This is a genomic window from Streptococcus sp. 27098_8_73, from assembly GCF_041432495.1.
In the GTDB taxonomy this organism is placed as follows: Bacteria; Bacillota; Bacilli; order Lactobacillales; family Streptococcaceae; genus Streptococcus.
In genome coordinates, this window is record NZ_JAPVZT010000004.1 from 1 (window position 1) to 57,671 (window position 57,671).

The window sequence follows — 57,671 nt, forward strand, 5'->3', positions numbered from 1 at the left end:
TTAGGCTTTAAAGAATAAAAAAATAGCTTGATTACACAATTAGTAATCAAGCTATTTAATAAGAAAAGCATCTCTTAATTTTCTTCCATTTTGGATTTTATTTCATCATAGGAAAGGGCATGCGCTTCTCGTTCCAAATCTTTTTCAGATTCTTCTGGCATATGACCTGTTTCATAGAGAGATTTAATTTGGGTGCTATCAAGCGTTTCGTATTTAAGCAATGCTTCTGCAATCAATTTATGGGTTTCACGATTTGCTTGAATAATCTCAGCTGCCTTGTTTCGTGCTTCATTTAATAATGAACGAACTTCCTCATCAATCTCATAGGCTGTTTGTTCTGAAATTGATTTTTGAGGACTTTGTGCACCAAACATAGCATGGTTACCTTCGTATTGGACTGGGCCAAGTTTTTCACTCATACCGTACTCAGTGACCATTGCACGCGCCATTTGTGTAGCTTGTTCAAAGTCATTTGAAGCCCCTGTTGTTTGCACATTAAAGATGATCTCTTCAGCTACACGACCACCCATGAGACCAGCCAATTGCTCTTTCATGTCTTCTTTAGACAGAAGCATTTGGTCTTCTTTAGGCAGGGCAATCATATATCCGCCAGCACGACCACGAGGCACAATGGTTACCTTGTGTACGACACGCGCATTGGACAAAACAAGTCCGACAATCGTATGCCCTGCTTCATGGTAAGCGACAACCTGACGATCACGCTCTGAAACAGTTTTATCTTTTTTAGACGGTCCTGCAATCACTCTGTCTTCAGCTTCATCAATATCATCTGCATCGATGACTTTTTTGTTACGACGAGCTGCAACTAGAGCTGCTTCATTCAAGACATTTTCCAAATCAGCACCAACAAAGCCAGGTGTCTGCTGAGCAACTAGTTTCAAATCAACGTTCTTAGCCAGCGGTTTATTCTTAGCATGAACGCGAAGAATAGCTTCCCGACCCTTCACGTCAGGACGGCCAACCAAAACTTTTCTGTCAAAACGACCTGGACGTAGAAGAGCTGGATCAAGAACATCCGAACGGTTAGTAGCCGCAATGATAATGATTCCTTCATTGCCTTCAAAACCATCCATTTCAATCAAGAGCTGATTAAGAGTTTGTTCACGTTCATCATTACCACCGCCAAGGCCAACACCACGCTGACGACCGACGGCATCAATTTCATCGATGAAGATAATAGCAGGAGCCGCTTTTTTCGCATCTTCAAATAGAGAACGAACACGGCTTGCTCCGACACCTACGAACATTTCAACAAAGTCAGAACCTGAGATGCTAAAGAAAGGAACACCTGCTTCACCAGCAACTGCCTTGGCAAGCAAGGTCTTACCAGTCCCTGGAGGGCCTTCCAAAAGAACACCTGCCGGAATACGAGCACCCAGCTTAGTATAACGTTTTGGATCTTTTAGGAATTCAACAACTTCAACAAGTTCTTGTTTTTCCTCTTCTGCACCAGCGACATCTGAGAAGCGTACTTTGATATCTTCTTTATTGGCCGCACGAGCTTTGTTGCGTCCAAAATTCATAGCACCACGAGCACCGCCACCGCCTTGATTCATCATAGACATAAAGATGAAGGCGATGATGATAAATGGAACCAAGGAGATCAAAAGATTAATCCACATTCCACTGGAGCTTTCACGCTTAATAGTCACTTCTGTCTCATGCTCAGCAGCTAGCTTTTGCAAATCAGAAACTGTTGTATCTGATGGCAAAACAACACTAGTAAATCTGCTAACTTTTGAGATTTCCGGACTGAAAAACAGGATTCCTGTCGTATCTTTTGATTTTTTAGGTTTTTTATAAGTACCTGATACCTCGATAATACTACCATTTGGCTGGTAGCTCATCTCTGTAACATTATTATTTTGGATTTCTTTTACTAATTGGCTGTAGTTGATTTGCTGGCTACGACCTGTCGCATTTCCTGTAAAGAAATACTGAAAACCTGTAACAAGGACTACAATAATTAGAATATAGAGAAAAGGATTTTTTATAAAACCATTATTTTGTTTATTTTTCATTTATATCTAGTAAACCTTTATTTTGTATAAACTTCTTCTTTCAAGACACCTACATAAGGAAGATTGCGATAATACTCATCATAATCTAGTCCGTAACCTACTACAAATTCATTGGGAATTGTAAAGCAAGTATAGTCTGCCTCAATGTCAACAATGCGTCCTTCTGGCTTATCCAACAACGTAGCAATTTTTACAGATGCTGCATTTCTTTCTTTGAACAAATTACACAAATTCTTCAAAGTTTGGCCAGTATCGATAATATCTTCGACAAAAAGAATATCACGATCAGTAATATCTTGATCAATATCTTTGATAATATTAATCACGCCACTACTAGTTGTACCGCCATGGTAACTAGACACCAGCATAAAATCTAATTCAAGATCTGTATCCACGTGTTTGATTAATTCGGCCATAAAAGGAACTGAACCCTTCAAAATTCCTACAAAAATAGGCTTTTTACCTTGATAGTCTACTGTCAGCTGTTGGCCCAATTTTTTTGCCGCTGCTACGATTTCCTCATGAGAAACCAATACTTTTTTAATATCTTGTTCTAGCATAATTTTACCTATCTAATTTCTGAATATAAAGTACAGTACTCATTATATCACTTTTTAATTCCTTACTCAAATCACTGATAGCGATATTTACAATTGCCAAAATCTGCTGATTTTGCTCCACAATAATCGCTTTTTCGCGTTCTTCAAATGGAATTTTTTGATCAATGAATAGCCGACGAAGTTTTTTGTAATGTCCTTTCAAACGAAGACAATCACCTGTTTTCCTGCGACGTAAAAGAAGTGGTGTTTCACGTGAAACTGTAATTGCTTGAACATTTTCACCCTCCAAAGGAGTGCCAAATGAGAATTGATAGTCCCCAAATTGAAGTTGATTACCACATTCTAACAGAATTGACTCCACTTTCAAATCAGACCTACGACTGATTTTTCTGATTTCAAAATGCTTATAATCTTTCACCAACTCATATTCATCCTTTAAAGGGTGGATGTAATTAGCCTTGGTTCGTAAGATTCCTAAGATTTCTTCAAATTGCTTTTTATTTATATTTAAGGAAGAAAATTTCTTTAAATATTCCTGCAGGAGAAAATTTTGCACTTCTGGAATTTGCCGCTCAAACACTTCAAGATTTGTAACGTCCAATCCCTGCGTCAGATGAGACAGAGCTGTCTGTAAGTTCTCAACTTCTTTCCCTAAAGAAATCAGAGAATCCTTAAAGCGTGGATTTTCCTTTTCAAGACTGGGAAAATAAAGATTGCGAATCCGATTTCTGAGATAGTCATTTTGAAGATTGCTCTCGTCTTCAAAATGCAAAATATCAGGAAAGTCTTGCTTATGAAAATAAAGCAGAGGTCGGATTAATTCGCCATTTGCAAAAGGTTGAACCTCTGTCATTCCAGACAAGTGGCGCAGCCTTGCCCCTCTTAATAACCTCATAAACACCGTCTCGGCCTGATCATCAGCATGGTGAGCCGTTACCAATGCCGTGTAGCCTTCTGCCAACATGATTTCTTCAAAAAAACGATAGCGAAATCGCCGAGCTTTTTCCTCAGAAAAATCACCTGAAAAATTTGAGCTGAAAAATTTCACACCAAGTTGCTGGGCAAAATTTGACAGCTCTTTTTCTTCCATATTTGACTCTGGTCGTTGCTTGTGGTTGACATGCACTATGCCCAGCTCAATCTCTAGCTCTTCCCTGTTTTTGTACAAAAGATGGAACAAGGTCATCGAATCCAAGCCACCAGAAACTGCTACCAGCACTTTTCGATGATTTTGAAAATACCGCTTTTCCTGCATTTGTTTGCGAAACTTCTGATCGATCATTTCAGAACTCCGTACACATCATCTGCAATTTTAGAAATTGTATCGTAATCCGAATTATTCGTAAGAATAGCAATGATAAATGGCGAATCCGCATACACAATAGCGACATCATGCTTAAAGTCATAAGCATCACCGATTTTATGGGCAACTTTTACATTGATGTTTTTAGAAATTCGCTGATTATCATAATTTGTTTGAGATAAGGCATCGACGATCATGCCATTTTGCTTATAAATGGCTTCCATAACATTTCCTGCCATTCGAGCTGAAGCTTGTCTGCTTTCCACATCCCACTTTTTGCCCGCAATTTTTTCAATAGTATTTTGAAACTGGCTATCAGATTGATTGCTTGTATAGTAGGCAAGGATATTGTGAGCTACATTATCCGATTCTTTTGCTACACCATTGATTAAGTCCTGCACAGAATATTCCTTATCATTTGCTGATTTGGAAATACTGCCGCTTCCCTCAGGGTCATAGGCACCTGCAAAATCATTGACAGCCGCTGTATATTTTAACTTTTTATCCAAGGAAAGGCTATGATTGTTCAGTTGCTCCTGCGCATAATAAAGATAAGGAATTTTCGTAACACTGGCTGAGTACATTTGTTGATCTGGATTAATGCCTGCTTCTTTGCCCGTTTCTAGCTGTTTTACATAAATAGAAAAGTCAGCTTTTTTGTACTTAGAATTTAAAAGCTCCTGAACCTTTTCCATCCGATTATCTTCTTGGGAAAGAAAATCAACAGAAACCCAACCTTGACCTTCAATTTTAGCATATTCTCCCTTAGCTGTTTGAGCAATTTGTACCACCTTTACTTTGCTATAAGCAGGTAGTTTAGCTGCAATCTTTTTAGAAGAATTGATCGGGATAGTATCGTAGAGCGCATAGTTAGGAGCTAGCCATCTTTCCTGATTGACACTTAGAATAGACTGAACCGTATCCTCATAAATGCTATTCTTATCTGCAATTACAAACTGGCCATTCTTTAATTTAAAGATAGGAATCCCAGCTTCATTCACGTGCAACTCTGTCAGCTCTAGTGGCTGATCCGGCAAAAGTTTCCCAGCTACCTTAGTCAAAGTAGCATCTGTAAAAGTAGGCGTTTCTTCATAAACATTAGGATTTGTAGGGATACTCGTATGGTAACGGCCATAAGCTGTACCTGTCAGCTGATACTTTTCTTCTTCGTCTAAAACAAGTTCCTTTTCAGTACTGATTGCTGTTTGACTGCTCCATAAGGCTGGCAGTAAAAATATCAGCAAAAGTAACTTACGCATGACCTCCCCTTTCCTTTTTTGTTTCTTGAAGTTTTAAAGCTTGATTCTTTTCGGATAATTCTGCTAGTTTTTCATCCGAAAAAGATAAAAATTTCTCTATATTTTGAAGTAAATTTTCCATGATTATTGTGGTAATAAATCTGGTGTTGTGTAAATGTATTCTCCTTCTTTTGAAAAAGAATACTTGGCACGAGCATATTTGGCAGCATAGCTGTCATCTTTCAACTTGGTTGCAATATCAGACTGATAGCTCTTTTCTTCACCTAATTTTTCATATTTTTTTTGTAGTTGTGCATATTGAGCACGACGATTAAGTAAAGTTTCGTAGCTCTGGTATAAATTATAAGCTGGAAGGATAAAAAGTAGCATGACTAAAATTAGAACCCATCCCATAAAACGATTTCGCTTCCGACGTTCCTCATCGAGGTATCTGCGACGCTGATTTTCATCTTGGATAAAGCGATTATTTATTTGAACAATATTTCTAGACATTTTCTTCAATCCTTGTCTCACTGATAATTTCATACATTTTAGCAGCATCTTCTTTTTTAGTGCTGTCTTTCATTTCTAGCACCCGCACTGTTAACAGCTTATTGCCAAAACGAACTTCAATTTGATCATTGATTTTCAAATCTGTCGAACTTTTTGCCAGGATTCCATTTACCTTGATACGGCCTTTATCTGCTACCTCTTTAGCTACAGGGCGTCGCTTGATAATACGTGATACCTTTAAATATTTGTCTAATCTCATAGTCTTTTCCTCGATTTTCTCTTAATATTCTATCATTCTTTTGAAAGAAACAAAGCTAAAAAGCTGAAATTTTACCGAATTGTAATGTTTATTCAGCTTTTCGATTCTTGATTTCTACCAGTTTTTCACCAAAGTTCAGCAAGTTTTCCAAAATCTCGAAATCTTTTTTATTCCGAACATCAAAAACGACTTCAATCAAGCCTTGTTGCTCACCAATTCGAGCCTTTAGATTTGTCGCTGACAAGGCTTCAAAATAATCCTGGGTTAGATAGATTTGCTGAGAAATTTTTTCAAAACGAATGATGACAGATTCATGCTTTCGCTCAACAAGTGCCACAAAGGCTTGATCAAGATAGGATTTGACTAAACCAATCTCTAGTAGGTAAGCCACTACATCTGGATATTCTCCAAAGCGATCGATCAATTCATCTTGTAGATGTTCATAGTTTACACGATTGTCAATTTCACGAATTCTCTTGTAAACCTCGATTTTCTGACGCTCATCAGAAATATAATCACTTGGAAGATAGGCATCAATTTGAAGATTGATTTCAGCGTTGCTTTTTTGACGCTTGGTTTCCTTACCTTGCTTCTTGGCAATGGCTTCTTCTAAAAGCTGAGAATACATTTCAAATCCTACAGAATCAATGAAACCTGACTGTGAACTTCCTAAAATATTTCCTGCTCCGCGGATAGACAAATCCCTCATCGCAATCTTGAATCCAGATCCTAACTCAGTAAATCCTTTAATGGCTTCTAGTCTTTTTTCTGAAACTTCAGTCAGAGATTTATCTGGTCGGTACATAAGATAAGCATAAGCGATTCGATTGCTGCGGCCAACTCGACCACGAAGTTGATACAAGGTTGACAGCCCCATATGGTCAGCATTTTCGATAAAGAGAGTATTTGCATTTGGAATATCGACACCAGTTTCGATGATCGTTGTTGTAACTAAAATATCGTATTCGCCATTCACAAAGTCTAAAAGGGTATTTTCTAAACGCACCTCTGTCATCTGTCCATGAACATAACCAATTGAAGCCTCTGGAATCAACTCTTTTAATTCTGAAACTTTTTGCTCAATGGTGTCAACTTTATTGTAAAGGTAGTAAACTTGTCCGCCTCGGTCTATTTCACGTAAAACCGCATCCCGAATAACCGTCCTATTATTCTCTAAAACATAAGTTTGGACTGGATAACGATTTGTCGGTGGTGTTTCAATGACCGATAAATCTCGAATACCTAGCATTGACATATGAAGGGTTCGTGGAATAGGGGTGGCCGTCAAGGTTAGCACATCAACCTTCTTTTTTAGTTCCTTCAACTTTTCCTTATGCTTGACACCAAAACGCTGCTCTTCATCTATCACCAGTAGCCCCAAATCGGAGAATTTTACATCTGCTGATAGGAGGCGATGGGTACCGATAATAATATCAATCTGCCCTTTTTCCAATTTTTCCAGAGTCTCTTTTTGCTCCCCTTTACTTCTAAAACGACTGAGAACATCGACATTCACGGCAAAATCATTGAAACGTTCTTTAAAGTTTGTGTAGTGTTGCTGAGCTAAAACAGTGGTCGGAACTAAGATAGCCACCTGTTTATGATCGTTGACAGCCTTAAAAGCAGCCCTCATAGCTACCTCTGTCTTCCCAAAACCAACATCGCCAACTAAAAGTCGATCCATTGGACGGTCGCTCTCCATATCCTTCTTGATTTCCTGAATGCTTCTGAGCTGGTCATCTGTTTCCACATACGGAAAAGCATTGTAAAACTCTACTTGATGCTGGTCGTCACTAGAAAATTGGAAACCTTTTAATTGACTACGCTCTGCATATAATTTAATAAGGTCATCGGCAATGTCTTCAACCTGATGTTGTACTTTTTGCTTCGTTTTTTGGAAACGCCCATCATTTAATTTGTTAATTTTAGGTGCTTTTCCATCGCTAGCTACATATTTAGACAGAAGGTTGATTTGATCCACCGGAATGGAGATACGATCCGCATTTTGATACTGAATCGTCAAATAATCTCGGTGAACTCCTGAAACTTCAATCGTTTCAATTCCTAAATAGCGACCAATACCATGGATATTATGAACTACATAGTCGCCTTTTTCCAGCTCATTATAGTCTTTCAACCTTTCAGCATTGGAAATATTCTGACGACGAATCCTACGTTTGATTTTTTTCTGAATCATCTCATGTTCAGTAATCAAAACGATTTTTTCATCGACAAAATTAAATCCTTGAACTAGATTTCCTTCTATAAGCTGAACAGCTTTTTCATGGATGTCTTTGTCCTTGATGTAATCTAAATGAATCTCATAATCCTGTAAAGTTTTATGTAAACTTTGTAAACTTGAGGCTGAATTTGCCTGCAAGACTACCGTATAGTCTGATTTCCTAAAGCGATTGATTTCTTCTTTTAAAAGAGGAAACTGACTAAAAAATTCCTGCATTGGATATTGATTGAATTGATAAAGTGCATCAAATTTTAGATTTCCTAAGCCTTTATGAAAGTTAGAAAAAAATGTAGCAGGTTTATATTTACGATAGTCCTGATAGTTATTTGCAAAGTATTGTTGATTTGACAGTGCTTTACCATTTTGTAAATCATCTGTCAATATGTTGGCAACTTCTAATTCAAACTGGGCATGCTTGTCCATTATCTTTTGAAAATCATCAAAAAATATAGGAGTGTGAGTTGGTAGATAGTCTAAAATAGTCCATTCTTTCTTATAAAAAAAGGAAAGAAATTTGCGAATATCTGCATGATGAGATTGCTCTCTAACAGAGCTTAATACTTCTTCTAAATAGGATTTTAAAGAAGGATCAATAACCGTAGAGAGGGACGCTTCTAGATTTTTCTGTCCCCTTGCATAATCTTCTTCTGTCAATAGAAGATCTGTAACAGGCTCTATCAAAATCTGTTCCACATTTTCAAGAGAAAGTTGATTTTCAGGATTGAAAATCCTTATGCCATCAATCTCATCTCCAAAAAACTCTATCCGATAAGGATATTGAGCCGAGCGTTCAAAAATATCTAGAATATCCCCTCTCAGACTATACTCTCCTTGACTGAGAACCTGAGAAACCTTTTTATAACCATTACTTGACAAGGACTTTACTAGGTTGTCAAGGTTATATTCTTCAGTAACAGAAAGGATAAGCTCAGATTTTTTAAAAATATCAGGCTGGGGCAAGAATAAGCGACTGGCTGCGACATTGATGATCAGAATCCCATTCTTCTCTTTGTCTGATAAAAATTTCATGGCCTCTAATCGGGCAAAGATTTTTTCTTGAGATGAAAAAACAAACTCAGCCAAAGGTGTATCATCTGCCAGAAAAGTATAAACTTTTTCTTCTCCCAACAAAGAAAGCAAATCACTAGCCAGACGCTCTGCTTCGTTTTGACTTGAAGTGATGACTAAGATTTTCTCCTGCTCTTCTAAGCTACTAGCAATCGCTAAAGCCTTTGTTGAAGCTGAAAGTCCCATCACTAACTGACGGGTCTTTTTTTGCAATTGTTTCTTCCAGTCTACAATTTGTTGGTTTCGACCAAATAGATCAAGTAGTGTCATTTTCTTATCCATTGTATTGTTGCATGGTATGCTCAAAATTCTTAGTTTGTAAATAATAATTTACAGCACTGTCAACTTTATCTAATGTATTTAAAATACTGATATAATCTTCCTCATCAAATTTTCCTAAAACATGATGAATAACTGACATATTATTTTTAGGTCTTCCAATGCCAATTTTCACTCGCTTGAATTCCTGTGTTCCAATATGTTTAATGATGGACTTAATACCATTGTGTCCGCCAGCTGAACCTTTGGTACGAAGACGAATTTTCCCAACTTCCATATCCAGATCATCATAAATAACGAGTAAGTCATCTATATCCAAGCCGTAGTAAGTGAGCAGGGCATGGACTGCTTTCCCACTTTCATTCATAAAAGTAGTCGGTTTTACAAAATAGACTTTTTCCCCATTCAAGAAAGTTGAAGTAATGTCTGCTTGAAAAATCTTATCTGCTGTAAACTTTAGATTTAATTCTTTACACATTTTGTCAACTAACATAAAGCCAACATTATGTTTGGTCTCAAAATATTTATCTCCTGGATTTCCTAATCCAACAATTAATTTTGTCATTTTACCCCTTTATAAAAGCCAAAAGGGCTGGAAATTTCTTTCCAACCTATGTATTTTAAATTTACACTTGATTTACACATTAAAGCGGAATTCCATAATATCGCCATCTTGAACGATATATTCTTTTCCTTCTTCACGCAAACGTCCAGCTTCTTTTACAGCCTTTTCAGATCCATATTTTACCAAATCATCATAAGACATCGTCACTGCACGGATGAAACCTTTCTCAAAGTCTGAATGAATGATACCAGCTGCTTGAGGGGCTTTCATACCACGCTTGAAGGTCCAAGCTCGGACTTCCTTTTCACCAGCGGTAAAGTAGGTTCCAAGTCCCAACAAATGATAGGCTGCACGTGTCAACTTGTCTACACCTGACTCTGTCAAGCCAATAGCTTCCAGAAATTCTGCCTTGTCTTCATCGTCCAGTTCAGAAATTTCTTCCTCGGCACGCGCAGAGATGACAACAACCTCGGCATTTTCTGTAGCTGCAAATTCACGAATCTGCTTCACATAGTCAATATTGTCTGGATCTGCAACCTCATCTTCACTGACATTGGCCACATAAAGCACAGGTTTAGTTGTTAAAAGAAAGAGACCCTTGACGATTTTTTGTTCTTCTTCTGTAAATTCAACTGTCCGAGCTGACAGACCATCTTCCAGAACAGGTTTGATTTTCTGCAAAACATTAAATTCTGCAACTGAGTCTTTGTCTTTTTGGGTACGAGCCATTTTCTCAACACGCGCATAGCGTTTGTTAATGCTTTCCAGATCGGCCAAAATGAGCTCCAGATTGATGGTCTCAATATCAGCCATAGGGTCGACGAAATCAGACTCACGGCCCTGTTCCCGCATGACATTTTCATCATCAAAGGCACGGACTACATGGACGATAGCATCCACTTCACGGATATTGGCCAAGAATTTATTTCCCAGACCTTCTCCTTTTGAAGCTCCCTTTACAATACCAGCAATATCTGTAAATTCAAATGTAGTAGGAACCTTCTTTTGAGGTTTAATCAATTCTGTTAATTTGTCCAAACGAGCATCTGGCACTTCTACCCGACCGACATTTGGATCAATGGTCGCAAAAGGGTAGTTAGCAGCTTCTGCACCTGCTTTTGTAATTGCATTAAATAAAGTTGACTTGCCCACATTAGGCAGTCCCACAATCCCTGCTGTTAAAGCCATTCGTATCTTCTCCATTCATCTTTTCAATCCAAACCATTATACCATAAATCCTTATCCTAAACAGCGGATTTGAATGAAAAATTTCCTGCTTTCTGGATAGAAATAGAAAATATTTCTGCAAAAAATGATATAATATAGTTAATATTTTGATAAAAGGAGTTAGCCATGAAAAAAATGACAATGAAAACCTTTGTTCTTTCTTTCTTGACGATGTTTACTTTACTTTTTTTAGCTGCCTGCAGTAGCAGTCCTAAAAAAGCCTATTTTCAGTTGATTGATCAAAAGACCAAGCAAGACAGTCGGATCACTCTTGAGTACAAGGGCGATGATTTGCTGAACAATGAAACCAGCAATGTTTTCTATTATGAGCCTATCGGATTGACAAAAGATACCGCCAAAGAACAAATTGGAGGCTACATGCAAACGCTGGAAAATATTAAAGGACTTACTAATACAATCGAGTATAAAGACGATCATTTGACGCAAAAGATGACGATGGATTTTAGCAAGGCAGATATTTCAGAACTGAAAAGCAAACAACTTATCCAAACAGATGGAGACCAAAAAGCTAATTATATCAGTTATAAAGAAACGGTAAAATCTCTTGAAGCTTCTGGTTATAAAGAAGTCAAAGACGGCAAATTTGAAGAACTTAAATAAAAGCAGAAAACGGATAAGACTTTCTTAGTCTTATCCGTTCTTTGTTGATGAGGTAGCTCATTCAAAATCAAGCTAAGTCTAAAATATGGACTATTCAATGACCTTCTTCATTTTTCTTTCAAAATCATATCTGCTCATCATGACAACGTGTTCGCAGTTGCTGCAGCGAATCTTGATATCTGCTCCCATGCGGACGACTTCCCAACGATTGGCTTTCTTGCCCGTCGACTTAATGGTACAGGCATGGGGCTTTTTCATTTCTACAAAAGTTCCAAGTTCGTACATCTTCTCTCCTTTTGACAATCTTTTTTATTATCTTAAAAATACAGATTAGCGCTTCTCTCAACCCTAGCTGTATTATATCACAAGTTTAGAATCAGCTGGCTTGTAAATGATCAAAATAAGACAAGGCGGATCGAGTCAGCCTTGTCTTAAATCTTATCTTCTAATTAGTACGGACTGGTGTGATCAGCTGGATAAAGTTTTCAGCATCTTCGCTTGGTACTAAAGTGAAAGGACGAACAGCTGAAATAAAGCTAATGGTCACCTTCTCACTATCGACTGCCTTTAGCGCTTCGATCAGGTAGGTAGGATTGAAGCTGATGGTCAAATCTTCTCCTGACACACTTTCTGTATCAATTTCTTCATTCACGCGTCCAACTTCTGGTGAATGGACATGAGCACTGACAATGCCCTTCACAATTTCCAATTTCACGGTTCCATTTTGAGTCGCATTGGACAGAAGACGAGACCGTTCCATGGCATGACGTAAATTATTGGTATTAAAGGTCACAACGCTTGAAAATTCTGTCGGAATCAGGCGGTCTGTGTCAGGATAGTTTCCTTCCAGCAGGCGTGTATAGAAGCTGATATTTTCACTTCTAAAGAGAAGTTGGTTATTGGCAAAGAAAACCTCTACTGTTTCAATTTCGTCTGTGAAAACAGCCGTAAATTCACGCAGAGAACGGCTAGGGATCACCACATCGAAGTCATCTCCCTTCTTGTCCAAAGTAATTTTCTTTTGGCTCATCCGGTGAGAGTCTGTCGCAACTGTTTTGAGGGATTGATTATCTGTCAAAACAAAATGAACACCCGTCAAAATAGGACGGCTTTCTTGCGTGCTAGCAGCAAAAGCTGTCTCATTGATGATATTTTTAAGGACTTTTGTTTCTAAAACCAAAGGATTGCTAGTAGAGACTTCTTGGATACGTGGGTATTGATCTGCATCTTTTCCTTTTAGCGTAATTTCTGATTTGCCGCTGGTAAGGACGATTTGTTTTTGCTCAATTTCTTTGAAATCAAGCACGATATCTGGCAAGCTAGAAATGACATTGATAAAGAAATTTGCTTCGAGGAGGATAGAACCTGGTGAAGTAATCAAGAGCCCAGCATTTTCATTTTGCACTGAAATAAAGTTTTCAATGGAAATTTGGCCATTTGAACCAATCAAGGTAATACCTTCTTTTGTCACATCAATTTTAACCGTTGATAAAATTGGAATAGCGTTTTTTGTACTGATAGCTCTTTTAGTTGTATTCAAAGCTTGTAGGAATAAATTTTTATTAATAGAGAAGTGAATCATAGGGACTCCTTTTATTATTTATGATTATGAAGTTAATAGTAATAGTAGTTCTTGTGGAAGCTGTGGAAAAATAGAACAAAGTATTTAAAATCAAGTTTTAAGACTTGTTCACAACCTGTGGAAAAAACTTTAGATTCGTTCAATCTTTTCCACACCCTTATTTTATCTTGTTTTTGATATTCTCGATTTCAAGTCGCAGGCTATCGTCAGTTTCGAGTCGGGTTTTGATTTTTCCATGTGCGTGAATGACTGTTGTGTGGTCTTTGCCACCAAATTCTCGCCCGATTTTGGGTAGGCTATTGTCTGTTAGTTCGCGGGCTAGATACATGGCCACTTGTCGAGCCAAAACGATATTTTGAACTCGACGACTTCCCTTCATTTCCTTGACACTGACACCATAGAAATTGCCGACCTCAGACTGGATTTTTTCAATCGGAATGACTGTCACCTGACTAGAGTCCTGCTTGCGAGCTCGAATAGCTTCAGCAGCAATGTCAATCGTAATTTCCTTGAGATTACGGACTCTTGCAATGAGCGTAATATCATTGAGCGCCCCTTCTAGGTCACGGACATTCGAGTCAAATTGTCCAGCGAGGTACTCCAATGTATCATTAGGGAAAATATAGTCAAGATTTTCGATTTTGTTTCTGAGGATGGCAATCCGCGTTTCAAAATCAGGTGGTGTAATATTTTGAGTGAGCCCCCATTTGAAGCGCGTGACCAAGCGTTCTTCCAAATTATCAAGATGATCTGGACTGCGGTCGCTGGTCAGCACAATCTGCTTGTTATCGCCGTGCAGGGCGTTAAACGTATTGAAGAATTCTTCCTGGGTAGAGACTTTTTTTCCGCCAAGAGACTGAATATCATCAATCAAGAGCAAATCCAAGCTCCGATAGATTTTTTTGAAATTATCCATGTCACCGAGCCTCAGATGCTCCAGAAAGTCATTGATAAAGGTTTCCGCTGGAATATATTTTACACGCGCATCAGGAATATTTTCTAAAATTTGATTGCCAATAGCATTTAGTAAGTGGGTTTTTCCTAGACCTGGTCCGCCATAGATAAATAGGGGATTATAGGTAGTTGCTAGATTTTCAGACACAGCCAAGGCTGCTGCTTTAGCCCAGATATTCCCGTCCCCTTGTACAAAATTATCAAATGTATATTTAGCTTTTAATCCAGTATCAATTGGCGGCAAACTTGGACGAAATGTAGCTTTTTCAGGTAGTTCTTCCAGCTGATATTTAGAAATACTGTCATGTCCTGTTTCTTCAAAGACGTATTTGGCCGTGATTTGATCGTTGAAAATTTCAAAGCCAGCTGTGAGAATAACGCCCACTAAGTTTTGTTCCCAAAATAGCTGTTTGACGGGGCTATCAAGAAAGATAGTGGCCTGATTATTTTCAATGGCTATCAATTTTGCTTCTGCAACAAAAAAATCATAGGTTGTTTGTTTGAGTTGAGCAGCGGAAAGTTCTAAAATTCTTCGCCAAAATTCTTGCTCTTTGGTCATTGCCTCCTCCTTTTCAAAAAATTATTCTCTATGTCGACTCTCATTTTAACATAAAAAGGCCAAGTTTTCCACAAGTTGTGGAGAAAAATTAACAATGTTTATAAGACTTATCCACAGATTGTGAATTGTCAGTAAAATCCCTATTTTTCAACATTTTAAGCTACTTTTAAAGGTGGAAAAGTCTGTTAGTTTGAAAAAAGAAAATAACAGCCCTATTTCAGGCTGTTTATAATTCTTTGATACTCTTCCTCATTTTCAAAAGGAATAATGATCTTTCCTTTTGAAGGATTTTTTAATTGAATGGAGACATTGAGCCCAAGGATTTTTTTTAGTTTTTCTTCTTCTGAATGGGAGAAAATTTCTTTGTTCTTTTTGTTCTTTGACTTTTTTTTCTTTTGTAATGAAAGTTCAAGAGCACGAACGGATAAATTATCTTGAATGATTTTGTCCAGCCAAAAGACTTGTTCTTCCTTTTTGAGTGGGATGAGGAGACGAGCGTGCCCTTGCGAAATCATTTCCTCTTTGACAGCGTCCATCATAAAAGCTGGTAGCTGTAACAAGCGGACAAGATTACTGATGTAAGGCCGAGATTTTCCCATGATTTTTGCAATTTCTTCATGGGTCAATCCTTTCTCAATCAGATGCTGATAGGATTCTGCTTCTTCGATTGGATTGAGGTCTTCCCTTTGCAAATTCTCGATGATGGCTTGCTTCATCATGTCATCGTCAGACAAGTCTTTAATAAGGGCAGGAATGTTTTCTAAGCCAGCAATCTTAGCAGCTCTGAATCGTCTTTCACCTGCTAAAATTTCGTAACCAAATAAGGAAGATTTTCTCAAAATAATGGGCTGGATAATTCCATTCTCTTTAATAGAAGCTGCCAATTCATTTATTTTCTCTTGAGAAAAGCTTTTTCTAGGTTGATAAGGATTTGTTCGAATGTCTTTTAGTGGTATGTATTGATAATTTTCCATTTGTATATAGCATAACACACCTTTACGATCGTGTAAAGGTGTGTTGACAATTATGTAAAGGCTTAGTTGTTACTTAAGTCTTGGGTTGATTTGGTCAATTTGATGGTTGTAGTAGCTTCTTTACCATCTCTAAAGTAAGTCACTTTCAGCTCATCTCCCAGAGAGTGTCTGTAGAGAGCAGATTGTAAATCACTGGTTGACTCAACATCCTTATCATCAACTTTTGTGATGACATCGTATTTCTGAAGTTTATTTTCAGCAGGCATTCCTTCTTGCACAGAGCGGACAAGGATACCTGATTTTACAGATGAAGGCAGGCGTAATTTTGCTAAGTCAGAAGTGGCGATATTGGATAAATCGAGCATTTGGATACCCAGAGCAGGACGAGTTACTGTTCCAGTTTTCTCTAATTGCTTGATGATATTGACAACATCGTTTGATGGAATTGCAAAGCCCATGCCTTCTACAGCAGTTTGACCATTGTGAGAGATTTTGCTGGACGTAATACCAATAACTTGCCCTTGGATATTGATGAGTGGACCACCAGAGTTACCAGGATTGATAGCAGCATCTGTTTGCAAGGCAGTAGTCGAAATATTTTGGCCGTCTTCAGATTGCAGAGTTACATTTCTACCCAAACTAGAGATGATCCCTTGTGTAACAGAGTTAGCGTATTCTGTTCCGAGAGGACTTCCGATGGCAATAGCAGTTTCTCCTACTGTCAGGGAGTTGGAATCTCCAAATTCAGCTACATCTTTCACCTTTTCAGAGCTAATTCTTACTACAGAAATATCAGAATAAACATCTGAACCCACTACTTCACCAGGAACCTTACTACCATCTGCTAGTAGAATATCGGGATTTTTTGCTCCATTTAGCACGTGAGTATTGGTAACAAGGTAGGCATATTTTCCTTCCTTCTTATAAATGACACCAGATCCCTCACTAGCTACTTGAGGATCACTGGTTGATTCATTATTGATCACTCCTTCCTGATTAGAACCGGTATAAGTAATCACCGATACAACTGCATTTTGTACCTTTTTTACAGCCTTTGTGGTGTCAGTTGTGTTTTTATAAGACGTTGATACAGTGGTCTTTGAGCTAGAAGGACTGATATTAGCTATTTTATTATTAACAAATGCAGTGGCTAAATTTCCTAGGCTTCCGCCAATAAATCCTACAACTAAAACAATAAAAAGCAACAAAAATTTTTTAAAGAAATTTGAAGCGTTTTTCATATTTTCCTCCTTGATTACAATTGATAAAATTATAGAAATCTATTCTTAATTATAACTTAAAATTCACAAGTTTTCCACAACTTGTGGAAAACTTATAAAAAATGTTGATAGAGGTTAGAAAATACATAGATCCAACAAGTTTTCCATAAAAAACTAATGTGAATAAAGTGTGAAATCCATGTGGATATGATAGAATGGAAATATGAAAATAAAGCTTGTAACCGTTGGAAAATTAAAAGAAAAGTATCTTAAGGATGGAATTGCTGAATATGCCAAACGCCTGAGTCGATTTTGTAAGTTAGAAATTGTGGAATTAGCAGACGAAAAAACACCAGATAAGGCCAGTGAGGTAGAAAATCAGCAAATCCTCGAAAAAGAAGGAAGTCGGATTTTAGCAAAAATCTCTGAACGAGAATTCGTAGTTGCTCTAGCTATTGAAGGAAAACAATTTCCTTCAGAAGAGTTTAGTTCGATCTTGAACGACATCACAGTCCGTGGCTTTTCTGATATTACATTTGTTATTGGCGGCAGCTTGGGGCTGTCTCCTGCTGTCAAAAAAAGAGCTAATCTACTGATGAGTTTTGGAAAATTGACCCTGCCCCATCAACTGATGCGCCTTGTTTTGGTAGAGCAGATTTACCGTGCTTTCATGATTCAACAGGGAAGTCCTTACCATAAGTAAATCTTGACGATACTAGATTTTTCTGATAGAATGAAAAGGTATCGGTCTCATAGCTCAGCTGGATAGAGCATTCGCCTTCTAAGCGAACGGTCGCAGGTTCGAATCCTGCTGGGATCATAATATACATTACTCAGACACGAAAAATTTCGTGTTTTTTTATTATATTTTTGAGAAAACGACATTTCAGGAATAAAAAATGACATTTCAGGGAAAGATGACAGATTATTTTAAATTTTATTTATAATAGATCTTGTAAGGTAACACTTACGAAAAAATGTTTAGGAGAATCTAATATGAAAAATACTCAGAAAAACTTTAAAACAATCGCTCAATTCCCAGCCTTGAATGAAAAAGAACTTAAAGAAGTTCTTGGAGGAGATTTTAGAAAGATAGGCCTTCCTCGAATTATTTTTAAGTAAAGGAAGTAATTAGGAGATAAAAATGATATTCAACTTCATTTTATGGTTTATATGTGAATTAATAGAAATTTTTGCAATTGTAAAAATATATAAAAAAGTAGAAAGTAAAGTGAAATCTAGATTTTACTTTATTTGTCTTTGTATTTTTACGGTTATTATTGCTCCTTTAGCATCTCTGATTAATTTATTACTCTATTACATCATCTTAATGGTGCAACCTTTCCTTTTTTATGCTTATTTTTATAAGAAAGAAAAGTTGCCTAATTATCTTTCTTTATTTTTATCTTTTTTCCTTTATTTAGCAACTCAGGCTTCGTCTACCTTTTTTTCAGTTATTATTTCATCCATTACAGGGGATCAATTTGTAAAAAGTAATTGGGCTATATTTTATATCACGATAAACAGTATCTCTGTTTTGTTTATGCTAAAATCCATTGATTATTTTGAATTTCAACTGAGAGATTTTAAAGACTCTTCCTTTAAAAAGACAGTTCAAAAGATTAATATTTATTATTTTCTAACGATCCTCATATTAAATGTTTCTCATTGGTTAAGTGAAGACGATCATTTTAATAGTTTTAGCAGTATGCTAGCGACTATTTGTTTCTTGATCTTTATGACGACTCTTTTCTATTTGAAGGCGATTCGGGAAAAGTATGAAAAAGAAGAGGAGATTCGACAAAGAGAATTGGAACAGTTGCAGCTGCAGCAATATACAGATGAAATTGTTTCTCTCTATAATGAAATTCGTGGTTTTCGTCATGATTATGCCGGCATGCTGACTAGCTTTCAGACGGCCATCAATACGCAAGATATCAAGGAAATTGAAAAAATATATCAAGAAGTCTTAGTTGATGCAAATTTAAAATTACGCTCGGATAAATACACCTATTTTGATTTGAATAATGTTGGTGACTCAGCTCTTCGAAGCGTTATGACGGAGACTTTATTCAAGGCGCGTGAACACCAGATTGATTTAACATTCGAAGTCAAAGATCCTGTTGAGAAATTACCGATTAAGCTATTAGATGTGGTAAGAATGGCTAGTATATTACTAAACAATGCTGTTGAAGGCGCAATCGAAAGCTATGAAAAAATGATTCATGTGACTTTAGTTCAACTCGATACGGAGATTATTTTTGTTGTAAAAAATTCCCGCAAGCAAAGAAAATTAGATTTAGAAGAAATTTATGAACCAGAGTTCTCAACGAAAGGTTATCGAAGAGGCCTAGGTTTAAATAATCTGAAAGAAATTTTAGAGAATTATGAATATATCATGCTAGATACAGAAATAAATAAGTATGATTTCACCCAAGTATTAACAATTAAAAGAAGGAATAGTTTATGAGAATCTTAGCATTAGAAGATACCTTAGCCCACCAACTCCGCATGGAAAAAACTTTAGCAGAGATTGCTGAAGAAATGGGTCTCGATATCCAGGTAAAAATCACAGGAAAAATTCAGGAATTTAAGGACTACGTCGAAAATGAAGATGTCAATCAGATTTATTTTCTGGATATCGATATTAAAGGGGAAGAGACCAAAGGACTGGAGGTCGCTCGTTTTATTCGTCATCATAATCCATATGCTATTATTGTCTTTGTAACTTCAAAATCAGAGTTTGCGACCATGACCTTTAAATATAAAGTGTCTGCTCTTGATTTTATTGACAAGGATATTAACGATGATTCGTTTAAAAAACGTATCAAAGATTGTATCATTTATACGAAAAACACCTTAATTACAAACACCAACATGGTTGATTACTTTGAATACAGCTATCGAGGCAATGATGTGCGCGTGCCATTTAATGATATTTTGTATATCGAAACCTCAAGCTCCTCTCATAAGTTACGGATGGTCGGAAAAAACTTTATAAAAGAATTTTATGGAACGATTGCCAGTGTTCAAGAACAGGATGAGAAAACCCAACGTTTCTTTGCTTCCCATAAATCTTTCTTAGTCAATATCGATAATATCTGTGATTATGATAAGAAAACAAAGGAAATTATATTTTATGAAGGCCGCCGTTGCCCTGTTTCTAGGCTAAGAACGAAACATTTAAAAGAAATTTTAAAAAATAAATAAAAAACTGTTGACAAAGATTCAAAACCTGATATAATAGAATATGTTCTGAAAAGAACATAGATGGTCCGTTGGTCAAGGGGTTAAGACACCGCCTTTTCACGGCGGTAACACGGGTTCGAATCCCGTACGGACTATACTATCCGCCATAGCTCAGTTGGTAGTAGCGCATGACTGTTAATCATGATGTCGTAGGTTCGAGTCCTACTGGCGGAGTAAAAGAGTTTCAGGTATGCGAATTACCAATAATGAAAAGAGGACAATTGTCCTCTTTTTTTGTATGATATCAGGCAGAAATTTGATAAGTTTGATATAATAATTTTAGAAAATATGTTCAAGAGGTTTCTTATGAAATCATTAAAATTTCAGTCTGTTTTTGACATTATCGGGCCTGTCATGATTGGTCCTTCCAGCAGTCATACTGCAGGGGCTGTGCGTATCGGTAAGATCGTATCCTCTATTTTTGATGATACACCAACCGAGGTTGAATTCCAGCTTTTTAATTCCTTTGCAAAGACTTATCGCGGGCATGGAACAGATTTGGCTCTGGTAGCAGGTATTTTAGGAATGGATACGGATGATCCTGAAATTCCTAACAGCCTTGAAATTGCCCATAAACGCGGTATCAAGATTGTCTGGACTATTCAGAAAGATAGCAATGCTCCTCATCCAAATACGACAAAAATCACGGTTAAAAACGCCCATAAAAGCATCAGTGTAACGGGTGTGTCTATCGGTGGTGGAAATATTCAGGTGACCGAGTTAAATGGCTTCTCAGTCTCTCTCAGTATGAATACGCCAACCATTATCATCGTTCACCAAGATGTTCCAGGTATGATTGCCCATGTAACAGAGGCTCTGTCCCGCTACAATATTAATATTGCTCAAATGACAGTGACTAGAGAAAAAGCGGGTGAGAAAGCGATTATGATTATTGAGGTAGATAGTCGTAGTTGCGAAGAGGCTATCGAAGAGATTCGGAAAATCCCCCATCTCCATAATGTCAATTTCTTTAAATAGGAGAAGAGATGTTTTATTCAATAAAAGAATTGGTTGAGCAGGCTGATTTAGATTTTAATGGCAATGTCGCTGAATTAATGATTGCGACCGAGTACGAATTGACAGGTCGAGAAAGAGACGAAGTTTTACGTCTGATGAGTCGGAATCTTGAGGTGATGAAAGCCTCAGTTCTTCTTGGGCTTGATGAGAGTAAGTCTCGCAGCGGATTGACCGGTGGAGACGCAGCCAAGCTACACTATTATATCCAGTCGGGGAAGGCCTTGTCAGATTATACTGTGCTGACTGCTACAAAAAATGCTATTGCTGTCAATGAGCACAACGCTAAAATGGGGCTGGTTTGTGCAACTCCTACGGCTGGCAGTGCTGGTTGCTTACCAGCCGTGCTTACATCAGCGATTGAAAAATTAGATTTAACAGAGGAGCAGCAATTAGACTTTTTGCTGGCTGCTGGTGCTTTTGGCTTGGTTATTGCGAATAACGCTTCTATTTCCGGTGCAGAAGGAGGCTGTCAAGCTGAGGTGGGCTCTGCTTCTGCTATGAGCGCAGCTGCCCTGGTTTTGGCTGCTGGTGGCTCTGCTTTTCAGGCGAGTCAAGCTATCTGTTTTGTCATCAAAAATATGCTGGGCTTGATTTGTGACCCAGTAGCTGGTTTGGTAGAAGTTCCTTGTGTCAAGCGAAATGCCATGGGAGCCAGCTATGCCTTCATCGCAGCGGACATGGCTTTGGCCGGAATCGAGTCTAAAATCCCTGTTGACGAAGTCATTGATGCTATGTACCAAGTAGGCTCTAGCCTGCCTACTGCTTTCAGGGAAACGGCTGAAGGAGGGCTAGCTACAACTCCTACAGGCCGTAGACTTTCAAAAGAAATTTTTGGAGAATAAATAGTATCTTTGAGTAAGAAAAAATGACTAAATATGTTTAGTCATTTTTTTATTATTTTAGTAAGCCCAAGCAGATAGTCCTTGTGCACTGTAAGCACGGTAAGCTGCTTGAATTTGATCTTCAACAGTTGCAGTAGATCCCCAACCTGGCATTGTTTGGAAAAGACCACTTGCTCCTGATGGGTTGTAGGCATCGACTTGTCCGTTAGATTCGCGAGCAATAATATTTTCCCACGTAGATGCAGACACTCCTGTCATTTCAGCCATACGAGCAGCTGCGTAAGAACCTACAGCACCTGGAGTATTACCATTTGCGAGTACGACGTCTGATGAATAGGCAGAGTAGTCTGAAGTTGCAGTAACTGCAGGAGTTTCTGTCGTTACTGGAGTTTCCGTAGCTACTGGGGCAGCTGGAGTTACTGGAGCTGGGACTGCTGGTGTCGCTGGTGAAACAGCAGGTGCTGATGTTGTTTGTTTTGCAACATCTTTCAAATCACCTAATTCCAAAACTTGTCCAGTCATGATAAAATCTGGATTTGAAATTTTGTTTAATTCTACCAAACGTTCAACAGTTGTTTTTTTACTTTCAGCGATTTCTGATAGGGTATCTCCAGCTTTTACTGTATAAGATTCAGCACTAGCAACAATAGTTGATGCAAATAGTGTTGCTGTAGCAATCGTTCCTGCTAGAGTCAATTTTTTCACTTTCATACTCATTTTAAAAGTTTTCTCCTTTAGTTATAATACTATCATACACATTAAATATTACTAAAAGATTACATTTTAAGTACGAATATTACAAAAATATTGAGATTTACACATAAAAATATTATTTTAAAAGGATTTTTAGTCTATTTCATTAGATCTCTAACAAAAATATTGATATCAAACTTATACTATTCTTTATTTTTTAAAGATAAAGAGTAAGATACCGATCAGGAAAATAGAGAGAAGAGCCAGATTGTCAATCATTTTCCAAGAAAGTTGTCGATAGCGGCTTCTTCCTTCACCACCACTATAGCCACGCGCTTCCATTGCGATAGCTAAGGCATCTGCCCGTTTGAAACTAGAAGCAAATAAGGGAATTAAGATTGGAATGATTGATTTAACCTTTTGAACAATCGTTCCTTCGCCAAAATCAACTCCTCGAGCCCTCTGAGCGTTCATAATTCTCGTAGTGTCATCCATTAAAGTCGGTACGAAACGTAGGCTCATGGAGAGCATGAGGCCAATTTCATGCGTAGGAACTTTAAAGACTTTGAGTGGCTTCAGTAGAGCTTCCACTGCATCTGAAAGGCTGAGTGGTGTTGTGGTTAAGGTCAGAAGGGTTGAAAAGAAGATAATCAAAACAAAACGGCTAAAGATAATCCCCGCTTGAGAAAGACCAAATTCTGTAATTTTAATGAAACCAAATTGGAAAAGTACCTTGCCTCCCCCCGTCAGAAAGAGCTGGAAGAGGGTAGTAAAGGCAATAATGAACACCATTGATTGAATGCCCTTTAGAAAGAAGGTCAAAGGAACTTTTGAGAGAAAAATCAGAGTAAAAACGAAAGCAAATAGCAGCAAATTAGTGATGAGATTGTTGGCCCAGAAAATTAATAAGATGAAGAAGAACATGGCCACCAATTTACTGCGCGGATCCAATCGATGGATGACCGAATTTCCTGGGATATACCGTCCTAAAATCAATTTATCCATGTAGCATCTCCTTAAATTCCTCAATTGTAATTGGATAATGAGAAAATTTCATTCCTTTTTCAGCTAATTCTTGGGCAAATTTCGTGATTTTAGGCACTCCTAGCTGAATCTTTTCCATAAAATCGACATCTTGAAAAATCTGAGCAGGCTGACCGTTTTTGACGACACGCCCCTTTTCCAACACATAGACTGTATCGGCAAAATTCGCTACATCATCCATTAAATGAGTTACAAGAACAATGGTCATTCCAGCTTGATGCAGTTTTTTAAAGAGTTCCATCAATTCTTTGCGTCCTGCTGGATCAAGTCCGGCAGTTGGTTCATCTAACACCAAGATATCAGGTTCCATTGCTAGAATTCCAGCAATAGCGACCCTTCTCATCTGCCCACCAGAAAGTTCAAAAGGACTGCGGCCAAACAATTCTTCAGAAATGCCGACAAGTCTTAATTTTTCACGCGCTAAAGCCTCGGCTTCTTCCTTAGAGACCCCAAAATTTTGTGGGCCAAAGGCCACATCTTTCAAAACAGTCTCATCAAAAACTTGACTTTCAGCAAACTGAAACACCAAACCAACCTGTTTACGAACTTGTTTGATGTCCTTGTTGACGGAATTTGAAGTAATGGTAACATTGTTGACTTGCACGCTGCCCTCACTCGGAGTCAGCAAGCCATTCAAGAGCTGTAAAATGGTTGATTTTCCGCTGCCAGTGTGTCCAATCAAAGCCGTATAGCTGCCATCTTTGATTTCCAAATCAACTTCAAAAAGCGCTGGACCCTCAAATGGAGTTCCAGCCTGATAGGTATAACTGACTTTATTTAGAATAATTCCCATAATTGTTCCTGCAATTCTTTTTCAGTTAAATAGGTTTCTGGCAGAGTTAGTCCAGTTTGAATCATGGCAGCTTTGACCTGGTTGACAAATGGTTGATCCAAGCCTAAGTCTTCCAAATCAGGTCTGGAAAAGAGTTTTCTTGGTGTAGCAGTTGACTCAACCTGACCATTTTTCATAACAAGGACACGGTCACTCAGCGAAATCTCGTCCAAATCGTGGGTAATAGAGATGACTGTTAGCTGATTCTTATCTTTAATGTCCTTGACAGTCCGAATCAATTCCAGTCGTCCTTCTGGGTCTAACATACTGGTTGCTTCATCCAAGATGATAATATCTGGCTGGAGCGCGACTACGCCAGCAATAGCGACTCTTTGCTTCTGTCCACCAGAAAGTCGAGCAGGTTCTCTCTCCTTAAAATTCTGCATGCCGACTAGCTCCAGAGCTTCATGGACGCGTTTCACCATCATGGGATAATCCATGCCTTGATTTTCCAGACCAAATGCAACGTCGTCTTCAACAGTGGCTCCAACAAACTGATTATCAGGATTCTGAAAGACCATGCCGATTTGGCGACGTTTTTCCCAAACATTATCAGCCGTCAATTTATCTCCAGAAATGATGATATCGCCACTCTCGGCTTCTAAAAGACCGTCAATCAAACGAACCGTAGTCGATTTTCCGCTGCCATTGTGGCCGACAATAGATATCCATTCTCCTTGTTTCACGTGAAACGAGACATCTTTCAAAATATAATCTTCAGACTTATGGTCATAGCGATAACTAAGATTTTTTACTTCAATGATATTTTCCATATTATTTAAATGTATCTTTAAAGAGATAGGCACTGCCCTTGAAATAATCATAGCCAGAATAAATAGTGAAAATCAGGGCTATGTAAAGGAGAATCTGACCGAGTAAAGTCCAATGGAGCAGAAGAAAGAGGATGGCAAACATCTGCGTGAAAGTCTTGATCTTGCCTGGCATAGCGGCCGCTAGAACTGTTCCGCCAGTTTCTACCAAGAGGAGTCTCAAACCAGTGACGGCCAGCTCTCGGCAAATGATGATAGCTACCACCCAAGCAGGAGCCATTTTCATTTCAATCAGCATGATAAAAGCGGACATAACCAGCAGTTTATCGGCCATAGGATCGGCAAATTTTCCAAAATTGGTCACGACTTGCCACTTGCGCGCCAGATAGCCATCCAGGTAGTCTGTGATGCTGGCAAGGGCGAAAATGATTCCAGCTAGGATATGCATGGCTGGCGAATGCCCAAAAGTCAAAATCAAAATAAAGATTGGAATTAAGGCAATTCTGGCAAGGGTTAAAGCGTTGGGGATATTTTCTTTTTTCATCATTCTTCCTTTATGATTCAATTGTAAGGGTAATTATAGCACTGTCGCTGGTCAAGGTAGATAGGTCTATTTTCTGACTGCCGACAGTGACAGTGACGCCTTTCACAACTCCTAGAGTAATTGTATAAGTTGTATTGGGAGAGAGTGTCACTGTTTGGCTTGATTGGGTTGGAGTAAGGGTTGTACCTGCTGCCAGGTCTGTATTTGTCACACTAATCCAGCTTGAGGTATTGCTTGCTGAGATTGTTAACTGAGTAGTTTGCGACTCGCCACGATATTTTACAGTTAAATAGTTTCCTTCTCCAGTGACTTCCAGCTTTTCTTTTGTTGAGCTAGAGTCTGTTGTGGAAGTCTCAGGTGGAGTTGAACTATCTTCGATACTTGAGCTCGAGACGAGGCTGTAACTATCGGAGCTGGCAAACTGCGGAGTAGTTGTATTTGCATATTGCCAAACGTAATAGGTGACAAAAATAATGATAGACAAGGCAACTACTAGGAAATAAAAGAGCGGAAGAGAGAAAGAACGATTTTTATATTTTCTACTTCGAAATTCCTCGTTTTCAGCTAATTCAATTTCGTCATAAACGACAGTATTATCTGTGTCGTATGCCTCCAATAGAATCTGCTCGTCTAAATCCAGAGCCCAAGCGTATTTTCGTAGCAGGCTACGGACGTAAAAGGCATTTGGAAATTTCTCGTATTGATTGTTTTCAAGAGCCTTTAGATAGTCAGTTTTTATATCTGTTTTTTTGGCTACATCTGCTAAAGTAAGTTTCTGATTTACTCGAGCAAGTCTGAGTACCTCTCCTATCGTTTTTTTTCTCATACGGATAGTCCTTTTCTCTTAGACATTATTCTAACAAAATTTTGAAATAAACTTGGAACTATTTTGGGAAAATAGTAAAATCTGTCATATCACACTGGTCGATAAAGCGACGTCCGACTTTTAAGACGTCATTTAAAGTGATATCCTGTAAAATCTTAGGTAAATCAAAAAGATTCTCCCCTTTTAAATGCGGTTCATATTGGGTTGCCATGTATTCAAGAGAATTTAGCCCATGCAGCAGATCTCCAAACATTTCACTTTTAATCGTATCTAGGTGTGTTTCTGTGACATCTGGATCCTGAGCAAACTTCCGGATGGTTGAGCGGAATTGATGAGAAATCCCTACTGGTTCCTGCGTGTCCATAGTTAGGATGACAAAGTGGAAATCCTTTTCCACCTCTACTTCAAGAGTGAGCGAATTGTCAATCTTGCCATTTTCATACAGGGTCTGGAAACGCTTGGAAGTCCAACCAAACATCATAGCAAAAAGCAATTTCAGGGCAATTTTATAGCGATAAAGCTCCGTATCCTGTATCATATCTTTCCCACGAATACCGATTGCCAACTTAGGACTGGCAACTTCCATCCGACTAGTAGCGGTTGGAATCACAGGCTGTAAGCTGAGAGGCTCTTTTTCAATTGTTTCAGTTAATAATTTAGGAGATAAGGTCTCTTGTACTTTGACGATGTCTTCAAAAGTGGACTCCAAATCAAAATTACCAATGACAAATAAAGTCATATTGGACGGACGGTAGAAAAGCTCAAAGTTCTCTGTCAGATCTTCCACAGTAATATCCATGATTGACTCTGTCGTTCCGGCGATATCTTCTGCTAGTGGAGTTTGAGGATAGAGATTACTCAAAGCACCAAAGAAGAGTCGATAATCTGGATCGTCTTGGTACATTTCGATTTCTTGCTGGATAATTCCTTGCTCACGCTGAACAGATGCTTCTGAAAAATTGGCTTGGGAAACGAGTTCCTGCAACAGCTTCAGATTTTCTGCTACACAGTTTGTCGTAGAAAACAGATAGCTGGTCCGTGTAAAGCTTGTAAAGGCATTACTTTCTGCGCCAAATTTAGTAAATTCCAGCAGCAAATCCTCGCCATTTTCACGTTCGAATAATTTGTGCTCCAAAAAATGCGCAATCCCTGCTGGATAATGAGAGACTTGCTTTGTTTCACGTGAAACAACCTTAGTATCAACAGAGCCAAAATGTGTTGAGATGATGCCGTAGGTTTCATTAAAATCATTTTTAGGGAGTAGGTAAACCTGCAATCCATTTGCTAGCACCGCCCGATAGATGCTTTCTCCCACGGCTATATAATTGATTTTTTCTAAACCTGGATTCTGCATTATTTCCCTTCCATAAAGTAAATCGCCTGTAATTTCAATTGCTGGGCTGCCTCTATAAGATCAGCTTTGCTGACATTTTCTAATGCTTTCAGCCAAGCCTCTAGTGACAGAAATTTTTTCCCTAGAACAGAGGACATGTAAGCACGCTCAATCAAGGTGTTTTGTCGATCCTGAGCCAGAAGTATCGAATTTTTCAGCATATTCTTGGTTTGTTCAAGTTCTTCATCTGTGAAATGCCCCCGCTTCAAATCTAGAATTTGTCGGTTGATTAAAGCGATGGTCTTTGTCCGATTTGCTCGGTCAATTCCAGCATAGATTCGCATCAAACCAGAAAAAATATCAAAATTACTAGAAATGGTGTAAGCCAAACTCTCTTTTTCTCGAACATTGACAAAGAGTTTGGAGTGAGCAAATCCTCCTAATAACCCATTCAAAACAATCAGTGGCAGATGGCTGCGATCCCCATATTGACTAGAAAAATGGTAGGCCAGTTCAACAATCGACTGATGCACATCTCGCTGCTCCAGCTTTTCTCTAGTTATATTTGAATAGTTTTGCTGGTAGCTAAGCTGTAAAGGCTGCTCTCGCTCAGAAAACTGGAATTCTTGGATTTTCTCACGAACAGCAATCTCATTGAAATCACCGATGAAGAAAAAATCAATTTGATCCTGATTTAGCATTTGCTGAAAAGAAGCAAAACTAGTTTCAGCTGTTTCTTTTTCTACTAGCTCGATTGTTCCTACGCGCGGAATCCGCATTTCTGGTAAATCGTAAAATAAATTATTTAACTCTCTGTGAGCATGGTAGAAATGATTCTCAATTTCAGCTTCCAAGTCTGTTAAAACATTTCTCTTTTCAATCTCAAAAGTTTTGGTATCAAAAGCCTGTCCATTTGACAGAGGAAAAAAGAGACTAGCCTTCAAAAAATCTAGTATTTCATCTGCCAACATATTTTTACGGCTCAAGAATTGATCCCGCACGAAAGAAAGATTGATATCCAGATAATGCACTAATCCCCGTCGTGAAAGGCTTGTCGAGTAGTTAGCACCGTATAAATTCGCTAATTTTTCTCGAAAGGCTTGCGATGTTGGATAAAGGGCATTTGAAGTTTCCAGCATACTAGCCGTAAGAACCCGCCCAGCTATTGTTTTTTCAGACATAGGAGCTGAAAATCGCACTTTAATTTTATTGGTTTTAAATTTTTCTGACTGAATGAAGTGAAGATGTACTCCTTTTATGATTTCCATTGCGCTCCTCATACCGAATAATATAGACTTCTATTATAACACGAAATGCCGTTTAATGCTTTGTAAGGAACGGCATTTTTAGAGATTAAAGCGTTTTCTATTTTTCTAGTAAAACTTGTCCTTGAATGAGACTACCACAGAACAGTTTCTGCTTAAATTATGATATAATGACAAGGATTGAGGTGAAATATGGAATATAAATTATTTGACGAATACATTACTCTACAGGCTCTCTTAAAAGAAGTCGGTATTATTCAAAGTGGCGGAGCAATCAAGTCCTTTTTAGCAGATCATCAGGTCTTTTTTAACGGTAAATTAGAAAATCGACGAGGAAAAAAACTTAGAATTGGAGATGTCGTCTCTCTTCCAGATCAGCAACTGGAGATCATCCTCTTTGCCCCAAGTCAGGAGGAAATCCTTGAACATCAAGAGGAGCAAGCAGAGAAAAAAAGAGTGGCAGACTTGGTTAAAGCCATGAATAAGGACTTGAAAAAATCTCAACCAGCAAAAAAAGAACAGAAGAAAAGAAAGCCCGAGCAGAGAAGCAAAAAAGGACCTGTTCGCTTTCCAGGAACTTAAGCCATGTGGTTAAAAACGCTGAAAATTAAACATTTTCGTAATTACCAAGCTGCAGAGGTTGATTTTGATCCTGGCCTTAATATCTTTCTGGGGCAAAATGCACAGGGGAAAACCAATATTCTAGAAGCCATCTATTTTTTAGCCCTTACTCGCAGTCACCGGACACGAACCGATAAGGATTTGATTCATTTTCAAGAGAAAAATCTTCAAATTTCAGGAATCATTGAAAAAACAACGGGTAAAATCCCACTTGACATAGAGTTGACACCAAAGGGGAGAATCACCAAAATAAATCATTTAAAACAAGGGAAACTATCAGATTATATAGGGGTTGTCAACGTTGTCTTATTTGCTCCAGAAGATTTACAGCTCATTAAAGGCGCCCCTGCTTTACGCAGAAAATTTATTGATATTGAGCTTGGGCAAATCAAGCCCATCTATCTTTCTGACTTGTCTAACTATAATCATGTACTCAAGCAAAGAAATGCCTATCTTAAGGCCAATGACAAGGTAGATGAAACCTTTTTCTCTGTTCTAGATGAGCAACTGATTGATTTTGGTTGTCGTGTCATGCAACATCGTTTAGACTTTATTGAAAAGCTAGAAGGTTTTGCTCAGGAAAGCCATAGCGATATTTCTCAAGGGAAAGAGAATTTGACAATCAAGTATTTGTCATCTGTTCCGTTTTCACGTCTCGAAGATTTGGAAGCTTCTTTTCGATCAGCCTTATCAGAAAGTCGTAGACGAGACCTTTTCAAAAAAAATACTGGTGTTGGACCTCATCGAGATGATATTAACTTTTTTATCAATGATATGGATGCCGGATTTGGTAGCCAAGGCCAGCACCGTAGTGTTGTTCTATCTCTCAAGTTAGCTGAAATCAAACTAATCGAAAGTCTTACAAAAGATACGCCGATATTATTGCTTGACGATGTAATGAGCGAACTTGACAATATGCGTCAATTAAAATTGCTAGAAACTATCTCTCAAAATATCCAGACTTTCATCACGACAACCAGCTTAGATCACTTACATAATCTACCAGATGATATTAATATTTTTCAGATAAGTCAAGGCGTAATTAAGAAATAAGAAAATGTAGGCTTTACAAATTAGTAAAATAACTGTAAATTGAATTTACAACATTGTAAACTAAAAACAACCTTGTCAAGGAGTTGACAAGGTTGTTTTTCTTTATAATTTTATTGGACAGAGTAGTTTGGAGCTTCATTGGTGATTTGTACATCGTGAGGGTGACTTTCTTTTAAACCAGCACCACTCATCTCAATAAATTGAGCATTTTCATGAAGTTCTTGCAGGTTAGCTGCACCGACATATCCCATACCAGAACGGATACCGCCCAACATTTGGAAGACGATATCTGCAGCCGCTCCTTTATAGGCTACACGACCTTCAATTCCTTCTGGAACTAGCTTATTCGCTTCATTGACAGAACCTTGGAAGTAGCGATCGCTGGACCCTTTCTTCATAGCTGCGATAGAGCCCATTCCACGGTAAGTTTTAAATTTACGTCCTTGGAAGATTTCAGTTTCACCTGGCGCTTCGTCCGTTCCAGCAAACATGGAACCAAGCATGACTGCGTTTCCACCTGCGGCAAGGGCTTTTACGATATCACCTGAATACTTGATGCCTCCGTCAGCAATGATGGTTTTTCCATATTCACGTGCGACTGCAGCTGCATCGTAGATTGCTGTGACTTGTGGGACACCGACACCAGCAATGACACGAGTTGTACAGATAGAACCTGGTCCGATTCCAACCTTAACCACATCAACACCTGCTTCATAAAGGGCGCGTGCCCCTTCAGCAGTTGCAATATTTCCAGCAATCAAAGTGCGATCTGGGAAGTGAGCACGAATTTCAGCAATTTTACGTAGAACGCCAGCTGAATGACCATGGGCTGTATCAATAACAATGGCATCTGCTCCTGCTTCAAAGAGGGCCTCTGCACGTTCAAATGTATCTGAAGTGACACCTACCGCACCAGCAACTAGCAGACGACCAAATTCATCTTTTGCTGCATTTGGGAACTCAATCACTTTTTCAATATCTTTAATGGTAATGAGACCAGAAAGTCGACCGTTTTCATCTACTAAAGGTAGTTTTTCAATCCGGTGTTCTTGCAGAATTCTTTCAGCAGTTGCCAGATCAGTTCCGACTGGAGCTGTAACAAGATTTTCACTGGTCATGTGGTTGGAAATTGGTTGATTATAATCTGAAATAAAGCGTAAATCACGGTTAGTCAGGATACCGACTAATTTACGATTTTCCATCGTTTCAACCACTGGGACCCCACTAATGCGGTAGCGCCCCATCAATTCATCTGCTTCAGCAATTGTATGATTAGGAGTCAGGAAGAATGGATCGATGATGACACCATTTTCAGAACGTTTTACCTTACGAACTTCATCAGCCTGCTGTGCAATAGACATATTTTTGTGGATGACACCTAGACCGCCGGCACGGGCAATGGCGATCGCCATTTGACTTTCGGTAACTGTATCCATAGCCGCAGTAATAATTGGGATATTTAATTTTAAATTCTCAGCAAGTTTTGTACTTAAATCAGCATCATTTGGCAACACGTGACTTTCAGCTGGAATAAGCAATACGTCATCAAAGGTAAAACCTTTTTTCAAAAATTTAGTGTCCCAGTTAGACATCCACAGTTTCCTCTTTTCTTATATATTGAGCAAGGCTCGTCTTTTTATTGTTAATATCATACCATTCTATAGGCATTTGTCAATGATTATTATGCAAAAATTAAAAACCATCTCTTTTTCAGGCAAAAGACGATGGTTTTTGATGTAATCTGCTATTATTGTTCGTTATTTAAAGTAATTAATTCCCATTGCATTTTTGACTTCTGACAGGGTTTGTCCAGCAACTTGTCGAGCACGATCACTGCCTTCTTTTAGCATGTCATAGACTTGGCCCATATCCTTGGCAAATTCGAGACGACGCTCTCTGATTGGTCCTAATTCCCGCTCTAAAATATCCAGGAGATAGCGTTTAGTTTTGACATCACCCAGACCACCACGTTGGTAGTGTTCTTTCATAGCCGCAATTTCAGCAGCATCTTCTGGTCGACCAAAAACATCTAGATAATGGAATACCATATTACCTTCGATTTTTCCTGGATCTTCAACTTTGATGTGGTCGGGATCGGTGTACATACTCATGACCTTTTTCTTGAGTGTATCCATGTCATCCGCTAGATAAATCCCATTGTTTAATGATTTTGACATTTTAGCATTACCATCAAGCCCTGGTAAACGCCCAGCTGCTTCATTTTCTGGATAAATTCCTTCAGGCTCCACCAAAACCTCACAGCTATAGGCATGATTGAAAGAACGAACAATTTCACGTGTCTGCTCAATCATTGGTTTTTGATCATTTCCGACAGGTACATAATTGGCCTTAAAGGCTGTAATGTCAGCAGCTTGAGAGATAGGATAAACCAAAAATCCAGTTGGGATACTTTCTCCAAAACCTTTCTGAGCAATTTCTGTCTTGACAGTCGGATTGCGCTCTAAACGAGCTAAAGACACCAAATTCATGTAATACATTGACAGTTCTGCCAACTCTGGAATTTGACTCTGGATGAAAATAGTAGCTTTTTGGGGATCCAGTCCAGCTGCCAGATAGTCTAAGGCTACATTGCCAATTGATTCTACAATTGTTTGTGGATCTTTCGCATGGTCTGTCAGAGCTTGTTGATCCGCCAGAAAAACAAACATCTCATACTTGTCTTGATTTTGTAAAAGGACACGGTTACGTAGACTTCCGACATAATGACCAATATGTAATTTTCCAGTCGGACGGTCTCCGGTTAAAATAATGGGTTTTGTCATTGCTTGCTCCTCAATTAGTGTTGCTCTCATTATATCATTTTCAAAGAAAATGCGGAAGAAGCTAGAAGAAAAAAGAAGAAACGCAGTTTAAAAAGCAATTACTTGACAATATGTTTACAGTATATTTACAAGATTTACGGCATATTTATCTCTTAAAATAGTTTTTTGTCCTATAATAATTTGAAAAAAGAAGAATTTTCTAGTAAAATGGAAGAGATTACATATATAGGAGAAAATTATTGCTTACAGTATCTGATGTGTCACTGCGTTTCAGTGATCGAAAATTATTTGATGAAGTAAATATTAAATTTACAGAAGGAAACACTTATGGCCTAATTGGGGCGAATGGTGCGGGTAAGTCCACCTTCTTGAAAATTTTAGCTGGAGATATTGAGCCGACGACAGGCCATATTTCTTTGGGGCCAGATGAGCGACTTTCTGTTTTGCGTCAAAATCACTTTGACTATGAGGATGAGCGGGCCATTGATGTTGTTATCATGGGGAATGAGCACCTTTACAATATCATGAAGGAAAAAGATGCCATCTATATGAAGCCTGACTTTTCTGACGAGGATGGGGTTCGAGCGGCTGAGCTGGAAGGTGAATTTGCTGAGTTGGGTGGCTGGGAAGCTGAAAGCGAAGCTTCTCAATTGCTACAAAACCTAAACATTCCAGAAGACTTGCATTACCAAAATATGAGTGAATTGACGAACGGAGACAAGGTTAAGGTTCTTCTTGCCAAGGCTCTTTTTGGTAAACCTGATGTCTTGCTTCTAGACGAGCCGACCAATGGTTTGGACATCCAGTCTATTACTTGGTTGGAAGATTTCTTGATTGACTTTGACAATACAGTTATTGTCGTATCCCACGACCGTCACTTCTTAAATAAAGTTTGTACCCACATGGCCGACCTTGATTTTGGTAAGATCAAACTTTATGTCGGAAACTATGATTTCTGGAAAGAATCAAGTGAATTGGCAGCTAAGTTGCTCGCTGACCGAAATGCTAAGGCAGAAGAAAAAATTAAGCAATTGCAAGAGTTTGTGGCTCGCTTCTCCGCCAATGCTTCCAAGTCCAAACAGGCAACATCTCGTAAAAAGATGCTGGATAAGATTGAATTGGAAGAAATTGTTCCGTCAAGTCGAAAATATCCATTTATCAGCTTTAAAGCAGAGCGTGAAATCGGGAACGATCTCTTGACAGTAGAAAATCTTTCTGTCAAGATTGATGGCGAGACTATTCTTGACAATATCAGCTTTATCCTGCGTCCTGGCGATAAGACAGCTTTGATTGGACAAAATGATATCCAGACAACTGCCTTGATTCGTGCCTTGATGGGAGATATTGACTATGAAGGAACTGTCAAGTGGGGCGTTACAACCAGTCGTTCTTATTTGCCGAAAGATAATTCTCGCGACTTTGCGGGTGGTGAATCTATTCTTGATTGGCTCCGTCAATTTGCGAGTAAGGAAGAGGATGATAACACCTTCCTTCGAGGTTTCTTGGGGCGGATGCTCTTCTCTGGCGATGAAGTTAACAAGTCTGTCAACGTCTTGTCAGGTGGAGAAAAAGTTCGGGTTATGCTGTCTAAGCTGATGCTTCTCAAGTCAAATGTTTTGGTCTTGGATGATCCAACCAATCACTTGGATTTGGAATCTATTTCTAGTCTTAATGATGGTTTGAAGAACTTTAAAGAGTCGATCATTTTTGCCAGCCATGACCATGAGTTTATTCAAACCTTGGCCAACCATATCATCGTTCTCTCAAAAAATGGTGTGATTGACCGCATTGACGAAACTTATGATGAATTTTTGGAAAATCAAGAAGTTCAGGCAAAAGTCAAAGAACTTTGGAAAGATTAATAAGTTGTCAACATAAGTTGACAGAAGTTTACAGAGGCATGAAACAACGTTTCGGCCTCTTTCTCTATAAGAAACATGGAAAAAATCAGATATTTTTTTAAGAAAAATTGGCTTTATTTAGCTTCCTTCACCTTACCTTTTCTCATTATGTGTTTCGTTTATCTGAGTCAAGGTATTTACTGGGGAAGCGATACTTCGCCGTTACTTGGAGACGGCTTCCATCAGTATGTCGTATTTGATACGACATTGAGGAATATCCTTCATGGAACGGATAGTCTTTTTTACACATTTTCAAGTGGATTAGGGCAAAATTTTTATGCTCTCTCCAGCTATTATCTAGGAAGTTTCCTTTCCCCCTTCGTCTACTTTTTCGATTTAAAATCAATGCCGGATGCGGTCTACTTGTTTACTCTTATCAAGTTTGGTTTGATTGGCTTGACAACTTGTATTAGTATTAAAGGGATCTTTAAAAAAATTCCAGACACACTAATCTTGATTCTGTCAACTTCCTTTGCCTTGATGAGTTTCTCAGTCAGTCAACTAGAAATAAAAACTTGGTTAGATGTATTTATATTGGTGCCTCTTATCATCTTTGGTTTACACAAGTTGATGAATGGACAAGGGAGAGTTTTATACTTTACAAGCTTGTCAATTCTCTTTATCCAAAACTATTATTTTGGCTATATGATGGCCCTGTTTTTAGTTCTTTGGTACCTCGTTCAGCTTTCTTGGGACTTTAAGGCCAGGATTCGGTCTTTTCCTGATTTTGCTATCGTGTCAATATTAGCAGGGCTTACTAGTTTAATTATGATTTTGCCAACCTATCTAGATCTGAGTTCACATGGTGAGACCTTGACAAAGGTTGAAGGCTTGTTTACTGAGAAAAGTTGGTATCTAGATATTTTTGCTAAAAATTTTATAGGAAGTTTTGATACAACTAAGTATGGCTCTATTCCTATGATTTATGTTGGTCTATTTCCTCTTATTTTAAGTATCTTATTTTTCACGATAAAAAGTATTAAGCTTCGCGTGAAACTGGCCTACATTTTTTTGATTGGCATTTTTATAGTGAGTTTTCGACTGCAGTATTTGGATTTACTCTGGCAGGGAATGCATGCGCCAAATATGTTTTTACATCGCTATTCTTGGCTTTTTTCTCTTTTTATCATTTTGATGGCTGCAGAAACGCTCAATCGTTTGGAGGAAGTTAAATGGTGGCAAGTATTCCTTAGCTTTCTGCTCATTTCTTTTGGTTTTCTAGCCACTTTATACCATAGTAAACGCTATGATTTTCTTGGTCCTGAAAATTACATTTTTACCTTAGAGTTTTTCTTTGCCTATCTCTTAATCAGCTTCGCTTTTATTCGTTGTCACGTTAGGCAAAGTATGTTTACACTATCTTTACTGTTTTTTGTGGTTTTTGAGCTTACCTTAAACGCTTATTATCAGGTTGATGGAATTGCTAAAGAATGGGTTTTTGCAAGTCGTTCATCCTATTCGAAAAAGATGAACGAAATTGACAGCCTTGTCAATTATAGTAAGAAAGAAAACATAGATTTCTTTCGAACAGAGAGGCTTGATCCTCAGACTGGGAATGACAGTATGAAATTTAATTATAATGGAATTTCTCAATTCTCATCAGTCAGGAACACGCAAGCTAGCTCGACGTTAGATAAGTTAGGTTTTAAATCAGCAGGAACTAACCTTAATCTCCGCTATCAAAATAATAGCATTTTGATGGATAGCCTTTTTGCTGTAAAGTATAACTTGTCTGAAACAGATCCGCAGAAATTTGGTTTTTCTGCAGATAAGACTGAGCGATCAATGACATTGTATGAAAATAATTATGCTTTGGGTTTGGCTTTCTTAACCAATGATGTTTACAAAGATGTCAAGTTCACTAATTTAACGCTCGACAATCAGACAGCCTTTTTAAATCAACTATCGGGTTTGGATCATAAATATTATGAGCGAATTTCTATAGCTGGTAATGAGGAAGAAACTGAAGGGAAAGTAACTGCAAGCATTGAAAATGACACTCAATTAAGCTATGCTAGCGTCACTTATACAATTGAGGTGCCTGCAGGTAGTCAAGTCTATGTCAACCTTGCAGATCTTGATTTTTCAAACGATAATCAAACCGATGTCAATATCACTGTAAATGGAATCACGAATCGTTACCCGACCCATAATGTTTTTCCATTTTTGAATATTGGCTACTTTAAGGAAGCACAGACGGTTTCTATCCAATTTTCTTTCCCAGAGAATCGAACTGTCTTTTTTAACCAGCCAGAGTTTTTCTCTGTGGATGTAAATAAATATCAGCAACTCATAAGTAAATTGAAAGAACAAGAGGTTTCTGTGACGACAAAATCCAATACGGTAACGGTTGATTATCACGCGGATAGAGATAGTTCTCTCTTTTTCACCATTCCTTATGATAAGGGCTGGACAGCTAGTGTAGATGGCAAGAAGGTACCGTTAAAACGTGCGCAGAATGGTTTTATGAAACTTGATGTGAACAGAGGAGCAGGTAGAGTTACTTTATCATTTGTTCCAAGGGGATTAAAGGAAGGAACTGCAGCTTTCATTTTAGGAATAGTTTTATTTTTCTTCTATGATAGAGTTCGATTTAAATGGAGCAAAAAACATATAGATAGTTCAGCATAGGCTTTACATCATCAAAAAAGCTTTATAATATATGTCTGTTTTTACAAGTTCTTCAATAGTCTGTAATATAATTCATCAAAGTAATAAAGTTCTGTAATACTTTTGCTTTAGGATAGATATATCACAGAAAAGGAGAATTCTAAACATGAATTTGTATTTTAAAAATAGAATGATGAAAGCAGGCTTGCTCAGTTTGATGGCAGGAGCCGCTGTTTTGCTTCCGATTGTAGCCAATGCAGAAAGTTATACTGTCAAGTCAGGTGATACCTTGTCCGCGATTGCTGCTTCTCATCAGACGACTGTTGACAAGATTGCGCAAAAAAACAAGATTAGCAATATCAATCTGATTAGTGTTGGTCAGGTTTTAGAACTGGACGATGATGTATATGAGCAGGTGACTGTTGAAAAATCAGATAAGGCTGAGCAATCTACTGTAAACCCAAGTTCTGGCTTGAGTACTGAGGATGCAGAGGCTAAGGAGTGGATTGCTCAAAAAGAATCCAGCGGCAGTTATACAGCGCAAAATGGGCAATACTATGGTCGCTATCAGTTGACTATCGCCTATCTAAATGGAGATTTATCACCAGAAAATCAAGAGAAGACAGCGGATGCTTATGTAGCAGGTCGCTATGGCTCATGGTCGGCTGCTAAAAATTTCTGGTTAGCAAATGGCTGGTATTAAAACTTTAGGAAAAATTATATTTACAGGGATTGGAGTTCATATTCTAGTCCCTTTTTGTAATTACGAGTAAATTCTTAGTTAGAGCACATGGTTTCTATATCAAGATGTTTACAACAATGCAAACCTACTTGACAACTTATAAAGCTCATTAGATTGAGCCAAAGGTTATTCGTTGTTCTCCTTGCTAAATCATGCTATAATAGACCTTGCTCAAGCGACCTTCAATCGTTGAAAGCACAGCACGACCTTCAATCGTGAAATAACGAAAAGATGGGAGAACACAATGAGTGATAACTCTAAGACTCGTGTCGTTGTTGGTATGAGCGGAGGTGTTGATTCATCAGTAACTGCCTTGCTCTTGAAAGAGCAAGGTTACGATGTGATTGGCATCTTCATGAAAAACTGGGACGACACAGATGAATTTGGTGTCTGCACAGCCACAGAAGACTACAAGGATGTAGCAGCTGTTGCAGACCAGATTGGCATTCCTTACTACTCTGTCAACTTTGAGAAAGAGTACTGGGATCGCGTTTTTGAATACTTCTTGGCGGAATACCGAGCTGGTAGGACTCCAAATCCAGATGTCATGTGTAACAAGGAAATCAAGTTTAAAGCCTTCCTTGACTATGCCTTGACACTGGGTGCAGATTACGTTGCAACGGGTCACTATGCTCAGGTTAAGAGAGACCAAGATGGCTTGGTTCACATGCTGCGTGGCAAGGACAACAATAAGGATCAGACCTACTTCTTAAGCCAGCTATCACAGGAACAACTTCAGAAGACTATGTTTCCTCTGGGTCATTTAGAAAAGCCAGAAGTTAGAGCGGTTGCTGAAAGAGCCGGCTTAGCCACTGCTAAGAAAAAAGACTCAACTGGTATTTGCTTCATTGGTGAGAAGAATTTTAAAGAATTTCTGAGCCAATATTTACCAGCCCAGCCTGGTCGCATGATGACAATGGATGGCCGAGATATGGGTCAGCACGCAGGACTAATGTATTATACCATTGGCCAGCGGGGCGGTCTTGGAATTGGTGGTCAGCAGGGCGGTGACAACGAACCTTGGTTTGTGGTCGGAAAAGACCTTAGCCAAAATATTCTTTATGTTGGTCAAGGATTCTATCATGACCATTTAATGTCAACCAGCCTTGACGCTAGTCAGGTTCATTTCACGAAAGAAATGCCGGAAGAATTTACTATGGAATGTACAGCTAAGTTCCGTTACCGGCAGCCAGATTCCAAGGTGACAGTTACTGTAAAGGGTGACAAGGCTATTGTCAACTTCGATCAACCACAAAGGGCCGTTACTCCAGGCCAAGCAGTCGTTTTCTATGATGGAGAAGAGTGTTTAGGTGGGGGATTGATTGACAGAGCTTATAAAAATGGTCAAGTCTTGCAGTACATTTAAGTAACTACAAGAGGAACGAGAATGTTTCAATTTTTTAAGAAAAAGACTGATGAGAAGGACAGACTTGAAACTCTTTCTGACTACAAGAAGCAGTATTTGCATGAGAAAACGACAGAATCTATAGAGGCATTATTTAAGGCATTAAAGCAATCTAAAGTTTGGGTTCCCTTCAATGCTTATCTAATGGATGAAAGTGAAGGTCAAGAAGGTGTTCGCCTAAAACCCGATATTCTGCAAAAGGGAGATGATTATTTCTATCCCTGTTTCTCAAACGAGCAAGAGATTCCAAAAGAATACTATGATCGCTTTTCTTGGTTGCAACTGCCTGTCACAGATTGTTTGTTTGCAGTTGAAGGCAGAGGGAGATTTCCATTAAGAGGGATTGTTCTAGACGCATTCTCTGAATCTGTCGAGATTGATAAAGAAGCTTTTGAAGCGATTCGCCAATCTTAGTTGCTTTAGATTGACAATTTCGCTCAATTTGCTACAATAAGATAAGCAATACCTATGATGGTCAAAGCTCATGGATGTTGCAGGCTTTTTTGTCCTGCACTTCTAGAGACTTGGCCTTTTTTGGTGAAAAAATGAAGGAAAAAGAAATGACACACAATTTTACTGAAAGTTATGATGTTATCGTGATTGGAGCAGGGCATGCTGGAGTTGAGGCATCGCTTGCTGCTAGTCGAATGGGTTGTAAAGTTCTTTTGGCAACCATCAATATTGAGATGCTGGCTTTTATGCCTTGTAATCCCTCTATCGGAGGGTCTGCAAAAGGCATTGTCGTTCGTGAAGTAGATGCTTTGGGCGGAGAGATGGCCAAGAATATTGACAAGAGCTATATCCAGATGAAAATGCTCAATACTGGTAAAGGACCCGCTGTTCGGGCTCTTCGAGCGCAGGCAGATAAAGAGCTCTATTCTAAAGAAATGCGCAAGACTGTTGAAAATCAAGAAAATTTGACTTTGCGACAAACCATGATTAATGAAATCTTGGTTGAAGATGGTAAAGTAATTGGTGTTAAAACAGCGACGCAACAGGAATATGCAGCTAAAGCCGTCATTGTTACAACTGGAACAGCCTTGCGGGGAGAAATTATCATTGGTGATCTCAAGTATTCGTCAGGTCCTAATCACAGTCTGGCAGCCATTCCTTTGGCTGATAACCTGCGGGATCTAGGCTTTGAAATTGGTCGTTTTAAGACAGGAACACCTCCACGTGTTAAGGCGTCATCTATCAATTATGATGTGACCGAGATTCAGCCAGGTGATGAAAAGGCCAATCATTTTTCATACACATCTCGTGATGAAGACTATGTGAAAGATCAAGTGCCTTGCTGGTTGACTTATACCAATGCAGAAAGTCATGAAATTATCCAAAATAACCTGCACCGTGCTCCTATGTTTTCAGGTATCGTTAAGGGTGTGGGACCTCGCTATTGCCCGTCTATTGAGGATAAGATCGTCCGTTTTGCGGATAAGGAACGCCACCAGCTTTTCTTAGAGCCTGAGGGTCGTGATACAGAAGAAGTTTATGTGCAGGGGCTGTCAACCAGTCTGCCAGAAGATGTACAAAAGGACTTGGTTCACTCTATCAAAGGTTTAGAAAATGCTGAGATGATGCGGACAGGCTATGCCATTGAGTACGATATGATTATGCCTCACCAGTTGCGGGCAACCTTGGAAACCAAAAAGATTTCAGGGCTCTTTACAGCAGGTCAAACCAATGGAACTTCTGGCTATGAAGAAGCTGCAGGTCAGGGGATTATTGCTGGGATTAATGCGGCCTTGAAGATCCAAGGAAAGCCAGAGTTGATCTTGAAGCGTAGTGATGGTTACATTGGAGTCATGATTGATGATTTGGTGACCAAGGGGACTGTAGAACCTTATCGCCTCTTGACTAGCCGAGCGGAATACCGTTTGATTCTCCGACATGACAATGCTGATATGCGTTTGACAGAGATTGGCCGAGAAATTGGTCTTGTAGATGATGAGCGCTGGGCTCGTTTCGAGATTAAAAAGAATCAATTTGACAATGAGATGAAGCGCTTGGAGTCTATCAAGTTGAAACCTGTCAAGGAAACCAATGCTAAGATAGAAGCGCTTGGCTTTAAAGCTCTGACAGATGCAGTGACAGCCAAAGAATTTATGCGGAGACCGGAAGTGTCTTATCAAGATGTGGTTCAATTCATTGGTCCAGCGGCAGAAGAATTGGATGAAAAGATTATCGAGCTAATTGAGACAGAGATTAAGTACGAAGGATATATTTCTAAAGCCCTTGATCAGGTTGAGAAGATGAAACGTATGGAAGAAAAGCGGATTCCAGCTAATATTGACTGGGATGATATTGACTCCATTGCGACAGAAGCGCGGCAGAAGTTTAAGAAAATCAATCCAGAAACGATTGGTCAGGCAAGTCGTATTTCGGGTGTCAATCCAGCAGATATTTCTATTTTGATGGTTTACTTAGAAGGCAAGTCTAGAAGCATTTCTAAAAACAAAGCAAAATCATAGCATATTAACGTACTATCTTACTGATAGTACGTTTTTATATAATTTACAGAATTGTAAATATCTGTTTACAAAAAATCTCTTTTATATAGAGAAATATTTACAAATACTGTCAATTTTTTGTTTAATAAAATTTACAAGATTTACACATCTTGTAAATTGATTGTGAATATTTGTTTAAGAATAGATCTAGGATTTGAGTCTTTCTTGCTTTACAAGTATCCAAGGACAGTGAAAACTCGCTTTTTTTAAGAAAATATGGTAAAATGGCGCAATAAGAGGTTTTTTAATGAAAAGAATTCGTTTTTCCCCGAGCCACTTTGCGATAGTGGGGTTTACTTCCTTTATCATATTAGCTATTTGTCTACGCCTTTTTGGTGATAGTTTGCCTATGCTGGTGTCTCTTTTCATAGTGCTGGTGCTCTTGGTTTGGCTATTTATACAGCAGCAAAGAGTGACCGAATTGGACGAGCTTGAGCAGATTCGCTATGTCAATCATCAAGCAGAGGGAAGTTTAGCTTCTTTGCTGGATAAGATGCCAGTTGGTGTGATTAAAATCAATGAAAATAGTGGAGATGTGGACTGGTTCAATCCTTATGCTGAATTGATTTTTACAACGGATGATGGGGAGCTAAATAGTGATCTCCTTCAGGAAATTATCCAGCTTGCTGCTTCGAAATCGGGTAGCTACGCAACAGTAGGAGACAATCAATATTCTGTTTATTTTGATTCAGCTTCCAGTGTCCTGTACTTTTTTGATGCATCAAGTGAGTATGAAGCAACAGTTGGGCTCGTTACGACGCGACCAGTTATCGGTGTTGTCTCAGTTGATAATTATGATGATTTGGAAGATGCTGTATCAGATTCAGATATCAGTCATATCAATAGTTTTGTAGCTAACTTTGTAGCAGAGTTTTCTGAGCAATTTCATATGTTCTACCGTCGGGTGGGAATGGATCGTTATTATCTTTTCACGGATTATACGGTTTTGGAACAACTGATGGATAGTAAATTTTCGATCATTGATCAATTTCGGACAGAAGCCAAGAATCGAAAACTTCCTCTGACGCTTAGTATGGGCTTTTCTTATGGGGATGGTAAGCATGATGAAATTGGTAAGATTGCCCTCCTTAATCTTAACCTAGCTGAGGTCCGAGGTGGTGACCAAGCGGTTGTCAAAGAGAATGACGAGAACAAGAATCCAGTTTACTTTGGTGGTGGAACGGCTGCATCTGTCAAACGTACACGCACGCGTACGAGGGCTATGATGGCAGCTATTTCAGATAAAATCAAGAGTGTAGATCAGGTTTTCGTGGTTGGTCATCGCAATCTTGATTTGGACGCCTTAGGCTCCGCAGTGGGTATGCAGCTTTTTGCTAGCAATATCATTGAGAAATCCTATGTTGTGTATGATGACCAACAGATGGGTTCAGATATCTATCGCTCTATTCAAAAATTGACGTCAGAAGGCGCTGATTATCTTTTGCCGATCTCAGAAGCCGTAAACCGAGTGACCAGTCGCTCACTCTTAATAATGGTGGACCACTCGAAGTTGGCCTTAACGCTTTCAAGAGAATTGTTTGACCGATTTAGTCAGACGATTGTGGTGGATCATCACCGTCGTGATGAGGATTTTCCTGAAAATGCGGTCATCGCCTATATCGAAAGTGGGGCTAGCAGTGCCAGTGAATTGGTAACGGAGTTGATTCAGTTTCAAAATTCCAAGAAAAATCGCCTGAATAAAATTCAAGCCAGCCTGCTCATGGCTGGGATTATGCTAGACACCAAGAATTTTACCTCCAGAGTAACGAGTAGAACCTTTGATGTAGCTAGTTATTTGCGGGCTCGCGGCAGTGATAGTGTAGTCATTCAGGATATTTCTTCGACGAATTTTGAAGAGTATCGAGCAGTCAATGAGCTGATTTTGACAGGTAAGAAGCTTTTGCCAAATGTGATTGTAGCAGCGGGTGCTGAAAATGCCAGCTATGATACAGTCGTCATCAGTAAGGCGGCTGATACCATGCTTGCCATGTCGGGCATTGAAGCAACATTTGTGGTCAGCAGGAATACCGAGGGTTACGTATCCATTTCAGCTCGTAGTCGCAGTAAGATCAATGTTCAGCGGATTATGGAGAAAATGGGTGGTGGTGGCCACTTTAATCTAGCAGCAGCGCAAGTTAGCGATCAAACGGTTGCTGAAGTCACTCAATGCCTAAATCAAGAGATTATGGATCAAGTGATGGATAATGAGGAATCAATAGAAAAGGAGAAATAAAATGAAAGTTATTTTTTTAGAGGATGTAAAAGGAAAAGGGAAAAAAGGGGAAATCAAGGAAGTACCTACTGGTTATGCTCAAAATTTCCTGATTAAGAAAAATCTGGCTAAGGAAGCCAATGCACAAGCTATCGGTGAGCTGAGAGGAAAGCAAAAATCTCAGGAAAAGGCTCACGCAGAGATGGTGGCAGAAGCTCAAGCTATTAAGGCTAAGTTGGAAGAAGAAACAACGGTCGTGGCTTTTACAGAGAAAGTCGGACCAGACGGACGGACTTTCGGTTCGATTACCAACAAAAAAATTGCTGATGAACTACAAAAGCAATTTGGTCTAAAAATTGATAAACGGAATATCAAGGTTGATTCTCCCATTCGTTCGATTGGTTTGATTGATGTTCCTGTAAAGATTTACCAAGATGTGACAAGTGTGATTCGCCTGCGGGTTACGGAAGGGTAGAAAGGGAATAAAGGAAGGATTCACCTATGGCAGAGATTGATGAGTTGCGAGCTCAGCCTCAAGATATTTTAGCAGAGCAGTCTGTACTAGGGGCCATTTTCATCGATGAGAGCAAACTGGTCTTTGTCCGTGAATATATTGAGCCTGGAGATTTCTTTAAATATGCCCATCGTCTGATTTTTAAGGCCATGATTGACTTGGCGGATCGTGGGGATGCTATTGATGCGACCACCGTTCGCAATATTTTGGATAGCCAAGGAGACCTGCAGAATATTGGTGGCTTGAGCTATCTGGTGGAGGTCGTTAATTCTGTGCCGACTTCTGCCAATGCAGAGTACTATGCCAAGATCGTTTCTGAAAAAGCAATCTTACGCCGCTTGATTTCCCGTTTGACGGAATCCATCAATCAAGCCTATGATGGGGAAAGACCATCCGAGGAAATCATTGCAGGGGCAGAAAAGGCTCTGATTGATGTCAGCGAAACGGCCAGCCGCAGTGGGTTTAAAAATATTCAAGATATTCTAAATCTTAATTTTGCTAATCTAGAAGCCCGTTCTCAGCAAACTACTGATATTACGGGGATTGCGACGGGTTACCGTGAGTTGGATAAGATGACGACGGGTTTGCACGAAGAAGAGTTAATCATCCTAGCTGCTCGTCCTGCGGTCGGAAAGACGGCCTTTGCCCTCAATATCGCCCAGAATATCGGGACCAAGCTGGATAAGACGGTGGCTATCTTCTCCCTAGAAATGGGGGCAGAGAGTCTGGTCGACCGGATGCTGGCTTCAGAAGGAGTGATTAATTCTCACTCTATCCGTACAGGGCAGTTGACAGATGAAGAGTGGCAGAAATATACCATTGCGACGGCGAATCTGGCTAATGCGAGTATTTATATTGATGATACGCCGGGGATTCGGATTACAGAGATTCGTTCGCGGGCTCGCAAGTTGTCTCAAGAGACAGGCAATCTTGGCCTGATTTTGATTGACTACCTGCAATTGATTACAGGAACGGGTCGTGAAAATCGCCAGCAGGAAGTTTCGGAAATTTCCCGCCAGCTTAAGATTTTAGCAAAGGAACTCAAGGTGCCGGTTATTGCGCTGAGTCAGCTCTCGCGTGGCGTGGAGCAACGGCAGGACAAGCGCCCAGTACTGTCTGATATTCGGGAGTCTGGGTCTATCGAGCAGGATGCGGATATCGTAGCCTTTCTTTACCGAGACGACTATTATGAACGGGCCGGTGAGGAAGAGGAAGGCATTCCTAACAATAAGGTTGAAGTCATTATTGAGAAAAACCGGAGCGGAGCGCGTGGTACGGTTGAGCTAATTTTCCAAAAAGAATATAATAAATTTTCAAGTATTTCTAAAAGAGAGGATGTATAGAATGAGTGATGCATTTACAGATGTGGCAAAAATGAAGAAAATCAAGGAGGACATCAAGGCTCACGAGGGGCAGATGGTGGAAATGACCTTGGAAAATGGGCGTAAGCGCCAAAAAAGTAAACAAGGTCGTTTGATTGAAGTATATCCTTCTCTATTTATCGTTGAGTATGAAAATGAAGGGGGGCAGCCGGGTGAAATTGCCAACACCTATGTGGAGTCCTATACTTACTCAGATATTTTGACAGAGAAAAATTTAATTCGCTATTTTGACTAAGAATAATAGGTGATTCCAGAACTTTGTATTGCTTCCTAGAGTTGGGTAAAACCCAACTTTGAGGAACAGTTCATTTCTGGGATTTTTCTTAATCTAAACATGCTATACTAAGGATGGTTAAGACCAGCTGAAATAGCGGATTTGCAATGGCATGAGCTAGAACTTACAAAAGCTCCTACATATAGAGAAAGGGCTGGTGAAAGAAATGATAAAAAATTTGGTTTTTGACTTAGGAAATGTCTTGATTGAATGGAATTCTGAAAAAATCTTGACCTCTTTCGAACCTGAGAAAGAGCGTCGACAGATTCTTAGACAGGCTATTTTTGATTCGGGTGTCTGGCATCAAACAGACAAGGGAGAGCTGAGATTGAAAGAAGCTTGTGATAAAGTGCTAGTTCAGCTGGATGACTCCTACCATCCTACTGTTCAGAATATCTTCTACAATTGGTATGAGGTTGTGGAGGTTTACAGTGGTTTACAGGAGCAGATTGGCTTATGGGCTGATCGAGGCTATCGCATTTACATCCTGTCAACTACTTGCGAGATTTTTTACCATATTGAAAAAGCTGGTTTGTTGTCCATCTTTCCACTGCTGTCGGGCTATATCCTTTCCTCAGAAGTCGGGGTTGTCAAACCAGAGCCAGAGATTTATCAAAAGCTGCTGAAAAAATACGGGATTGATCCAACAGAGTCAGTCTTTATTGATGACATTCAAACTAACTTGGATACGGCAGCTGAACTGGGTTTTGAAACCATCTTATCCACAAGTGAGCCAAAGAATATCAGGGCTATGGAGTCTTTGTTGGCTACGAAAGGAGAGTTTGGCTAATTGATGATCGTTTGCTTCACTTATCGTTGAAAAGTAGTGAGCCCAAGCTCCAATCTTGACATTTGCTGATGATTGCGTTATCATAATCCTATATATGGGAGTCTGTGTACAGTCTGAGAGGAAGTGTAAGCTTCGACCGCACCTGATCTGGGTAATGCCAGCGTAGGGAATTGTATTTGTAAAGACCTTGTGGTTTTGCTAAAATGGGGAATTATTCACCAATCTTTAGTTTACTGATGCATGCAACACCTTTTCCATATTGGAAAAGGTGTTTTTGTATGGAAAGCAAGGTGTTTATAAAGGGAGCTCGCTGTCTTTTTGTTTAAAAACCAAGTTATTTTCTTGTGAATTTTAATCCTATCTGCATACATTATTCTCAGATGAAGCATGAAAGTAAGGAGGTGAAGAGATGAAAGCCAGCATTGCGTTACAAATTCTTCCTTTGTCACATGATGTGAATCGTTTAGCAGTCATAGAGGAAGTAATTGAGTTTTTGCAAAAACAGCCAGTGAAGATGGTCGTGACGCCCTTTGAGACCGTTCTAGAAGGGGAATGGGAGACCTTATTTCCTATTCTGCAGCAGGCGATTGAACTTGCAGGTACTCAGGCAGACAATGTTTTTGCTAATGTGAAAATAAACTATGGAAAGATTTTAAGTATTGATGAAAAACTTGAAAAATATCCTGCGGCAGCAGATTAGCCTTTTGGGTATGCTGGGAATCCTTGTCATCTGGCAGGTCATGGGCTGGCTCAAGCTCTTGCCCAAGTTTATCCTGCCGACGCCTCTGGAAATCGGTCAGGCTTTTATCAGAGATGCGGGCTTTCTAGCAAGTCATAGCTGGGCCACCTTAAAAGTAGCCTTGCTGGGGTTAGTCTTGGGTGTCATCTTGGCCTGTATACTAGCTGTGCTCATGGACAGCATGAGCTGGCTCAATGATTTGATTTACCCTATGATGGTCGTAGTGCAGACGATTCCGACCATTGCTTTGGCGCCAATTCTGGTTCTCTGGCTGGGTTATGGGATTTTGCCTAAAATTGTGCTGATTATTTTGACGACTACTTTTCCGATTATCGTCAGTATTCTGGATGGTTTTCGGCATTGTGATCGAGATACTCTGACTCTCTTTGAGCTTATGCAGGCCAATCGCTGGCAGATTCTTTGGCATTTTAAGATTCCAGCTAGTTTGCCCTATTTCTATGCGGGCTTGCGCGTCAGTGTTTCCTATGCCTTTATTACGACTGTGGTTTCCGAATGGCTGGGCGGTTTTGAAGGCTTGGGTGTTTACATGATTCAGTCCAAGAAACTTTTCCAGTACGATACTATGTTTGCCATTATCATATTAGTTTCGGTTATCAGTCTTCTGGGGATGAAGCTGGTGGCTGTCAGTGAAAAATATGTTATTAAGTGGAAATAGGAGCTCAGCTCTGCTATTTCCAAAAAAGAAAAGAGGATTATAATGAAAAAAACTTATAAAATGTTCTTGGCAGGCTTGGCTGCCGTGTCTATCTTCGGCTTAGCGGCTTGCAGCAAGTCAGGCTCAGAGTCTGCTAGTAAGGATAAAAAGATTGATTTTATCCTAGACTGGTCACCAAACACCAATCATACCGGCCTCTATGTAGCTCAGGAAAAGGGCTACTTTAAGGAAGCAGGTGTGGATGTGGATATCAAGTTACCGCCTGAAGATAGCAGTTCAGATCTGATTATCAATGGCAAGGCGCCTTTTGGTATTTACTTCCAGGACTCCATGGCTAAAAAACTGGATAAGGGCGCAGAAATCACGGCCGTTGCGGCCATCGTAGAGCATAATACTTCGGGCATTATTTCTAAGAAGTCTGCAGGGATTACAAGTCCTAAGGATCTGGCTGGCAAGAAATACGGTACATGGAATGATCCAGTGGAGCTGGGCATGCTCAAAACTTTGGTAGAAAGCCAAGGCGGTCAGTTTGATGAAGTGGAAAAAGTTCCCAACAACGATTCCAACTCTATTACGCCGATTGAAAATGGCTTGTTTGATGCAGCCTGGATTTACCACGGCTGGGACGGCATCATGGCAGAGACTCAGGGCATGGATACTAATTTCTTTTACATGAAGGACTATGTCAAGGAGTTCGACTATTATTCTCCAGTCATCATTGCCAATAATGACTATCTGAAGAAGAATCCAGACGAGGCGAAAAAGGTTTTACAGGCCATCAAGAAGGGCTATCAATATGCCATGGAGCACCCTGAAGAAGCAGCGGATATTTTAATCAAGCATGCGCCAGAGTTAAAAAATAAGCGTGACTTTGTCTTGGCTTCCCAAAAATATCTGTCCGAGCAATATGCATCAGATAAGGACAAGTGGGGTCAGTTTGAGGCTAGCCGCTGGAATGCCTTTTACAAATGGACCAAGGACAATGGCATCGTGAACAATGACTTGAGTGACAAGGGATTTAGCAACGATTATATAAAATAATGACAGAAATTAAACTTGAAAATGTAAGTTATGCTTATGATGAGCAGCAGATTTTGAAAGATATCAGCCTAGAGGTAGAAGCAGGCCAGGTCGTAGCGATTTTGGGGCCTAGTGGAGTCGGGAAAACGACCCTCTTTAATCTGATTGCTGGGATTTTGGAGGTCCAGTCGGGCAGGATTATCCTAGACGGGCAGGAAAATCCCAAGGGCCGGGTGAGTTATATGCTGCAGAAGGACTTGTTGCTGGAGCACAAGACGGTGCTGGGCAATGTCATCTTGCCCCTCTTAATCCGAAAAGTATCCAAAAAGGCAGCGACGGAGCAGGCGACTCAGATTTTGAAGGAGTTCGGGCTCTTTGATGTGGCAGACAAGTATCCACATGAACTGAGCGGGGGGATGCGGCAGCGCGTGGCTCTGCTGCGGACCTATATGTTCGGTCATAAGCTATTTCTTCTGGACGAGGCCTTTAGTGCCTTGGATGAGCTGACCAAGATGGAGCTGCACGCTTGGTATCTGGATATTCATCGTAGGCTAGGCCTGACGACTCTCCTCATTACTCATAGCATCGAGGAAGCTCTGGCTCTCAGCGACCGTATCTATATTCTGAAAAATCGGCCTGGACAAATCGTAGCAGATCTCCAGCTGACTTGGTCAGACAGCGAGGATAAGGAACTGCAGAAGCTCCGATACAAGCAGGAGATTTTGAAGCTTTTGGGGCTGTAAGCTGCCTTGTTTTCTAAAAATGACTTTAATCAAGCCTCTGGGCTTGATTTTTTGTAGAATAGTCTTTACTTTTGACTGTATTCATGGTACAATAGCCTTTGTGTGAAATAGCAGCAGGAAAGCATGAAGCTCGTCAACAGGTGTCTTATGACAAGTAACCTTGGCTGTTTAGGCGAAGGGCATCTGCACGAATCAGGGCTTTCTAAGTGACTATTTCCACCGAAATATTTTTATTTTTAGGAGGACATACATATGTCACGTTATACAGGACCATCTTGGAAACAAGCTCGTCGCCTTGGCCTTTCACTTACAGGTACAGGTAAAGAATTGGCACGTCGTAACTACGTACCAGGACAACACGGACCAAACAACCGTTCTAAATTGTCAGAATACGGTTTGCAATTGGCTGAAAAACAAAAACTTCGTTTCACTTACGGTGTAGGTGAAAAACAATTCCGTAACTTGTTCGTGCAAGCTACAAAAATCAAAGGCGGAATCCTTGGTTTCAACTTCATGCTTCTTTTGGAACGCCGTTTGGATAACGTTGTTTACCGTCTTGGTCTTGCGACTACTCGTCGTCAAGCTCGTCAATTCGTAAACCACGGTCACATCCTTGTTGACGGCAAACGCGTTGATATCCCATCATACCGCGTAACTCCAGGTCAAGTGATCTCAGTTCGCGAAAAATCATTGAAAGTTCCTGCAATCCTTGAAGCTGTTGAAGCAACTCTTGGACGTCCAGCATTCGTATCATTCGACGCTGAAAAATTGGAAGGTTCATTGACTCGCTTGCCAGAACGCGATGAAATCAACCCAGAAATCAACGAAGCACTTGTCGTTGAATTCTACAACAAAATGCTTTAATTTCTATTGGAAATTTATTCAGAAGCCGATTTCGGCTTCTTTTTTATTCGACTAACAAAAAGAGGCTGGGATATCTTGTCCCAGCCTTTATTAGTTGTTGAGTTTTATAGCATCTTTAAAAGAAGATTAGCCATTTGTTCTGGGCTTTCCTTACTACCTCGGGCGATCCACATCTGGTAGACGCCAAAGAAGGCATTGACGAGGTAAACGATGCCGTATTCCTTTTCGATTTGATTGAAAGCTTTATTGCGAAACCGTTCCTGTAGGATTTGGGAAAGTAAGGATTGGAGCTTATGGCGTAGGAAATTTTGGATTTCTCTAGTACCGTTTTCCGTCAAGAGAGCAGCCAGAAGAGGCTCTTGGGTCAGGAACTGAAAGACCTCTGTGATAGCGACTGCAACATCTTCTCGATTGTGTTCAAAGATATATTCTAGTTGATGAAAGAGGCCTTGCTGATAGCGCTCAATCATATCATATTTATCCTTGTAATGGGTATAAAAGCTACTGCGACTGATACCGGCAGCTCGCGCCAATTCGACTGTTGTAATATGGTCAAAAGATTCTTGATGCAATAAGTCAACCATAGCCTTCTCAATGATGGCCTTGGTTTTTTTACGTTTATTACTTTCCGTCATTTTAATTTTTCCTTTGTCATTGAATTATACAAAATTAGACAAGGTGTACAAAAACAGAATTTTCTGCTTGCCTTAATTTTTTTATTGTGTATAATCTATTATATCAAATTTTTAGACAATGTGTATAAAAAAGGAGAAGAGATGTTCAAAGAATGGAAAGCCATCTTCAAAAAACCGAAGATTATTGTAGTCATGCTGGGGGTTGCCTTGATTCCAGCCTTGTATAATGTGATTTTTTTGAGCTCTATGTGGGATCCGTATGGCAAACTTTCTGATTTGCCAGTAGCGGTGGTCAATCAGGACCAGAAGGCGAGCTTGTATGGAAAAGACTTGTCCATTGGTTCAGATATGGTTCAAGATATGAAGAAAAATGCAGCGATGGATTTTCATTTTGTGGATAAGGATCAGGCAGAGAAGGGATTGGAAAAGGGCGACTATTACATGGTGGTGACTCTTCCTAAGGATCTATCAGCCAATGCGGCTAGTATCTTGAGCAATCAGCCTAAGCAAGTTACGATCCACTACCAAACATCCAGTGGTCATAGTTTTATCGCCAGCAAAATGAGCGATTCTGCCATGACTTCGATGAAGCAATCGGTCAGTCAGAAGATTACAAACAGCTATGTGACAAGCCTTTTTGCGAGTATGGATAAGCTAAAAGGTGGACTTGGAACAGCTGCCGATGGCACAGCTAAATTGGCCGAAGGCAGTCAGGAACTGGCAAACGGTAGCCAAAAGCTGTCTACTAACTTGGAAAGTCTAGCTCAGTCCAGCCTCACTTTCTCAGATGGAGCCACAGCGCTGTCAACTGGTCTGGTAGCATACACAGATGGAGTGGCTCAGATCAATGCTGGCTTGCCGACTTTTACTAGCAAGATGACGGAATATACAGATGGAGTTGGGCAGCTTTCAGCTGGCGCCAGTCAGTTAACTGCTCAGTCACAAACATTACTGAATGGAACCAACCAACTGACGGGTAATTCACAGGAATTAGTCGCTGGTGTGGAGCGCCTAAACAGCGGTTTGGCAGAACTGCAATCCTCCGTTAATAGCAGTGTTACGACTAACCAAGAAAAGGTTGCTCAGTTGACGGCGGGTCTAGATCAGCTCAATACAGCTATTCAGAATGCCACATCGGGAACGAGCTTGCCAACGGAAACAATTGCGGCTTCTCTCACGACGATTGCGACCAATGCCCAGTCTTTGGCAAGTAGTGCGCAAAGTGATCGGGCGGCAGCCGTAGCTGCTTTAGAAGGCACAGCTGCTTACCAAAAACTTTCTGCCGATGAGCAAGAAGAACTAAAAGCAGCTCTAGCAGGTGGTGCTGATTCTAGCAGTAGTGCAGCGGCAACTATTGTACAGGAAGTCCAAGCTATCCAAACGAATCTGCAAGGACTGCAAACGGCCAGTGGTCAGGCAAGTCAGCTGTCGGCAGCGGCCAACCAAGTCCTGCCAGGTGCTTCAGCTATGATTAGTGGTCTCTACGGTGGCTTGGGTCAGGTAAATGACGCCTTGTCCTCTGCTAGCACTGGTTCAGCGACCCTTTCTCAAGGCATTACGGCTTATACAGGTGGCCTTTCTCAAGTAGCTCAGGGAGTAGCCGCTTATACTACAGGTGTCGATCAGCTTTCTCAAGGAGCAGCTAACCTAGCGAGCCATAATGACCAAGTGACTTCAGGAATCGGTCAAATCAGCTCAGGCCTCTCTCAATTACATGATAAATCATCTACTTTGGTCGCAGGTATGCAAACATTATCTACAGGTGCAACTCAAATGGCGGATGGTTCTCAGCAGTTAGCGAATGGTGGTCTCACCTTGAACAGTGGGCTGGGAAATTTATCAATCGGCGCTCAGACTCTAAATACAGGGTTGACGGATGCCAAGGGTCAATTGTCCGAGCTTTCAGTGACAGAGGACAATGCGGCTGCCTTGGCTGGCCCTGTCGAGCTGAAAAAGACAGATAAAGATCAGGTTGGTAAAAATGGTATTGGTATGGCTCCCTACATGATTTCTGTTGCTCTTTTTGTGGCGGCGATTTCGACCAATGTTATTTTTGGCACGCTTCCTTCTGGTCAGGTGCCAGCTTCTCGCAAAGCTTGGCTCAAGGCTCGTTTGGAAGTCAATGGCTTGATTTCTGTTTTGGCAGGTATCTTGGTTTATGGAGCGGTTCATTTGATTGGTCTTGAGGCCAACTACGAATGGACGACGTTAGCATTAACCGTTTTAGCCAGCATGGCCTTTATGGCGGTTGTGACGACTCTGGTCACTTGGGATAGTAAGGTTGGGGCCTTTATCTCCTTGATCCTCTTGCTCCTGCAACTGGCTTCCAGCGCTGGTACTTATCCGCTGCCCCTAACGGCAGAAATCTTCCAAAAGCTCAATCCAATCTTACCGATGAGCTATGCGGTGTCAGGACTGCGGGAAACGATCTCGATGAATGGTCAAATCGGTGGCCAACTAGCTTTCTTGACCGCGACTTTACTGCTTTTTATGGTCTTAGGCACAATGGCCTATCGTCCTGATAAGAAGAAAATCATTTAAGATAGAGAAGAGTGCAGATTATTTTCTCTATGAAAGGAACAACTTGGTTTTGTGAACAGAACCAAGTTTTTTTGTTTCACGTGAAACAGCAGAGAATTTTATTGTATAGATTTTCTCCACAAATCTATTTTATTCGCTATGAAAATATGAATGTTTTGTTTTCTTTAAGTTTTCTTTAGCCTTGCTTTAAGTTTTCATCCGTAAAATGGCTCTAGTTACAAGAAAGACAGGGGGAGAATCCATGGCTAAAAAAACATTTAAAGATAAATTTCAACGATTTGAAACCAAATATATTATTTCCAAAGAAACCTTGGCCGATTTACTGACCGAGTTTGAAAGTCATCTGGTGGAGGATGAGCATGCTTACTCGACCATCCATAATCTTTACTACGACACCCCGACCTATCAAATGATTCGTGAATCCTTAGAAAAGCCTTATTTTAAAGAAAAATTGCGCGTGCGGACCTACGATGAAAGCCCAAGAGAAGACAGTCAAGTCTTTTTGGAAATCAAGAAAAAAGTGCGTAAGATTGTCTACAAGCGCCGCATTTCGACAGATTTAGTAGCTGCCGAGGCTTACTTGGAGGGCGATCACAGTAAGATTGAAGATTGTCAGATTCGTGAGGAAATCGACTGGCTGGGTCAGCGCTACGGTGGCCTGCAGCCCATGATGTATATCTACTACAATCGTTATTCTATGAAGGGGATGGAGGATCCCAATGTTCGGATTACCATTGACCACGATTTGACCTACCGCAACTATGATTTAAGCCTCTTGCATGGTCATTACGGGGAAAATCTTCTGCCGGATCATCATGTGATTATGGAAGTCAAGGTGCCAGGAGCCTATCCGCTCTGGCTGAGTGAGATTTTGGATCGCCATCAGGTCTTCCCAAGCTCCTTTTCCAAATACGGGGTTGCTTACAAGAAAACGACAGACTATAAAGGAGTTGTAAATCATGCTTAGTCACTTATTTTATGATATTTTTACCGATACGGCCGTAGATCCAGCCATGATGATGCTGGCTATTGGAGTATCCTTGCTTTTGGGCTTAGTCATTGCCAAGGTTTACCAGTTTAAGACAGTTTACAGCAAATCCTTTGTGATGAGTTTGGCGCTTTTGCCGACCTTGATTGCAATTGTGATTTTCTTGGTCAATGGAAGTTTGGGAGCAGGGGTTGCCGTTATGGGAGCTTTCAGCTTGATTCGTTTCCGTTCCGCACCGGGAGGAGCTAAGGAGTTGGTGTCCATTTTCCTAGTCATGACAATCGGGATTGCCATCGGAATGGGCTATCTGGTCTTTGCGACCGTCTTTACCTTCATCATGTCGCTCGCCATGCTGCTGCTTGAAGTGGTTAATTTTGGACAGATGAAGCATTCCATGCGCCAGCTGACTGTTGTCATACCAGAAAGTCTGGACTATGAAAGCATTTTTGATGATATTTTCAACCAAGCTGCCAATCATGTTGAACTGGCCAATGTCAAAACCTCTGATATGGGAAGTTTGTTTAAGATTAAATACATCATTCAGCTGAATGGTCGAATGACCGAAAAAGAACTCATCGATGCCCTACGCACGCGCAATGGAAATCTAGAGATTGCCATCAGCCGCTATATCACGAAAGAAAATGAATTATAATTAGAAAGAGGCCAATCATGAAAACAGACAAGAAAAAAATATTTCAGAAAATAAAACTAATGGTGCCCCTAGCGCTAATGAGTGTCACCTTGGGAGCTTGCAGTTTGACCAGCCAGTCCAGCACTAGTACGAGTGCTAGTGCCACGACCACTCAAACAGCTACCAGTACGACAAAGACAGATACATCTAGCTATTTCACGGATCGTGATCAGGATGCTTCTTATGATGAGTCGACAGCGACCAAGATTAGCTTGAGCGGCTCTACAGCCAAGACATCTGGTGACGGAGCGAGCGTTTCTGGCTCCACGGTGACGATTACGGCAGCTGGAACCTATGTCCTCTCTGGTAGCAGTGAAAATGTGCAGATTGTCGTCAAGGCTGGCGATCAAGACAAG

General features: G+C 39.8%; 55 protein-coding genes, 3 tRNA genes and 1 riboswitch (1 of these 59 running past the window's edge). Of the genes, 32 read left to right on the top strand and 26 right to left on the bottom strand.

All coding sequences use genetic code 11. The features are described from left to right. Window positions 1-74: 74 nt before the first annotated feature. The 10 genes from ftsH to ychF all read right to left on the bottom strand — a co-directional run bounded on the left by ftsH (window position 75) and on the right by ychF (window position 11,257). Window positions 75-2,042 (bottom strand): ATP-dependent zinc metalloprotease FtsH, encoded by a 1,968-nt coding sequence (gene ftsH, locus O3651_RS03575; RefSeq protein WP_371609592.1) that lies wholly within the window; start codon window positions 2,040-2,042, stop codon window positions 75-77. A gap of 17 nt (window positions 2,043-2,059) precedes the next feature. Continuing rightward, window positions 2,060-2,602, bottom strand: a complete 543-nt coding sequence (hpt, locus tag O3651_RS03580) for a hypoxanthine phosphoribosyltransferase (protein WP_371609593.1) — start codon at window positions 2,600-2,602, stop codon at window positions 2,060-2,062. A gap of 4 nt (window positions 2,603-2,606) precedes the next feature. Then, window positions 2,607-3,884, bottom strand: coding sequence for a tRNA lysidine(34) synthetase TilS (tilS, locus tag O3651_RS03585; RefSeq protein WP_371609594.1), 1,278 nt, complete (start codon window positions 3,882-3,884; stop codon window positions 2,607-2,609). Further along, a complete protein-coding gene (locus O3651_RS03590; RefSeq protein WP_371609595.1) occupies window positions 3,881-5,164 on the bottom strand; it encodes a serine hydrolase in 1,284 nt (427 codons plus the stop codon). Before O3651_RS03590 ends, tilS begins: the two co-directional genes overlap by 4 nt. Next, entirely contained in the window at window positions 5,157-5,285 is a 129-nt protein-coding gene (locus O3651_RS03595; protein ID WP_125372373.1) for an SP_0009 family protein, read from the bottom strand. Before O3651_RS03595 ends, O3651_RS03590 begins: the two co-directional genes overlap by 8 nt. Window positions 5,286-5,287: 2 nt before the next feature. Then, the gene (locus O3651_RS03600) at window positions 5,288-5,656 is read right to left on the bottom strand and encodes a septum formation initiator family protein (protein WP_045499867.1); all 369 of its coding nucleotides are present in this window, start codon (window positions 5,654-5,656) and stop codon (window positions 5,288-5,290) included. Then, a complete protein-coding gene (locus O3651_RS03605; protein WP_005591371.1) occupies window positions 5,649-5,915 on the bottom strand; it encodes an RNA-binding S4 domain-containing protein in 267 nt (88 codons plus the stop codon). Before O3651_RS03605 ends, O3651_RS03600 begins: the two co-directional genes overlap by 8 nt. A gap of 88 nt (window positions 5,916-6,003) precedes the next feature. Continuing rightward, a complete protein-coding gene (gene mfd, locus O3651_RS03610) occupies window positions 6,004-9,507 on the bottom strand; it encodes a transcription-repair coupling factor (protein ID WP_371609596.1) in 3,504 nt (1,167 codons plus the stop codon). Then, window positions 9,500-10,069, bottom strand: coding sequence for an aminoacyl-tRNA hydrolase (gene pth / locus O3651_RS03615; RefSeq protein ID WP_371609597.1), 570 nt, complete (start codon window positions 10,067-10,069; stop codon window positions 9,500-9,502). Before pth ends, mfd begins: the two co-directional genes overlap by 8 nt. A 72-nt stretch (window positions 10,070-10,141) precedes the next feature. Next, complete coding sequence (ychF, locus tag O3651_RS03620) at window positions 10,142-11,257, bottom strand: redox-regulated ATPase YchF (protein ID WP_005592133.1); 1,116 nt, start codon at window positions 11,255-11,257, stop codon at window positions 10,142-10,144. 165 nt (window positions 11,258-11,422) lie between these two features. Here ychF and O3651_RS03625 point away from each other — a divergent pair, with 165 nt between their 5' ends. Beyond that, window positions 11,423-11,917 carry a DUF1307 domain-containing protein gene (locus O3651_RS03625; protein ID WP_371609598.1) on the top strand — a complete coding sequence of 165 codons (495 nt, stop codon included), beginning with the start codon at window positions 11,423-11,425 and terminating at the stop codon, window positions 11,915-11,917. Window positions 11,918-12,007: 90 nt separating this feature from the next. Here O3651_RS03625 and O3651_RS03630 read toward each other — a convergent pair whose 3' ends face one another. From O3651_RS03630 to O3651_RS03650, 5 genes are all read right to left on the bottom strand, one after another. Next, window positions 12,008-12,202, bottom strand: a complete 195-nt coding sequence (locus tag O3651_RS03630) for a DUF951 domain-containing protein (protein ID WP_005591376.1) — start codon at window positions 12,200-12,202, stop codon at window positions 12,008-12,010. Between the two features lie 160 nt (window positions 12,203-12,362). Further along, window positions 12,363-13,499 carry a DNA polymerase III subunit beta gene (dnaN, locus tag O3651_RS03635; protein ID WP_015604157.1) on the bottom strand — a complete coding sequence of 379 codons (1,137 nt, stop codon included), beginning with the start codon at window positions 13,497-13,499 and terminating at the stop codon, window positions 12,363-12,365. 157 nt (window positions 13,500-13,656) lie between these two features. Continuing rightward, window positions 13,657-15,012, bottom strand: a complete 1,356-nt coding sequence (gene dnaA, locus O3651_RS03640; protein ID WP_371609599.1) for a chromosomal replication initiator protein DnaA — start codon at window positions 15,010-15,012, stop codon at window positions 13,657-13,659. 212 nt (window positions 15,013-15,224) lie between these two features. After that, window positions 15,225-15,986, bottom strand: a complete 762-nt coding sequence (locus O3651_RS03645) for a ParB/RepB/Spo0J family partition protein (protein WP_371609600.1) — start codon at window positions 15,984-15,986, stop codon at window positions 15,225-15,227. Window positions 15,987-16,048: 62 nt separating this feature from the next. Then, entirely contained in the window at window positions 16,049-17,227 is a 1,179-nt protein-coding gene (locus O3651_RS03650) for a S1C family serine protease (RefSeq protein WP_371609601.1), read from the bottom strand. A gap of 202 nt (window positions 17,228-17,429) precedes the next feature. Here O3651_RS03650 and rlmH point away from each other — a divergent pair, with 202 nt between their 5' ends. The 9 genes from rlmH to sdaAA all read left to right on the top strand — a co-directional run bounded on the left by rlmH (window position 17,430) and on the right by sdaAA (window position 22,314). After that, on the top strand, window positions 17,430-17,909 hold the full coding sequence (rlmH, locus tag O3651_RS03655; RefSeq protein WP_371609602.1) for a 23S rRNA (pseudouridine(1915)-N(3))-methyltransferase RlmH: 480 nt from the start codon (window positions 17,430-17,432) through the stop codon (window positions 17,907-17,909). A 43-nt stretch (window positions 17,910-17,952) separates the two neighbouring features. Then, window positions 17,953-18,026 (top strand) — tRNA-Arg (locus tag O3651_RS03660). 176 nt (window positions 18,027-18,202) lie between these two features. Further along, the gene (locus O3651_RS03665) at window positions 18,203-18,328 is read left to right on the top strand and encodes a ComC/BlpC family leader-containing pheromone/bacteriocin (protein ID WP_045499896.1); all 126 of its coding nucleotides are present in this window, start codon (window positions 18,203-18,205) and stop codon (window positions 18,326-18,328) included. Window positions 18,329-18,350: 22 nt separating this feature from the next. Then, the gene (locus tag O3651_RS03670) at window positions 18,351-19,676 is read left to right on the top strand and encodes a sensor histidine kinase (RefSeq protein WP_371609603.1); all 1,326 of its coding nucleotides are present in this window, start codon (window positions 18,351-18,353) and stop codon (window positions 19,674-19,676) included. Then, window positions 19,673-20,416, top strand: coding sequence for a competence system response regulator transcription factor ComE (comE, locus tag O3651_RS03675; RefSeq protein WP_061909940.1), 744 nt, complete (start codon window positions 19,673-19,675; stop codon window positions 20,414-20,416). The genes O3651_RS03670 and comE overlap by 4 nt, the downstream gene beginning before the upstream one ends. A 62-nt stretch (window positions 20,417-20,478) precedes the next feature. Further along, window positions 20,479-20,550: transfer RNA gene (locus O3651_RS03680), tRNA-Glu, on the top strand. A gap of 5 nt (window positions 20,551-20,555) precedes the next feature. Then, a tRNA-Asn gene (locus O3651_RS03685) sits at window positions 20,556-20,629 on the top strand. A 132-nt stretch (window positions 20,630-20,761) separates the two neighbouring features. Further along, window positions 20,762-21,433 carry an L-serine ammonia-lyase, iron-sulfur-dependent subunit beta gene (gene sdaAB, locus O3651_RS03690; protein ID WP_045499905.1) on the top strand — a complete coding sequence of 224 codons (672 nt, stop codon included), beginning with the start codon at window positions 20,762-20,764 and terminating at the stop codon, window positions 21,431-21,433. Window positions 21,434-21,441: 8 nt separating this feature from the next. Then, the gene (sdaAA, locus tag O3651_RS03695) at window positions 21,442-22,314 is read left to right on the top strand and encodes an L-serine ammonia-lyase, iron-sulfur-dependent, subunit alpha (RefSeq protein ID WP_371609604.1); all 873 of its coding nucleotides are present in this window, start codon (window positions 21,442-21,444) and stop codon (window positions 22,312-22,314) included. A gap of 57 nt (window positions 22,315-22,371) precedes the next feature. Here sdaAA and O3651_RS03700 read toward each other — a convergent pair whose 3' ends face one another. From O3651_RS03700 to yfmF, 8 genes are all read right to left on the bottom strand, one after another. Next, window positions 22,372-23,031, bottom strand: coding sequence for a LysM peptidoglycan-binding domain-containing protein (locus tag O3651_RS03700; protein ID WP_005591387.1), 660 nt, complete (start codon window positions 23,029-23,031; stop codon window positions 22,372-22,374). Window positions 23,032-23,217: 186 nt separating this feature from the next. Next, the gene (locus tag O3651_RS03705) at window positions 23,218-24,012 is read right to left on the bottom strand and encodes an energy-coupling factor transporter transmembrane protein EcfT (RefSeq protein ID WP_371609605.1); all 795 of its coding nucleotides are present in this window, start codon (window positions 24,010-24,012) and stop codon (window positions 23,218-23,220) included. Then, window positions 24,005-24,844, bottom strand: coding sequence for an energy-coupling factor ABC transporter ATP-binding protein (locus O3651_RS03710; RefSeq protein WP_371609606.1), 840 nt, complete (start codon window positions 24,842-24,844; stop codon window positions 24,005-24,007). The genes O3651_RS03705 and O3651_RS03710 overlap by 8 nt, the downstream gene beginning before the upstream one ends. Then, window positions 24,829-25,656: an energy-coupling factor ABC transporter ATP-binding protein gene (locus tag O3651_RS03715; RefSeq protein WP_371609607.1), complete on the bottom strand. Its 828-nt coding sequence runs from the start codon at window positions 25,654-25,656 to the stop codon at window positions 24,829-24,831. Before O3651_RS03715 ends, O3651_RS03710 begins: the two co-directional genes overlap by 16 nt. Window position 25,657: 1 nt before the next feature. Beyond that, window positions 25,658-26,197, bottom strand: a complete 540-nt coding sequence (pgsA, locus tag O3651_RS03720; RefSeq protein WP_005592114.1) for a CDP-diacylglycerol--glycerol-3-phosphate 3-phosphatidyltransferase — start codon at window positions 26,195-26,197, stop codon at window positions 25,658-25,660. Between the two features lie 10 nt (window positions 26,198-26,207). After that, a complete protein-coding gene (gene rodZ / locus O3651_RS03725; RefSeq protein WP_371609608.1) occupies window positions 26,208-27,023 on the bottom strand; it encodes a cytoskeleton protein RodZ in 816 nt (271 codons plus the stop codon). A 58-nt stretch (window positions 27,024-27,081) separates the two neighbouring features. Further along, complete coding sequence (gene yfmH, locus O3651_RS03730; protein WP_371609609.1) at window positions 27,082-28,377, bottom strand: EF-P 5-aminopentanol modification-associated protein YfmH; 1,296 nt, start codon at window positions 28,375-28,377, stop codon at window positions 27,082-27,084. Continuing rightward, window positions 28,377-29,624, bottom strand: a complete 1,248-nt coding sequence (yfmF, locus tag O3651_RS03735) for an EF-P 5-aminopentanol modification-associated protein YfmF (RefSeq protein ID WP_371609610.1) — start codon at window positions 29,622-29,624, stop codon at window positions 28,377-28,379. Before yfmF ends, yfmH begins: the two co-directional genes overlap by 1 nt. A gap of 189 nt (window positions 29,625-29,813) precedes the next feature. Between yfmF and yaaA the strand changes: the two genes are divergently transcribed. Both yaaA and recF read left to right on the top strand, forming a co-directional pair. Next, the gene (yaaA, locus tag O3651_RS03740; protein WP_371609611.1) at window positions 29,814-30,203 is read left to right on the top strand and encodes a S4 domain-containing protein YaaA; all 390 of its coding nucleotides are present in this window, start codon (window positions 29,814-29,816) and stop codon (window positions 30,201-30,203) included. Window positions 30,204-30,206: 3 nt separating this feature from the next. After that, complete coding sequence (recF, locus tag O3651_RS03745; protein ID WP_371609612.1) at window positions 30,207-31,295, top strand: DNA replication/repair protein RecF; 1,089 nt, start codon at window positions 30,207-30,209, stop codon at window positions 31,293-31,295. Window positions 31,296-31,405: 110 nt separating this feature from the next. Here recF and guaB read toward each other — a convergent pair whose 3' ends face one another. After that, the gene (gene guaB / locus O3651_RS03750; protein ID WP_125373177.1) at window positions 31,406-32,887 is read right to left on the bottom strand and encodes an IMP dehydrogenase; all 1,482 of its coding nucleotides are present in this window, start codon (window positions 32,885-32,887) and stop codon (window positions 31,406-31,408) included. A gap of 165 nt (window positions 32,888-33,052) precedes the next feature. After that, window positions 33,053-34,078, bottom strand: coding sequence for a tryptophan--tRNA ligase (trpS, locus tag O3651_RS03755; protein WP_371609613.1), 1,026 nt, complete (start codon window positions 34,076-34,078; stop codon window positions 33,053-33,055). Window positions 34,079-34,317: 239 nt separating this feature from the next. Here trpS and O3651_RS03760 point away from each other — a divergent pair, with 239 nt between their 5' ends. The 16 genes from O3651_RS03760 to rpsD all read left to right on the top strand — a co-directional run bounded on the left by O3651_RS03760 (window position 34,318) and on the right by rpsD (window position 52,460). Beyond that, window positions 34,318-35,940 (top strand): ATP-binding cassette domain-containing protein, encoded by a 1,623-nt coding sequence (locus O3651_RS03760; protein WP_005591399.1) that lies wholly within the window; start codon window positions 34,318-34,320, stop codon window positions 35,938-35,940. Window positions 35,941-36,015: 75 nt separating this feature from the next. Continuing rightward, window positions 36,016-38,610: a YfhO family protein gene (locus O3651_RS03765; RefSeq protein WP_371609614.1), complete on the top strand. Its 2,595-nt coding sequence runs from the start codon at window positions 36,016-36,018 to the stop codon at window positions 38,608-38,610. Window positions 38,611-38,755: 145 nt separating this feature from the next. Next, complete coding sequence (locus O3651_RS03770) at window positions 38,756-39,292, top strand: LysM domain-containing protein (protein ID WP_005591401.1); 537 nt, start codon at window positions 38,756-38,758, stop codon at window positions 39,290-39,292. Window positions 39,293-39,551: 259 nt separating this feature from the next. Continuing rightward, the gene (gene mnmA / locus O3651_RS03775; RefSeq protein ID WP_255209853.1) at window positions 39,552-40,697 is read left to right on the top strand and encodes a tRNA 2-thiouridine(34) synthase MnmA; all 1,146 of its coding nucleotides are present in this window, start codon (window positions 39,552-39,554) and stop codon (window positions 40,695-40,697) included. 21 nt (window positions 40,698-40,718) lie between these two features. Further along, window positions 40,719-41,150 carry an SseB family protein gene (locus O3651_RS03780; RefSeq protein WP_125383119.1) on the top strand — a complete coding sequence of 144 codons (432 nt, stop codon included), beginning with the start codon at window positions 40,719-40,721 and terminating at the stop codon, window positions 41,148-41,150. Between the two features lie 146 nt (window positions 41,151-41,296). Then, window positions 41,297-43,207: a tRNA uridine-5-carboxymethylaminomethyl(34) synthesis enzyme MnmG gene (gene mnmG, locus O3651_RS03785; RefSeq protein ID WP_037586116.1), complete on the top strand. Its 1,911-nt coding sequence runs from the start codon at window positions 41,297-41,299 to the stop codon at window positions 43,205-43,207. A 286-nt stretch (window positions 43,208-43,493) separates the two neighbouring features. Then, window positions 43,494-45,479 (top strand): DHH family phosphoesterase, encoded by a 1,986-nt coding sequence (locus tag O3651_RS03790; RefSeq protein ID WP_371609615.1) that lies wholly within the window; start codon window positions 43,494-43,496, stop codon window positions 45,477-45,479. 1 nt (window position 45,480) lies between these two features. Next, entirely contained in the window at window positions 45,481-45,933 is a 453-nt protein-coding gene (gene rplI, locus O3651_RS03795; RefSeq protein ID WP_061909903.1) for a 50S ribosomal protein L9, read from the top strand. 26 nt (window positions 45,934-45,959) lie between these two features. After that, on the top strand, window positions 45,960-47,315 hold the full coding sequence (gene dnaB / locus O3651_RS03800) for a replicative DNA helicase (RefSeq protein ID WP_005592121.1): 1,356 nt from the start codon (window positions 45,960-45,962) through the stop codon (window positions 47,313-47,315). Between the two features lies 1 nt (window position 47,316). Continuing rightward, window positions 47,317-47,589 (top strand): Veg family protein, encoded by a 273-nt coding sequence (locus O3651_RS03805; RefSeq protein ID WP_005592064.1) that lies wholly within the window; start codon window positions 47,317-47,319, stop codon window positions 47,587-47,589. 205 nt (window positions 47,590-47,794) lie between these two features. Next, a complete protein-coding gene (locus O3651_RS03810) occupies window positions 47,795-48,418 on the top strand; it encodes an HAD family phosphatase (RefSeq protein ID WP_247950914.1) in 624 nt (207 codons plus the stop codon). A gap of 84 nt (window positions 48,419-48,502) precedes the next feature. After that, window positions 48,503-48,605, top strand: a riboswitch (TPP riboswitch). A 222-nt stretch (window positions 48,606-48,827) separates the two neighbouring features. Then, complete coding sequence (locus tag O3651_RS03815) at window positions 48,828-49,118, top strand: thiamine-binding protein (RefSeq protein ID WP_045499954.1); 291 nt, start codon at window positions 48,828-48,830, stop codon at window positions 49,116-49,118. After that, window positions 49,081-49,833 carry an ABC transporter permease gene (locus O3651_RS03820; protein WP_037615008.1) on the top strand — a complete coding sequence of 251 codons (753 nt, stop codon included), beginning with the start codon at window positions 49,081-49,083 and terminating at the stop codon, window positions 49,831-49,833. Before O3651_RS03815 ends, O3651_RS03820 begins: the two co-directional genes overlap by 38 nt. Window positions 49,834-49,875: 42 nt before the next feature. Further along, window positions 49,876-50,874 carry an ABC transporter substrate-binding protein gene (locus O3651_RS03825; protein WP_371609616.1) on the top strand — a complete coding sequence of 333 codons (999 nt, stop codon included), beginning with the start codon at window positions 49,876-49,878 and terminating at the stop codon, window positions 50,872-50,874. Then, window positions 50,874-51,596: an ABC transporter ATP-binding protein gene (locus O3651_RS03830; protein WP_371609617.1), complete on the top strand. Its 723-nt coding sequence runs from the start codon at window positions 50,874-50,876 to the stop codon at window positions 51,594-51,596. The genes O3651_RS03825 and O3651_RS03830 overlap by 1 nt, the downstream gene beginning before the upstream one ends. Window positions 51,597-51,848: 252 nt before the next feature. Then, on the top strand, window positions 51,849-52,460 hold the full coding sequence (gene rpsD / locus O3651_RS03835) for a 30S ribosomal protein S4 (protein ID WP_000092756.1): 612 nt from the start codon (window positions 51,849-51,851) through the stop codon (window positions 52,458-52,460). Window positions 52,461-52,564: 104 nt separating this feature from the next. On the opposite strand, the gene O3651_RS03840 is transcribed toward rpsD, so the two are convergent. Then, window positions 52,565-53,095: a TetR/AcrR family transcriptional regulator gene (locus tag O3651_RS03840; RefSeq protein ID WP_005591417.1), complete on the bottom strand. Its 531-nt coding sequence runs from the start codon at window positions 53,093-53,095 to the stop codon at window positions 52,565-52,567. 141 nt (window positions 53,096-53,236) lie between these two features. Here O3651_RS03840 and O3651_RS03845 point away from each other — a divergent pair, with 141 nt between their 5' ends. The 4 genes from O3651_RS03845 to O3651_RS03860 form a co-directional block, all read left to right on the top strand. Beyond that, the gene (locus tag O3651_RS03845) at window positions 53,237-55,636 is read left to right on the top strand and encodes a YhgE/Pip family protein (RefSeq protein WP_371609618.1); all 2,400 of its coding nucleotides are present in this window, start codon (window positions 53,237-53,239) and stop codon (window positions 55,634-55,636) included. 241 nt (window positions 55,637-55,877) lie between these two features. Next, window positions 55,878-56,603 carry a polyphosphate polymerase domain-containing protein gene (locus O3651_RS03850; RefSeq protein ID WP_371609619.1) on the top strand — a complete coding sequence of 242 codons (726 nt, stop codon included), beginning with the start codon at window positions 55,878-55,880 and terminating at the stop codon, window positions 56,601-56,603. Then, window positions 56,596-57,276: a DUF4956 domain-containing protein gene (locus O3651_RS03855; RefSeq protein ID WP_371609620.1), complete on the top strand. Its 681-nt coding sequence runs from the start codon at window positions 56,596-56,598 to the stop codon at window positions 57,274-57,276. Before O3651_RS03850 ends, O3651_RS03855 begins: the two co-directional genes overlap by 8 nt. A gap of 17 nt (window positions 57,277-57,293) precedes the next feature. Beyond that, window positions 57,294-57,671, top strand: partial view of a carbohydrate-binding domain-containing protein gene (locus tag O3651_RS03860; protein ID WP_371609621.1) — the beginning only. 873 nt of this gene lie beyond the right edge of the window; 378 of the gene's 1,251 nt are visible here — the first part of the coding sequence; the start codon lies at window positions 57,294-57,296; its stop codon lies off the right edge, out of view.

Coding starts and splice junctions, on each gene's coding strand:
- O3651_RS03790 (WP_371609615.1), top strand. CDS start 43,494: ATGAAAAGAATTCGTTTTTCCCCGAGCCACTTTGCGATAGTGGGGTTT.
- hpt (WP_371609593.1), bottom strand. CDS start 2,602: ATGCTAGAACAAGATATTAAAAAAGTATTGGTTTCTCATGAGGAAATC.
- O3651_RS03830 (WP_371609617.1), top strand. CDS start 50,874: ATGACAGAAATTAAACTTGAAAATGTAAGTTATGCTTATGATGAGCAG.
- recF (WP_371609612.1), top strand. CDS start 30,207: ATGTGGTTAAAAACGCTGAAAATTAAACATTTTCGTAATTACCAAGCT.
- O3651_RS03630 (WP_005591376.1), bottom strand. CDS start 12,202: ATGTACGAACTTGGAACTTTTGTAGAAATGAAAAAGCCCCATGCCTGT.
- yaaA (WP_371609611.1), top strand. CDS start 29,814: ATGGAATATAAATTATTTGACGAATACATTACTCTACAGGCTCTCTTA.
- O3651_RS03700 (WP_005591387.1), bottom strand. CDS start 23,031: ATGAGTATGAAAGTGAAAAAATTGACTCTAGCAGGAACGATTGCTACA.
- comE (WP_061909940.1), top strand. CDS start 19,673: ATGAGAATCTTAGCATTAGAAGATACCTTAGCCCACCAACTCCGCATG.
- O3651_RS03665 (WP_045499896.1), top strand. CDS start 18,203: ATGAAAAATACTCAGAAAAACTTTAAAACAATCGCTCAATTCCCAGCC.
- O3651_RS03780 (WP_125383119.1), top strand. CDS start 40,719: ATGTTTCAATTTTTTAAGAAAAAGACTGATGAGAAGGACAGACTTGAA.
- O3651_RS03670 (WP_371609603.1), top strand. CDS start 18,351: ATGATATTCAACTTCATTTTATGGTTTATATGTGAATTAATAGAAATT.
- O3651_RS03590 (WP_371609595.1), bottom strand. CDS start 5,164: ATGCGTAAGTTACTTTTGCTGATATTTTTACTGCCAGCCTTATGGAGC.
- O3651_RS03770 (WP_005591401.1), top strand. CDS start 38,756: ATGAATTTGTATTTTAAAAATAGAATGATGAAAGCAGGCTTGCTCAGT.
- sdaAB (WP_045499905.1), top strand. CDS start 20,762: ATGAAATCATTAAAATTTCAGTCTGTTTTTGACATTATCGGGCCTGTC.
- O3651_RS03600 (WP_045499867.1), bottom strand. CDS start 5,656: ATGTCTAGAAATATTGTTCAAATAAATAATCGCTTTATCCAAGATGAA.
- O3651_RS03815 (WP_045499954.1), top strand. CDS start 48,828: ATGAAAGCCAGCATTGCGTTACAAATTCTTCCTTTGTCACATGATGTG.
- rlmH (WP_371609602.1), top strand. CDS start 17,430: ATGAAAATAAAGCTTGTAACCGTTGGAAAATTAAAAGAAAAGTATCTT.
- O3651_RS03715 (WP_371609607.1), bottom strand. CDS start 25,656: ATGGAAAATATCATTGAAGTAAAAAATCTTAGTTATCGCTATGACCAT.
- O3651_RS03625 (WP_371609598.1), top strand. CDS start 11,423: ATGAAAAAAATGACAATGAAAACCTTTGTTCTTTCTTTCTTGACGATG.
- mfd (WP_371609596.1), bottom strand. CDS start 9,507: ATGGATAAGAAAATGACACTACTTGATCTATTTGGTCGAAACCAACAA.
- O3651_RS03805 (WP_005592064.1), top strand. CDS start 47,317: ATGAGTGATGCATTTACAGATGTGGCAAAAATGAAGAAAATCAAGGAG.
- O3651_RS03710 (WP_371609606.1), bottom strand. CDS start 24,844: ATGGGAATTATTCTAAATAAAGTCAGTTATACCTATCAGGCTGGAACT.
- O3651_RS03650 (WP_371609601.1), bottom strand. CDS start 17,227: ATGAAAAACGCTTCAAATTTCTTTAAAAAATTTTTGTTGCTTTTTATT.
- yfmF (WP_371609610.1), bottom strand. CDS start 29,624: ATGGAAATCATAAAAGGAGTACATCTTCACTTCATTCAGTCAGAAAAA.
- O3651_RS03810 (WP_247950914.1), top strand. CDS start 47,795: ATGATAAAAAATTTGGTTTTTGACTTAGGAAATGTCTTGATTGAATGG.
- O3651_RS03605 (WP_005591371.1), bottom strand. CDS start 5,915: ATGAGATTAGACAAATATTTAAAGGTATCACGTATTATCAAGCGACGC.
- O3651_RS03825 (WP_371609616.1), top strand. CDS start 49,876: ATGAAAAAAACTTATAAAATGTTCTTGGCAGGCTTGGCTGCCGTGTCT.
- O3651_RS03765 (WP_371609614.1), top strand. CDS start 36,016: ATGGAAAAAATCAGATATTTTTTTAAGAAAAATTGGCTTTATTTAGCT.
- rpsD (WP_000092756.1), top strand. CDS start 51,849: ATGTCACGTTATACAGGACCATCTTGGAAACAAGCTCGTCGCCTTGGC.
- guaB (WP_125373177.1), bottom strand. CDS start 32,887: ATGTCTAACTGGGACACTAAATTTTTGAAAAAAGGTTTTACCTTTGAT.
- sdaAA (WP_371609604.1), top strand. CDS start 21,442: ATGTTTTATTCAATAAAAGAATTGGTTGAGCAGGCTGATTTAGATTTT.
- O3651_RS03645 (WP_371609600.1), bottom strand. CDS start 15,986: ATGGAAAATTATCAATACATACCACTAAAAGACATTCGAACAAATCCT.
- pth (WP_371609597.1), bottom strand. CDS start 10,069: ATGACAAAATTAATTGTTGGATTAGGAAATCCAGGAGATAAATATTTT.
- tilS (WP_371609594.1), bottom strand. CDS start 3,884: ATGATCGATCAGAAGTTTCGCAAACAAATGCAGGAAAAGCGGTATTTT.
- dnaB (WP_005592121.1), top strand. CDS start 45,960: ATGGCAGAGATTGATGAGTTGCGAGCTCAGCCTCAAGATATTTTAGCA.
- O3651_RS03820 (WP_037615008.1), top strand. CDS start 49,081: ATGAAAAACTTGAAAAATATCCTGCGGCAGCAGATTAGCCTTTTGGGT.
- pgsA (WP_005592114.1), bottom strand. CDS start 26,197: ATGAAAAAAGAAAATATCCCCAACGCTTTAACCCTTGCCAGAATTGCC.
- O3651_RS03855 (WP_371609620.1), top strand. CDS start 56,596: ATGCTTAGTCACTTATTTTATGATATTTTTACCGATACGGCCGTAGAT.
- trpS (WP_371609613.1), bottom strand. CDS start 34,078: ATGACAAAACCCATTATTTTAACCGGAGACCGTCCGACTGGAAAATTA.
- ftsH (WP_371609592.1), bottom strand. CDS start 2,042: ATGAAAAATAAACAAAATAATGGTTTTATAAAAAATCCTTTTCTCTAT.
- O3651_RS03850 (WP_371609619.1), top strand. CDS start 55,878: ATGGCTAAAAAAACATTTAAAGATAAATTTCAACGATTTGAAACCAAA.
- O3651_RS03595 (WP_125372373.1), bottom strand. CDS start 5,285: ATGGAAAATTTACTTCAAAATATAGAGAAATTTTTATCTTTTTCGGAT.
- rplI (WP_061909903.1), top strand. CDS start 45,481: ATGAAAGTTATTTTTTTAGAGGATGTAAAAGGAAAAGGGAAAAAAGGG.
- dnaA (WP_371609599.1), bottom strand. CDS start 15,012: ATGACCAAAGAGCAAGAATTTTGGCGAAGAATTTTAGAACTTTCCGCT.
- dnaN (WP_015604157.1), bottom strand. CDS start 13,499: ATGATTCACTTCTCTATTAATAAAAATTTATTCCTACAAGCTTTGAAT.
- mnmG (WP_037586116.1), top strand. CDS start 41,297: ATGACACACAATTTTACTGAAAGTTATGATGTTATCGTGATTGGAGCA.
- ychF (WP_005592133.1), bottom strand. CDS start 11,257: ATGGCTTTAACAGCAGGGATTGTGGGACTGCCTAATGTGGGCAAGTCA.
- O3651_RS03840 (WP_005591417.1), bottom strand. CDS start 53,095: ATGACGGAAAGTAATAAACGTAAAAAAACCAAGGCCATCATTGAGAAG.
- rodZ (WP_371609608.1), bottom strand. CDS start 27,023: ATGAGAAAAAAAACGATAGGAGAGGTACTCAGACTTGCTCGAGTAAAT.
- yfmH (WP_371609609.1), bottom strand. CDS start 28,377: ATGCAGAATCCAGGTTTAGAAAAAATCAATTATATAGCCGTGGGAGAA.
- O3651_RS03705 (WP_371609605.1), bottom strand. CDS start 24,012: ATGGATAAATTGATTTTAGGACGGTATATCCCAGGAAATTCGGTCATC.
- O3651_RS03845 (WP_371609618.1), top strand. CDS start 53,237: ATGTTCAAAGAATGGAAAGCCATCTTCAAAAAACCGAAGATTATTGTA.